The following is a 56,599-nucleotide window of genomic DNA, read 5'->3' as shown; positions in this document are numbered from 1 at the left end:
GACGTCACGGGAACGTCACCTGGTCACACGCAAGTGACCTTTGGTGCTGCGCCGAGAGCGAGAGCAAATGCGATGACTGATCTTCCGAAACAACGCGTAGACACGCCGACGAATTTTCCGCCGTTCGAGCAGCCCTGCCCCATTCGCGACGTACTGGATCGGATTGGCGACCAATGGAGTCTGCTGCTGCTTGAATCGCTCGCGCCGGGTCGCAAGCGGTTCAGCGAGCTCGGACGCGAGATTGGCGATATCTCCAAGCAGATGCTCTCGCGCACGCTCAAACAGCTCGAGCAGGACGGCTTCATCACCCGTACGGTCTATCCAGAAGTGCCACCGCGGGTCGAGTACGAACTTACGGATCTGGGCCAGTCGTTCCGAGGCCCCATGCAAGCGCTGGTGCAATGGGCTGATGCCAACCACCGCGTGATTGTTGAAGCACGCAACCGATACCGCGGGTTGGACTGAGACGTGCTTGCCGGATCCCGCGCGCGGGACCTGTGTTCAGCGCAACGCCCCGGATGCGATGTGCCCGTTGCAGCCAAGGGCGGCCATCGCTCGCGCTAGGCGCCCCAGGCCTTCTGATCGTGTTCGATCAGGTCTGGATCCATGAAATGCCCAATCATCGCTTCGGTGGCATGCGCATAGGCCTCGGCCAGCGGCATCTCGACTTGGCGGTATAGTGTGCGTTTGCCGTCGGCGACGTTCTCGCCGTAGCGGCTGGCCAGCTTGCGCGCGAAGTCTTCCACGAACGCTGGCAGTTCGGCTACCGGCAACGCGCGATTGATAAGCCCGGTCTCGCGCGCCCATTGCGCGTCGTAGGTATCGCCCGACAGCAGCATTTCCATAACGTGCTTGCGCGTGAGGTTGCGTGCGACAGCAACCGCCGGCGTGGTACAGAAACCCTTGTTGTTGATGCCCGGCAGACAGAACGTGGCGCTATCGGCCGCGAACGCCAGATCGCAGGCGGCTACGAGTTGCAGCCCGCCGGCGGTCGCAATGCCTTCTACCATGGCAATGGTCGGTTTGGGCGACAGCGTGAGCGCCTGCATCATTTGCGCGCAGCGATCGAACAGGCGTTGCAGGTAGTCGCGGCCGCAGTCCGCGTCGGCACGATGGCGGGCAATCTCCTTGAGGTCGTGCCCGGCACAGAAGATATTGCCCGGGCCATGAATCACGATGACCTTGGCGGCGTCATTCTGTGCCGCGCGGCTCACTGCAGCGTGCAATACGTCTATCATCGCCAGCGACAGCGGGTGGGCTGGCGGTGCGCCAAGCGTCAGCGTAAGTACGCCGTGCTCGAGGGTTTCGGTGATCAGATCGGTATCGCGTTCTGTGGCCAACATGGCAGGCAGCTCCTCTGATGATCAGCGAACGCTAGCACGAGGGCGCACACGGCAAGGTAACGTGTGCCCTGCGAATATCTGCGCAGAACAGTCTGCGAAACAGAGCGCCCGGTGCGGTAGAGGCTTCGCGCGAGCTATCAGAGCGTTAAACTGCGCCTCGATTGCCGTGCTATTCAAGGATGTCGATGAAAGCCACGAGCCGTGTTTCGCGAGCGAAGCACAAGAAAGCGGCGAGGGTTTGTGCGCGATGAGCTACTCGGTCAAGGAAATGTTTCTGACCCTGCAAGGGGAAGGCGCACAAACCGGGCGCGCGTCGCTGTTCTGCCGTTTTTCCGGCTGCAACCTATGGACCGGCCGTGAGAAGGATCGCGACAAGGCCATCTGTCAGTTCTGCGATACCGACTTCGTCGGCGTGGATGGTCCAGGCGGTGGCCGTTTCAAAACCGCGCAGGCACTAGCCGAACGTGCAGCACAAATCTGGCGCGAAACCGCGAACGCGGGCGGCACGCCGTATATCGTCTGCACGGGCGGCGAACCCTTGCTGCAACTCGATAACGCACTTATCGACGCGCTGCATGCGGTGGGTTTCGAAATAGCGGTCGAAACCAACGGCACCCTGAAAGCACCGCCGAGTATCGACTGGATATGCGTCAGCCCCAAGGCCGGCAGTACGCTTGTGCAGACACACGGCAATGAACTCAAGCTCGTCTGGCCGCAGCCGGCGTTCGCTCTAGAACAGTTCGAAGCACTCGATTTCGAGCGCTTTTATCTGCAACCCATGGATGGCCCGGTACGCGAGGCCAACGTGGCCCGCTGTATCGATACCGCGTTACGCCGTCCGCAGTGGCGCCTGTCGCTACAGACTCACAAGATGATCGGGATTGCCTAGGGCCTCAAGATCGCTGGGGCGCCTGGGTGCGTAGAATAAGCGCGCCAGATGTGCCGGCATGCGTTGCGCGCCAGCACAGCACGCGGTGCGTAATCGTGCCAGCCGCCACTACACGCCGGGAGAGGTCTTGACTGCAGCCTATCGTATTCGCCGCCAGATCGGCATCGACGCCGGCCACCGCATACGCCTGCACGGCAGCAAGTGCAGACACCTGCACGGCCACCGCTACACCATCGAAGCGGTTTGCGAGGCGGACCAGCTGGCCGGTGAGGGCGAACAGGCCGGCATGGTGCTCGACTTTGCTTTTCTCAAGGACGAGATGATCGGCCAGATCGATGCGCCGTGCGATCATGGCTTTATTGCCGAACTGGCAGACATCGAACTTCTCGCCATGTTCACGCCGGCTGAGGCGGGCCGCGTCGAATTCGTCGAAAAACTCGATACGGCAGTGCGCGAACAGGGGTTCGCCGTGCCCGACCATACGGCACTGGGTACAAAACTCTATGTGATTCCGGTACCGCCGACCGCGGAGAACCTGGCACGCCACTGGTTCGAACGGCTTGCGCCCCGCGTGGCCACACGCAGCGAGGGCCGTGCACGGCTGGCGCGGGTCGTGGTCTGGGAAACGCCTAACTGTGCAGCCGAATGGCCGTGACACGCAGGCCGGGCACGCACAGCGGATCGGGCGGGCGAATGTCGGCGGTGATGGGCGCTAGGGTAAAGCCGGCGCTTCGAATATAACGGGGAACGCGGTGTTGGTGCCGTCGCAATCGCTCTTTGCCCGATACTCGAGCAGCCGGAAATCATAGCCGTTCCATTGCCACCGGCGTGCACCGCCGCAGTCGCCTACGCCGCGGGCCTTGTAACGGTCGGTCAACACGCCGGATTGCATGTCGAACGCGGGATCGAACACATCGGCTGTGCCGGTCCAGCTTTCATCGCGCCACTGGGCGAAAAGCAGTCGTCGAGCGTGTCCGTGTTGGGGCGCGACCACCACGTTGTAGGCGGTCTGGTACGCGCCGCGAATACAGGGGACCAACCAGAGCGTGCCGTCGGAGTCCGGTAGCGAGTAGCGCTTGGCATCGCCTGTAGGCGCATCGCTGGCACTGTCCGCGCAAGCCAGCTCGATCACCGGCGGCGGGGGTGTTTCAGCTGTAACGTTTCGGGCATACGCACATGCCGACAGCGGAAACAGCGTACTGGCTGCCAGCATGCCCACACCCAAACGGGCGAATCGAGAAGAAAGCATTAACACAGCCTTGGGGGAAGATTTGGGCGTAATTATAGGCGTGCGCGTACCGCCGCGTGCCTACGTTTCTTAGCAAAATGAACGTTGGTCGGCCGTATGGAATGCGCTTTGCGTCGGGTTCTCCGGTTGGACGAGCAGTCGGTTCGCTATGCTGGTCCGCGCAGACGAGGCGGCCCGCTCAGAGAGCGCGTGGTCGGAACGCGCATTCTCCGTATGATTACGGCTGCGATGCTCGTTGTCGGCACGGCGAGCCATATTGGGACCAGTACAGGCGTGGGCCGGTTTTTCATGACAGATCCCGACAAGAATCTGGTGCATACGCTCACCCGGTACTGGCGCTGGCTGCTTGAAGGCAATGTCGAATCGCCCGAACAGCGAATGAACCGCGGGTTCGTCTTCTTCGCGGCAGTGGGCTGCTTTGGCGGCGCGTTGCTCAATTATCTGGCGAATCTGACCGATACGTTTTTCATCGTCGTAGTGACGATTATCGGCGCGGGACTTTTATCCATCTGGGCTTATTTGCGCCGTGGGCACTACGCCAGGCAATCCGCGAAGGTCTCCTGCTGTCTCATCGCAATCGCACTATTGCCGCTGAACTGGATATACAACCAGGGCATGGATGGCCCGAGCCTTCTGCTGTTCCTGGTGGTCGCCGGCTACGCGTTCTGCGTGCTGCTCGTGGCGCCTTGGCAACGCCTGCTGATCGCTTTGCTTTTTCTGGCCGTTCCTTATCTTTTGCTATGGCTGGATTATCGTTCACCGGGCTGGATCGACCCCTATCCCTCCCGGGCGGCGCATGCCATCGATGCCGCGATGACCTATACGCTCAGCATTGGCTTGTTGCTGGTCATGGTCGGTGGATTCTTTCGCCGCTTCGAAAGCGAACAACGTCTGATCAACGAGTATGCGGAAAAACTGCGAGAGGCAGGCCGGCGCGACAGTCTTACCGGCTTGTTCAACCACGGTTCGTTCTATGCGATCGCCGACGCTTACTGTCGACAGACCGAGGCCGAGCGCGGCGTAGAAGGCGCGTTGATTCTTTACGATCTGGACTACTTCAAGGACATCAACGACACCTACGGGCATGTCTACGGTGACACGACCTTGAAGTTTTTCTCGCGGGTGTTGCGAAACGTGGTTCGCGCGCACGGCGGTACCGCGGGGCGCTGCGGCGGCGAGGAGTTTGCCGTGCTTCTGCCCGGCGCCGACCAGGCGAAGGTCGAAAAGGTCGACGAATTGCTGCGCGAAGCGTGCGAAAAGCAACCGCTTGAGCATGGGCCCGTACGATTCAGCGGCGGCGTCGCGTTCGAACCGGCAGATAGCATCGAAATCTGGATGGAGCGCGCCGATCACGCGCTTTATGCCGCCAAATGCCGCGGGCGCAATACCACGGTATTTCGCTACCGGGCGCCACCGAATCATCGCCAGTCGCAACAGCAATAGAGCCATTGCTCATCGTGCGAATGTCCATTGCCGAGTACGCGGATAAAAGCGTCGCTACGCGGGCTTGGTCAATAAGGTCTTGTGCACGGGGCTCGCCAACGCCTCTGGCGCTGGCCACAATACGTGAATGAATCGTTACGAATGTGACCGGATGCTGGTGGCGGTGCTCGAACTGGGCAGTTTTGCGGCCGCAGCACGGCGCATGGGGGTGAGTGCGGCAACGGCGTCGAAAATGATTGCGCGCCTGGAAACCGAACTCGGCGTGCAGCTGATCAAGCGAACGACGCGGGCATTGTCGGTCACAGAAGCCGGCCAGACCTATTTCGAGGGCGTGCGGCGGCTGTTGGAATCCCTGGATGAACTGGACGCCGCCGTCACGGCCGGTACTGTCGAGCCGACCGGGCGCCTGCGTATTTCGGTGCCGCATACGTTTGGGGTGCGTTGGGTGGTGCCCAGTCTGAATGCGTTCGCGGCCCATTATGAGCGTATCAGTCTCGACGTGACATTCAGTGACGAGGCCGTGAATCTCGTCCAGGAAGGTTACGATGCGGCGGTACGTATCGGCCGCCTGGCGGACAGTACGCTGATTGCGCGTCGTCTGACTTCATCGCGGGACTGGCTGGTCGCGGCACCGGCGTACCTGCAGGCCCGCGGCACGCCGCAGACGCCCGCTGATCTGGCCGCACACGATTGCATCATCGACGCCAACTTTCGTGATCCATGCATCTGGGGGTTCGAAGCGGGTGAGCACACGCCCGCTACACGGGTGGCAGTCGAATCAAGGCTCAGCTTTTCGAACGCCGAGGCGGTGCTCGATGCAGCCTGTGCGGAACTCGGGATCGCACGTATACCCAGCTTCGTGGCCGCTGCCAGCGTGGCATCGGGGGACCTCGTACGACTGCTGCCGGAATGGACGTCGCCGGGAACGGGTGTCTATGTACTGCATCCGGCCGGACAGCGCCCACCGCGCAAGGTTCGGCTTCTGATCGACTGGCTGGTGGACCATTTCGATGATCCGCCCAGCTGGGAGACGGGGCACGCCGGCCCCTGACATTCTTTCCATTATCGAAATTGTTAAATCGCGATTGCCCGGCTAGTGGCCGGTTCGGCTAGCGCGCATCCTGCGTGTCCGAGTTATATGGCATCCATGAGGTTTTTCATGATCGATAATCGTTTTGCGCCCTGGGGGCTCCTTATCCTGCGCGTCGTTCTCGGCGGGCTGTTTCTGTTTCATGCCGGTGTGAAGATATTCGTGTTCACCCCGGCCGGCACGGCCGAGTATTTTTCCAGCCTCGGTTTGCTGGCCGCACTCGCCTATATCGCGATCGCGTGGGAACTTGCTGGCGGCGCTGCGCTGATCGTCGGTCTCTGGCCGCGACTGGTGGCGGTGGCCATGGTGCCGTTGCTGTTGGGCACGATCGTTTCCGCCCACGGCGCCAACGGTTTCATGTTCAGCAATGAAGGCGGCGGTTGGGAATATCCGGCGTTCTGGATCGTTGCCCTTGTGGTGCAGGCGTTATGCGGCAACGGTGCGGCGGCCTGGCAGTCGCGCGCAACGGTAGTGGCGGCTCGCTCGAAGGAAAGCGTCCGATGAGCACATCAGCAACCGATACCGTGACCATCGAGCAGGTCGAACTCGCGGTGCGTGATCTTGCCCTTACGCGAGCATTTTATGAAAACGTGCTTGGACTGCATCCGGTACACGAACAGGCCAATTGGGTCACGCTCGGCGCCGGCGGTCGGGGCTTTCTGCGACTGACCGAACGACGGCATGCCGATGTGCCCGATCCGCATGCTGCGGGACTGTTTCATACGGCCTTTCTCATGCCGTCGCGCACCGAGCTCGCACGCTGGCTTCGGCATGCGATCGAGCGCGGCGTGCGCCTCGATGGCGCCTCCGATCATCGAGTCAGCGAAGCGCTCTATTTGCACGATCCGGAAGGCAACGGCGTGGAGGTCTATGCCGACCGGCCGCGCGAGACGTGGCACTGGCACGACAGCCGCGTACAGATGGCGACCACGCGGCTCGATGTGCCCGCGTTGCTTGCCGACGCGGACGAAAGCGCCTGGGCGGGTGTCGCCCGGGACGCGCGTATCGGCCACGTGCATCTGCAGGTTGGCGATACGCGCCGGGCCGAAGCATTTTTCGGCGAACAGATCGGGCTCGATCTGACTTGTCGGTACCCGGGTGCGAGTTTCTTCTCGCGGGACGGCTATCACCACCATATCGCGGCCAATAGCTGGAACAGTGCCGGCGCCGCTGAGCGCCCCCGTACCATGGCCGGCTTGCAGCAGATTGCGCTCGGACTGGCGCCGGGGCCGACCCGCGCCGTCGAGATCGCCGATTCGTGGGGCGTGCGCTATCAGATCGCGCCACGCCGGGCGTCTCCCGTGGTTACGGGGTGATCCGCTGAGCGCCCGAGTCAGTCGTTATCACTTGTGGCGGGTCAATGCTGCGCGGGCGGACATCGCCCGCTGATTTTCGCTTGGCGATGTCCAGTTCGCTTTTCCGGCATCAGGCCGGATCGGCTCGTGCCGGTTCGCTACGTCCGAGGCCGACCAGCAAGGTCATGGCGACGAGGACCGCAATACAGGCGACCAGATACGCGTCCGAGAACGCCGCCGTCGCCAAGCCGCCTTCATAAAGTGGGTTCAGTGCAGCGCCCGCACTTTGCTGGCGCGCGGAAAGCACCGAACCGAATACCGCGGCGCCGGTGCCCGCGCCCATGAAGAAGAACAGCTGATAGATACCAAAGCCGACGCCTGCAATCTCCGGCGACAAGGCCTTGGAGGCGGCATTTGCCGCCGGCGATGTCACGCCCGCATAGCCGATGCTCGCGATGACCAGGGCGATCGCGACCATCCACGGCGAGGCGCCCACCGCGAACGACGACATGAACAACAGGCCGAACAGAAGCCATGTCAGGCTGATGCCGAGAACCGCACGGGGGCCGAACTTGTCCGACAACCGACCGATCGTGGGCGCCAGCAGTGCGACCGCGATTGCGCCGGGCGCTACCACAAGCCCGGTCTGAAATGCTGTCAGACCAAGCTGGTTGATCAACAAAAGCGGCGTGAGAAACAGCCCGCCGCCGATGAAGGCAGCCTGCGACAACAGTGCAATCGCGGCCGCCGAGAGGAATTGTCGGTTGGCAAACAACCGGGGCGGCGCAAAAGGATGCGTGGCCGTTCGGATACGCCATACGAAGCCGCCGATCATGCTCGCGGACAAAAGCAGTGCACCCCAGGACTGAGGCGCCGCCAAGCCGGAATGGTTCGCCGCCGTCACGCCGAATAGTAGAGTGGCCGCACCGAGCGCGAGCAGCAATCCGCCCGGTAGATCGAGCCGGGCGAAACGGTGTGGCTGGCGCTCGCGCTGGGCGTTCAAATCGGGCAGGAACCGCCACGCCGCAACGAACAGCAGGCCGATTACGGCAAGCGTGCCGTAGAACAACACGCGCCAGCCGAATGCACTCACGCCGAGGCCGCCAATCAACGGCCCGGTTGCGGCGCCGAGCCCGATCGCCGAAGACAAGGTGCCGAAAACCACGCCGCGCTTGCCCGGCGGGAAAAGGCGGGCCACCGAGCCGAACGCCAGCGACGGTATGGCTGCCGCGCCCGCTGCCTGAATCGCACGACCGGCGACAAGCCAGCCGAAGCTGGGGGCAAGCGCGCAGGTCAATGACCCCACGCCGAAGATCACGAGCGCGGCGAGAAACGTCACGCGAAAGCTGTAGCTGTCGGATACGCGCCCATACAGCGCCACACCCGTGGCGAACACGATCGAAAACGCGGTGATCACCCAGCCCGACAGACTGGGCGATACGTCGAGGTGGGTACTGATAGTCGGAATCGCCACGTTGACCATGCTGTTGTTGAGCACGCTCGTGAACGCGGCCAGGACCATGACCAGCAGTAGGGGGTTCGTTAGCGGCGAGGCCGATGCGGTATCGGAGAGGCGATTCATTCAACGCGTCGAGTCGGAAAACGGCGCTTACTTTGCCACGAAGACTGCCTGCAACGGGATGTGATTCGTGTATTCGACGGCGGACGGTCGCTTCGGCCGCGTGCTCGAGTCGGATGCACACCATGGGTCAGACAGCCGAACTGAAAATGAACTGTTGAAAAAGGCGGTACGGCCAGCATCGAGAATAGGTAACGCAGCATACGAATTGAACAACAGTTGGAGATCGATCGATCATCATGACCGATTCTAAAGAGAACGATATGCCCGAAACCGATGCGCCGATGCTGCAGTCGCGCGACATCAATTCGCTTACGCTGGCGGACGAATCGCCCTGCGTGACGATCTATGTACCGACCACGCCGGTATCGAACTATCGCGAAGAAAACCGCATCCTTTATAAGGATCAGGTCAAGAAGGTCGGCGAAGCGCTCGATCGGCGTGATATGGACAAGTACGAGCGCGACGCGCTGCTTGAAAAGCTCGAATCGGTCGGCGCCAATGACGAGTTCTGGACACATCAGCAGTACGGGCTGGCCGTGTTCGCATCGCCCAAGCGCTTCACCGTGCGTCGCATGATGACCAGCCCGGTCGAAGCACAGGGGATCGTCGCCGAGTCGTTCCACCTGCGCCCGGCGCTGCGTGCGGCTTCGAACTGGATGTCTTATCAGATTCTGTGCGTGAGCGTTCAAGAGGTCGCACTCTACGACGCCAACCAGGACGCCATCGTTGAAATCGACCTGCACAGTGACGTGCCGCGCGGCATGGGCGAAGCGCTCGGCAAACCGGACACCTCGCCGAATCGAAAGGATTCCGAGAGCGCCGGCAGCAACAGCACCGATCTGAAGAACTATTTCAAGGAAGTCGACAAGGCGATCCGCGAGTACCACGGCAACACCAACCGGCCGTTGGTGCTGGCAGCCGTCGCCGAGCATCAAGGCCTGTATCGCGAGGTCAGCGAGCATCCGAATCTGCTCGAGAACGGCTTGGACCATGATCCGTTCGAAGCGATTCGCCAGAGCAATCTCGGCGAGCAGGCCTGGAAAGTGGCCGAACGCGCCACGCGCGACAATATCGAGCAGATCATTGAGCGCTATCACGAGCGTGCCGCGCATAAGGAAGGCGCAAACGCGCTGGAAGACGTCGCTTACTCGGCCACCATCGGGCAAATCGATACCCTGTTGATCGACGAGACCGCGCGTATCGAAGGCACGGTCGATAGCAATGGCGCAGTCGAATACGGCGCCGCGGGCGACGGTCAAACCGACGACGTGCTCGACAAAATCGCCGAGTTCGTGATCGCCAGTGATGGTGACGTCAAATTCGTGCCCGGCAACCTCATGCCCACGGATACGGGCGTGGCTGCCGTTCTGCGTTACGCCATGCAGCCCGAGGCATAAGCGCGTCGAAGGCCGTGTGGGCAGCCGCTAACGGCTGGTAACGAAAGGCAAGGGCGGTCATGCTTGAATGGCCGCCTTTTTTTGGCTCGAACTCAAGACCGGACGGTCTCAACCATGGAGTGCCCCATGATTTTTCGTACGACATTACTCGTTGCGACCGTATTGTTCGGCGCAAGCGCGGCCCAGGCCGCAGATCCAGCCGCACGTCGGTCCGGCAACGCACCGGCCGCCATGGCCGATGGCGCGACCGAGCCGGGACGGTCTATGGGCAATGCGGCGGACGATAGGCGTGCCACCCGCGATCAGGGTCGTCCGGATGACCGTTACTATGCCACCCAGCGCAGCGACGACGATCGCGACCGGAACCGTACCGGGGCGCCGGACGACGATCTTGCCACCGACCGCGACAACGACGACGAAAGCGATCGCGACTTACGCCGTACCGGTGCAGCCGAAAACGATCACAGCACCGAACGCAGCCACGGCAGCGGCGATACGGCGCGTGATCGTAATGACGGGCGCGGCGGCGATCCGGCGACCGAGCGTTGATGGGGACGGGCGTATCGTGGGGCCCGCCCGAACACTAGAGTGCGCATGCGTTCTTGTGCGAACGTGGTATGAGCCGCGAAGGCTTATGAAACGACGCCGGTATACGACACATCTTGAGGCAGAACCGACCGCAGGCGCAGGTTGGACGCTCACGCGGTGGCCAATGCCGGTGACGATCGCTTTGGTGCGTTCTACAAAAGAATGTTGGCGTCAAACAGTCGACATGCGCATTGACGTGGTTTAAGACGAGCGTTTCGTATCATCCGACGCACGCGGCCAGCTGTCGACGCCGATGAGATCGGTCAGCGATAAACGTTCGGCCCAGCCCTGTTCAGCGAGCATGGGGCGATCGTAGAACGCGTCCACGTGGCCGAGACAGAGAATGGCGATCGGTGCGGCACCCGCGGGCATATCAAGCCGACGTGCCAGTACCTCGGGTTCGAAAAGCGAAACCCAGCCCATGCCCAGGCCTTCGGCCCGCGCGGCCAGCCAGAGATTCTGAATCGCACAGGCGGCCGAGGCCAGATCCATTTCCGGCATCGTGCGGCGCCCGAATACATGGCGCGCGCGACCGTCGGTCAAGGCGACTACCAGCAGTTCGGCACACTGGTCCATGCCTTCGACCTTGAGCTGCATGAATTCATCGTGTCGTTCGCCCATGGCCTCGGCGGTGCGTAGCCGCTCGGCTTCCACATCGTCGCGAATGGCCGCGCGCAAGGCGCGGTCGAGCACACGAATGAATCGCCAGGGCTGCATGTAGCCGACACTCGGCGCGCAATGCGCCGCGGCCAGTACGCGCTGGAGCATCTCCGGCGCGACCGGATCGGGTCGGAAATGGCGCATGTCGCGTCGTTGGGCGATCACGCGATAGACCGCGTCGATGTCGCTGGCACTGTAGCGGTGGGTGTCCATTCTGAAAGCGTCGTGCTCAATTTCGTAACAGACGTTAGCGGCTCGCGACGATACGCGCGAGCCGGGCACGTGGCCGGGCGTATCCGCAGGGAGCGCTCTGCGTCGATTCGGTCTTCTGCCGGCTCGCTCTAGCGGGCTGTACGCGCCCGTCAATCACCCGAGCGTGCGGCCGGTAAGCCCGGATGGTATTCAAGAGAATCCCGTGGGGAAGGTCGAAGAACGATTCGATTACGTTCGCATCAGGCGTGCGTGGACAAGGCAACCGCAATAACTGCTTGCCGACAGCTGACATGCCGGTTTCTTTGTTAACACCTGCCGCAGGGCGGCGACTATGCGCCGGTACCGGCAAAACACCGGCAGTTACTGGTTCCCGGCGCGGCGAGCCGCTAGCCGCACTTGGAGTCGCCGCAGTTCAGGCAGGTGAGGCAGCCGTCCATCATCACCATGGCCTTGGTATGGCACTTGGTACACAGCTGCGCGCCGTCAGGGAATTCGGCCGCGCTGTCGTCGCAATCGGCGTCGGTCTGTTTTTGCGGTTGCCGGGCGTCGATTTCCGCGCGCTTGGCGGCAATGAACGCTTTCTGGTGTTCATCCAGCGGGTCGACATCGAGCATCCCGATATGCTGAAGATGCTGCTCAAGGATGTCCCCGATCTCGGCGACCAGCGACGGCATGAACTTGCCGCCTTTCTTGAAGTAACCGCCGCGCGGGTCGAATACGCTCTTGAGCTCTTCCACCAGAAACGTGCAGTCGCCGCCCTTGCGGAATACGGCAGACACGATACGCGTGAGCGCCACAATCCATTGAAAATGGTCCATGTTCTTCGAGTTGATGAACATCTCGAACGGACGGCGTGACTCGTGCTCGGTACCGGCGTTGAGTACGACGTGGTTGATGGTGACGTACAACGCATGGTCGGACAGTGGTGTTTTCACCTTGTAGCTCTTGCCTTCGAGCCGGTCCGGGCGCTGCAGCTGCTCGTGCATGTGCTCGATTTCCGGTGCGGCGGGCGCTTGCGGCGCTTCGTCGTCCGGTCGGGCGACGTTGTAGTCGACGATCTTGCGGTCGATTCTTATGGCCATGATCTTGTTCTCTGGTGGTAAGCCGTAGGCTCAGAAGCGGCCGTAGTAGCCTTCTTTCAAGGCATCGAACAGGTTGGCGGCGGTATGGGTTTCACCGTCGTATTCGATCTCGTCGCCGCCTTTGGCTTCGACCACGGCGCCGTCGTCCAGTACGAAGCGGTACGTGGTGTTGCTCAGGTCACTTTCCTTGACCAGCACGCCCTGGAACGCCTCCGGGTTGAAGCGAAACGTGGTGCAGCCCTTGAGGCCCTGTTGATGGGCGTAGCGATAGATGTCCTTGAAATCCTCGTACGGATAATCGGTCGGCACATTGGCCGTCTTCGAGATGCTGGAGTCGATCCATTTCTGGGCCGCGGCCTGCACATCAACATGCTGTTTGGGCGTGATCTCATCGGCCGTGATGAAGTACGCCGGCAGATTGCGTGTCTGTGGATCGGTGCCTGGGCGTGCCTCGGCATCGATGAGGTGCCGATAGGCGAGCAGCTCCATCGAAAAGACATCCACCTTTTCTTTCGACTTGCGGCCTTCGCGAATGACGTTGCGAAAGTAGTGGTGTGCAAAGCTCGGCTCGATGCCGTTACTGGCGTTGTTCGCCAGCGACAAGGAGATCGTGCCGGTGGGCGCGATCGAGCTGTGGTGGGTGAAGCGGGCGCCGTGTTCGGCAAGCCGTTCGACCAGTGACGGATCTTCGGCGGCGATCTTTTGCATGTAGCGGCTGTACTTGGCGTGCAGCACGCGCGCCTTGATCGTATCGCCGACGCTATAGCCGTCGGCGATCATCTCCGGGCGGCGCGTGACCATTGCCTCGCTGACCGTGAATTCTTCGTCCATGATCGGCGCGGCGCCTTTTTCCTCGGCGAGCTGTAGCCCGGCACGCCAGCCTTGCAGGGCCATCTCTTTTGCGACGCGCTCGGTGAATTCCAGCGAGTCGGGATCGCCGTATTTCATACGCAGCATGGTCAGCGCGGAACCGAGCCCGAGAAAGCCCATGCCGTGGCGCCGCTTGCGCATGATCTCTTCGCGCTGGCGTGCCAGTGGCAAACCGTTGATCTCCACGACGTTGTCCAGCATTCGAGTGAACACGTCGACCACCTGGGCGTATTCGTCCCAGTCGAAATGGGCGTTGTCGGTAAACGGGTCACGCACGAAACAGGTCAGGTCGATCGAGCCCAGCAGACAGGCGCCATAAGGCGGCAGCGGCTGCTCGCCGCAGGGATTGGTCGCCCGGATTTCTTCGCAGAACCAGTTGTTGTTCAGTTCGTTGACGCGGTCGATGAGAATGAAGCCCGGTTCGGCGTAGTCATAGGTCGACGTCATGATCATGTCCCATACACGCCGGGCCTTGACCGTTCGATAGATGCGGCACGCCACCGCGCCGTCCTCGCGCGAGACGTAACCCTCGCTGCATGGCCACTCCCGCCAGATCACCTGGGCCGGATCATCGACATTCACTTCGCCGCTCGATGCTTCTTCTTCGAGCAGCGGGAACGCGAGCGGCCAATCGGCATCGCTTTGTACGGCCTGCATGAACTCGTCGGTGATCAGCAGCGACAGATTGAATTGCCGCAGCCGACCGGATTCGCGCTTGGCACGGATGAAGTCGAGCACGTCCGGATGGCCGACATCGAAGGTGGCCATCTGCGCGCCCCGGCGACCGCCCGCGGAGGACACCGTGAAGCACATGCGATCGTAGATATCCATGAACGACAGCGGCCCGGATGTATAGGCGCCAGCCCCCGAAACATAGGCGCCCTTCGGCCGCAGCGTGGAGAACTCGTAGCCGATGCCGCAGCCGGCTTTAAGCGTGAGCCCGGCTTCGTGCACCTTGCCCAGAATCGCATCCATGGAGTCTTCGACGATGCCCGAGACCGTGCAGTTGATGGTGGACGTGGCCGGTTTGTGTGCCTGTGCGCCGGCATTGGAGATGATACGGCCGGCCGGGATGGCGCCGTGGCGCAGCGCCCAGAGAAATTTCTTATACCATTCCTCGCGCTTGTCGTCGTTCGTCTCGACGTCGGCGAGCGCCCGGGCGACACGTTGACGGGTGGCGTCCACATCCGCGTCCAGCGGCTGCCCGTCCTTGGACTTCAATCGATATTTTTTATCCCAGATATCCAGTGACGCCGCCTGTAGCGGGATGTCGAAATCGGCGCTGGAAGGGCGACGGGCGAGGGCGATGGATGTCATACCGTTCTCCTGGAGCGGCAGTAAGCCGAATATGCGCGGCACTATCCCGGAACGCGCCATGTTGTGGTTTGATCTGCGTCAATCGCTACATGTTGTGTTTAATGCAGGGCGTGCATTGAGGCGCTAGCGTCGATAGCGCGGCCTGTAGCGCTCGGGCGCGTCGTCGCGTCGCAGTTTTCAAGGGCTCCGCCGGCAAACGCTTGACGGCTTGGGCTGGCGGATAGCAGCGCCGGGGTGGCTAGAGCCCGTGATTGGCTGCAACGGCTGCGGCGATGATGACAGCGCCGCCGGCCAATAGAGCAGCATGTAGAGCATGAAAGTATCGCCACGCACGATTTGGGTCGCGCGCGCCGAAAAATAGCCGTTGCATTAGACCGAGCGGCTCGGCGACGAACAGTGCCAGCGCGAACAACAGCCAGTAGCCGATCATCGCCTGCAACCACCAGAAACGCGGTAATGCCAGCCATGCCCAGGCATCGAAGGCGTATAGCAGGTAAAAGCCGGACAGCCCGGTCAGAATGAGTGCGATGCGTGCTTGCAGCGAGAAGCGGTGCTCGATCGCTTCAAAGAGCCGGGGTGGATCGTCATCGAGTTCACGCCGCAGTGCCGGCAGAAACACGAGCGTGACGAACGCCAGTCCGCCGATCCACCAGACGACCGAGAGCACGTGCACCGCCAGCGCGAATCCGGGCAGTGTCATCTGCACGTGTGCCCGCTGTTCTGTATCCGTTGCCAGCAAGAACGGGCTATCGCGGGGTCGTGGTGCACGTGCGCATGCGGCCGGTGCGATGGCCTCGGTACAATAGACGGCATAGTGATGCAGGCCTCGTCGAAGATCATGGTGGCTTGGGGGCGTGCTCGGCTATGAGGCGATTGTGAAGACAGGCGCTTGAGCGGGTAGGCTCCGTGCCCGGAATATAGCGATGCTGGGCTGGCAGGCCATTGACCGGCATCAAGGAAACAGTGGCCAGTCTTGCTTGTACTGGCTGATCGAGGATTGTCGATGAGTAGCCCGGATGAACGCCTGGTGGCGGAACTGCGCAAGCACTATCTGTTCGCCGATCTGAGCGACGCGCAGATGGCGGAGCTTCGACCGCATTTGCATGTGCGGGCATTCGAACAGGGCGAAACGCTGTTCGACCAGGGCGATCATGCATCGTCGTTCTTCATGCTGGACCGTGGCACTATCAAGCTGTTTCGCGTGTCAGCCGGCGGTCATGAAAAGATCATGCGCCTGATCCAGGCAGGGCAGAGCTTCGCCGAAAGCGTGATGTTCATGGGAGAGCCGCGTTACCCGGTCAATGCGCAGGGGCTCACGCCGGGACGGCTGGTGTCGATCTCGACCCCGGCCTATATGCGTGTGATGGAAACTTCGTTCGCGATTTGCCGGACCGTGATGGCCCGTATGACGGAGCGCATCCAGTCGCACTGGGACGAAATCGAAGCGCTGACGCTGCAGAACACGCAATACCGCATCGTTCATTATCTGCTCGGTCTGGTGCCGACTGCCGAAGCCCCGAGCGCGGATCTGAGCCTGCCCACGCGCAAGGGTGTGATCGCCAACCATCTGGGCGTAACCCCGGAAACGCTTTCGCGCGTGCTGCGCGTACTCCAGGAAGAAGACATCATTCGTATGCAAGGCGCGCACGTGCATATCCCGAGCGTGAGCGCGCTGCGCCGTTATTCTGCGTAGCGCGTTCATCCCGGACTCGTCATAACCAGAGCACGTCTCCGGCGCGGCTTAGTCGCGATCGTCGTACACTTCAATCACATCGCCGACGACTCGCAGCGGAAAGCTGTGAATATCCTCGTAGGCCGGCGGCGCGGTTACCCGCCCAGTGCGAATGTCGAAGCGCGCACCGTGACGCGGACAGACCGCGCACCCGTTTTCGACCCAGCCGTCGGCGAGTTCGCCGTCGTCGTGGCTGCAGCGATCCTCGATCGCGAAATACTCACCGCGGAGGTTGTAGACCGCGATCGGCTCATCGTCGATATCGCAGCGTAAACACTGCTGATCGGGGATTTCGCCGACGCGGGCAACCGCGGTCCAGTCCGACGATGTCATGCGGCCTCCAATGAGTCGGCCGGACCGAAGAACTCGTAGTGCATGTCGCCCGCGCCAACGCCGCGTGTATCCAGAACCTGGCATACGTGCGAGAGCATGGCGGGCGGGCCGCAGAAGTAATACTCTCCGGCCTGATCACCCAGTAGCTCGTCGAGTAGCGTGTTGTCGATGACGCCTTGACTAACTTGCGCGCCGTCGGGCGTGGTTCGCGGTGCCGCGTCGCTATAGCGCACGTGCAGCGTGAAACTCGGATGCGTGGTCGCAAGCGCGCCTAACTCCTCGACAAAAGGCCGTAGCCGTTCTTCGCGCACTGCTTGAATCAGGATCACCGGGCGGGCCGGCTGTTCCTCGAGCGCCGCGTGAAGCATGGACAGCAACGGCGTGATGCCGACACCGCCGGCCAGCAACACCAGAGGGTGGCTGGGTTGTGTGGCCGGGGACAGCGTGAATTCGCCGCACGGCGGGCTCAGACGTACGCGATCGCCGACGGCCAGTTCGTCGTGTGCATAGTGCGAGAACACGCCGGCGGGTGCCCCGGCGCTCGCCGCCTCTTCGCGCTTCACGCTAATCCGGTAATAGGGCGTGCCGGGCGCGTTCGACAGGCTGTAATTGCGCAAGGCCGTGCCGCCGTTGGGTAGCGACGTGTGAATGGCCACGTACTGACCCGGCTTGTGGGCGGCCAGCGGCTGGCCGTCTTCGGGCTCGAGATACAGCGACACGATGTTGTCGGATACCGGTTCGCGTCGGGTGACAACGAACGGCTTGAAGCCAGTCCAGCCGTAGCGCTGCTGCTTGGCGTCGTACAATGAATGTTCGCGCTTGATGAAGATATCGGCCAGCTGTGCGTAGGCGGCGGCCCAGGCATCGAGCACTTGCGGAGTGGCGGCGGCGCCCATTACGTGTTCGATGCTCGCGAGCAGGTTCTTGCCGACGATCGGGTAGTGTTCCGGAAGAATCCCGAGCGAAACATGCTTGTTCGCGATCAGCTCCACCACGTCGCTCAGGGCGGCCGGGTTGTCTACATACTGTGCGTAGGCGCACACCGCCGACGCCAAGGCACGCTGCTGACGGCCGGATTGCTGATGGGCGGGGTTGAAGTAGGGCTTTACCTCGGGGTTGTTGCGGAACATGCGGGCATACATGTCGCGCGCCAGCTCTTCGCCACAGGCCTGAAGGGCGGGCGCCGTGGCCTTGATTGTTTCTGTCTGTTGGTCGGTGAGCATGCGTGCCTCCTAAAGTGGCATCTGATTTACCTGTTTAAAATGAGTATATAGTTTACCTATTTGGGGTCAAGCACATGCAGCTCACCACCCATACCGATTACGCGTTGCGCCTGCTAATTTTTATGGCCGTGCGCAAGGACAGTACGCCGGCACGCGTACAGGATGCAGCTGCCCGCTACGGTATTTCCGCCAACCACGTCGCCAAGGTGGCGCAGACACTCGTGCAGCTCGGTTATCTGCACAGTTTTCGCGGCCGCGGCGGCGGACTCGCATTGGCCATGCCGGCCGAGTCCATCAACATCGGCGCGCTTGTCCGCCGTACGGAGAATTTGCGTCTGCTTGAATGTTTCGGCCCGGATTCGACATGCCCGATCGACCCGGCTTGTGTGCTCAAACGGGCGCTGGCCGAGGCACAGCAAGCGTTTCTGCAGGTGCTCGATGGCTACGATTTGAGTGATCTGGTGGTCAACGGCGACGTATTGCATGAATTGCTGGGCCGGCCGTGACCGCAAGCTACAGCGCTGATGAGTCGCCTGCAGGATGTTTTTGAGTCAGCTCATCGTGGTAGGACAGCTTTGGAAAGCACGGCGCGGGCTAGCCGGACGAACAACGGGCTGGCAAGGTGTCGCTTTATTCGAAAGGAGTCTCTTATGGCCCGTCCCGATCATGCGAGCGCGGCAGAAATCCAGACATACCTGAGCGGTATGGAATACCCCGCCTCGAAGCAACAGCTCGCCGCGCATGCAGAGCAGCAGGGTGCCACGCTGGGCGTACGGACCGTGATCGATGCGCTGCCCGACGACGAATACAGCGATGCCGCGGCCGTTAGCCGGGCGGTGGGCGCGGTCGAATAACCCGTTTCCACCCATGGGCGAGAGCGCGAACTGGCCCTATCGTTGCATGCTTAGGCTGGAATCTCTGCGGTCAGACAGACCGGCTTAGGCATCAACACGCGGAAAAATCAGCCTATGAAAATCGCGGTCATCGGCGCCGGCAACGTCGGCGTGAGCATCTGTGACTATATTCTATTGATGGGCTCCTGCTCGGAGCTTGTGCTGGTCGATATCGACCGCGAACGTGCCCAGGGCGAGATCATGGATTTCTCGCACACCACGGCACTCACGTTCGCGCGCAATACCCGGTTGGTCAGCGGCGATTACAGCGATTGTCGCGATGCCGATATCGTCATCATCACCGCCGGCGCCCAGATCAAGCGCGACCAGACGCGCGACGAGCTCGCCAGCATCAACGCCGAGATCACCATCGACATCGCCCGCGAGGTGGAGCGTTACGCGCCTGATGCGCTGTTGATACTGGTGACGAACCCGGTCGACATAACCGCGTATTTCGTGATCGCGAACACCGGCTATCCGCGGCACCGTGTGATCAGTTCCGGCTGCATCATCGATACCGCCCGTTTCATGAAGATCGTCGGCGATCATCTGGGCATCGATCCCAAGAACGTTTTTGGCTACGTGCTCGGCGAACATGGCAAGACAGCCTTCATCGCCTGGTCGTTGAGCAATATCGCCGGCGTGCCGCTCGACGCTTACTGCGCTCGCCACGATCTGCCGATACTCGACCGCGACCGCGTGCTGGAGGACGTCAAGCAGGTCGGCCTGGAAATCTTTCGACGCAAGGGCAACACCGACCACGGAATCGCTGCCAGCGTGTTTCGCATCGTGCAAGCAGTGAGCGTCAACGAACATTCGATCCTGCCGGTCGGTGTGATGCTGCAGGGCGAGTACGGTCTCGACGATGTGGTTCTCAGCGTACCGGCGGTTATCGATCGCACCGGCGTGGCGCGTGTGATCGACTGCCCGCTGGAGGACGAAGAGCGCAAGCGTCTGCACGACTCTGCCGCATTTCTGCGCGGCGTCATTGATACCGTTCGCCACGAATCGAAAAACTGATTCATGACCGCCCGCGAGAGGCCGTGGTTTTCGGCGCCAGGCCCAGGCCGGCGAATAGGCCGGCCCGCATACGGTCTCAGGCACTCGCCGTAGGCCGGACGACTATTTCTGTCGTATCGACATCCTCGGGCTGCTCAATCGCGTGAGCGATGGCGTTGGCGATCGCCTCAGGCTTGAGCGCTATGGACCGATACGTTGCCATGGCCTCGGCAGCGCTTTCGTCGGTAATACTGTCGGCGAGTTCGGACGTGACGACGCCGGGATAGACGCAAGTCACACGGAGCTTGTCATTTTCCTGGCGCAGACCGTCCGAGATAGCGCGTACCGCGTATTTGGTCGCACAGTTCGACCCCCTGCTGGAGGCGCGTATGCAAACGGTATTACCGATTTGCCAGCAGCGCGGTATTACCATCATCTCCAACATGGGGGCGGCGAATCTGCTCAGGCTGCAGAAAAGACGCGGGAGATTGCACAAGCGCTAGGGCCCACCGGTCTGAAGATCGCTTATGTAACCGGGGACGATGTCCTGGACCAGGTCAAGCAGCGCGATCTTCCGGTGCTCGAAACGGGCGCTCGCTCCTCGACCTTGAACGCGCACCTGGTTTCGGCCAATGCTTATCTGGGCGCTGCGCCGATCGTCGAGGCCCTGGCCGGCGGTGCCGACGTGGTCCTCACCGAACGTGTCGCTGACCCGGCGCTGTTCGCCGCACCGCTCATTCACGAGCTGGGCTGGTCGATGACTGACTGGCACAAAATGGGCCAGGCGACACTTGTCGGTCATTTGCTGGAGTGTGCTGGTCAGATCACGGGCGGCTACTTCGCCGACCCCGGTTTCAAGGATGTGCCCGACCTGGGCCGACTCGGCTTCCCACTCGCCGAAGTGGACGAGCAAGGCACGGTGGTGATTACCAAAGTGCCCGGCTCCGGTGGCCACGTCACGTTGGCCACCTGTAAGGAGCAGCTGCTCTATGAAATTCATGATCCCGCCTGCTATCTCACGCCGGACGTTAAAGCGGACTTTTCGCAGGTGGAAATGACCGCATTGGGTAGCGATCGGGTGCAGGTTCGTGGCGGATCAGGCCGCAGCAGGCCGGAAACCCTGAAGGTTTCTATGGGGTACCTCGAAGGGTATATCGGCGAGGGGCAGATTTCCTACGGAGGGCCCGGCGCCGTCGCTCGTGGGCGCCTGGCGCTGGACATCATCCGGCAACGTCTGGCCCTGCTGGGCGTGATTGCCGATGACGTCAGTTACGACCTGATCGGCCATGACGCATTGCTCAACACGGCGTGTAAAGCGCAGCCGAACGAGGTGCGTATGCGTGTGGCCCTGCGTACAGAGGACCCCGACGTGGCTGAACTGGTCGGGCGCGAAGTTGAAGCGCTGTATACCAATGGGCCGGCCGGCGGCGGTGGCGCCAGCCGTAGCGTGCGCCAAGTGCTCGCGGTCGCTTCGGTGTTGCTACCGCGGGGCCAGGTGAACCCCGCGGTTCACTATCTTTCGGTATGAGCGATCATCCGCGTGGCACGAATTGAGCCCGCATCGTGGACGGGCGAGGCATGCGCCGGCGAACAGGCGCGTCAGCAGCGCCGGTCCAGGGCGAGAAGACAGCAGTGGAGGCAATTTATGAAGCTATGCGATATCGCGCACGCGCGTACTGGCGATAAAGGCAATATTTCCAATATATCGGTGATTGCCTACGATCCGGCCGATTTCGACTATCTTGCCCGTGAGCTGGACGAACAGCGTGTCGCCACGGTTTTTTCCAGCATTGTGCAGGGGACCGTGAAACGTTACGACCTGCCGCAGTTGGGCGCCTTCAATTTCGTGTTGTCCCAGGCTCTGGGCGGCGGTGTGACTCGATCGGTCGCACTGGATGCCCATGGCAAGAGCCGCAGTGCCTACCTGCTCGACCTCGATCTGGCAGAGCGCTAGAAGACAATGGCGCCACGTATCGTCCTGGTTCGGGTGCGCCCAGGTACGCGTTCACCGGCGTTCGCTGAACAATAACCAACGGCGTCTTTTCGGCCGGGTTGCCTGATATCGCCGAATCGAGAGCAGCCGGCCAAACCCCGACATAACTGGCCGCGGTCACGGTATAACACCGCTAGAGCAGAGCGGCACCTCGGCGCCCGCCAGACCCGCGGTGTGCGTCACGCGCCTCATCGACGACGGCATTCGTCGGCCGGGCTGTTCTTCTTTTGAAGTAAAGCGGATTGTCGCCTGCCTTCTCGATGGCGCGGCGCGGATCAGGCGTCGCCACGAGCTGCCTGTCGTGCGGCCAGGCTTTTATCCCTCGTGTTGATCATCACGGTCGGTTTGCAGGCTGCGACCAGCTTAAAAACTGCCACGCACGGCCGATAAACGCATATCGAGGAAAAGGTATGCCATCCGTATAGACAGGGGAACAAATGAGCCGCGCCTCGCCAGACGACGGTATGCCGCTGTCCCATCGCCATCGCCGCAAGCTGCTGACCCTGCTGTTGATGTTCACCGCGCTGTTCGGTGCGATCTTCGTGGTCGTGAACTTCTTCGGCGCACGCTACGCGCTGATGGCCGTCGAGATGGCGCTTACCCTGCTTACCTTGTCCTTGTTGCCGGTCGTGCGAACCACCTACCACTTGAGGCGCTGGTGCCTGTGCTATCTCGGCCTGCTCTATGCCGCGACGATCTATGCCCTGGCGTCGCCGACCACCTCGGTCACGGTATTCAGCTGGGTTATGATAATGCCGCTTACCGCGCACCTGTTATTGGGGCGCCGCTTGGTTGGTCTGTTTTCGGTGTTCTATCTCGCGGTGGCGGCCGGCCTGTTTTTCTGGCGGTTCGGCACGGACGTGGCCGTGAGTGCGCCGGGCGCCACTGCCAATATCGTCGCCGTCACGATCTGGACCTACCTGTTTTCCTATTTCTACGAGGCCAGCCGCGAATCCGCCGAGCAGCAACTTTCGCAACAGGCTCTCACCGACTCGCTCACCGGTCTTGCCAACCGCGTTCATCTCGAACAGGCATTTCATCGTGCAGCAAACGAGGGCGCGCTGCCGCTGTCGGTGCTAATACTCGACCTCGACCATTTCAAACGCATCAACGACGAGCACGGCCATGCTTGCGGCGATGCCGTGCTGAAAAAAATCGCGGACACCCTGCGTGAGCAGACGCGTGTCGACGATGTGGTCTGTCGTCTTGGTGGCGAGGAATTCTGCATATTGCTGCCGCGTACCGATAGCGACGCTGCCTACCGCATGGCCGAACGCCTGCGCGAAGCGATCGAGGCGCTTTGCTGTCGTCATAACGACGCCTTGCTCGCGCTTACCGCCAGTATTGGTGTGGCAAGCACTGTCAAACGCGGTGGTCACCTGGACCCGATGCTGCACGCGGCCGATGAAAAGCTATATCAAGCCAAGTTCGGTGGCCGCAATCGGGTGGTGTGCTGAGCATAGGTAAAAGGCATTGCCGACGATAAAAGCGGGGCATTGCCCATAGCGAATAGCGTCGTGTGTAGCAAATTGCTATGCTTTGCGTATGCGCTATTTCACCAGTGTCAGACGATGAGTGCCACGTCCATTCGTGTTTCAGAAGAACTGTCGAACGCGTCCAAAGCCGAATCCCGGCTCATGCACCGCTCCCAGGCGGGACAGATCGAGTATTGGGCGCGGATCGGCCGCGCGATCGAACAGTCTGGCCAGTTCGACTATCAGCATATCGCGCGAGCGCTCAAGGCCGAGATTCCGGTGGATGATCTCTCGGCCTACGAGAAACCGGTCTTCGATGCCATGCATGACGAAGCCATGCGTGACGCCAACACCGACGAAGTACGGACCCATGAGCGGCGAATGAATGTGTTTCGCGATAACGGCGTGGATGTCGATACGCTCGGTGACTGATGGCCGAGGTTGCCCAGCCGTCGCTGTTCATCCTCGCGGGCCCCAACGGCGCTGGTAAATCCACGCTTTATACCGATCGTGTCAGGCCTGCTACGCGTGCGCCGTTCATCAACGCCGACGAGATCGCCCGCCAATGGGCGGCCGAAGGCATCGAACGCGACGCTTATGCCGCCAGCCGGGAAGCAGCCGTACAACGGCAACGATTGATCGACGAACGCCGATCGTTTGTCACCGAAACGGTTTTTTCCCACCCCAGCAAGCTCGCGCTCGTCGAAACAGCGTTGGCCGCCGGTTATCGTGTCGTGCTCTATCACGTACATGTGCGCCTACCGGGCATGTCGGTCGCCCGTGTCGCCGCGCGCACGGTCGTCGGCGGCCACGCTGTGCCGGAGAACAAGATTCGCGAACGCTACGAGCGCAACCTGCCGCTGATTCGCCAGGCCGCGTCGAGGGCGAGCGCCACCTTGGTGTTCGATAATTCGAAACGCGGCCACCCACCACAATGGTTGTTGTCGTTGGACCACGGCGTAGTCATCGCACAAACGCACAGGCCGATACCGGACTGGGCCGTCCGCTTATATCTTTGAGCCGGATCGATACTGGCCAGCCGCTTCCGAATGCGTCCTGCATCGGATTCGCTGCGATCGAATGCACGGCGCAGCCGCGGTGAACGTTTCCCTCGGCCGGGGTTCTCTCGGCGGGGTAGCAGGGCGCGTATACGCGTTCGGTACGCTGCTCCGGCAAGCACATGAAAACATCGGCCGGAATCTGAATTCGAACAGTCCCGTCCCGGTTATCCAAAACCCGAGTCCCAAAACAAGGCAACGTGGTAGTAACGGGAAGTTGAACCGAAAGCGCGCCCAGTGCTAAGCCGAGCGGGGTCGTCCGAACGCGCACAAACACATTCGAAGGGGGCAACCTTCGCCGATTCGGACTTGCAGATTGGCCGGGGACGGGTCAGATTTGGAGATCTGATCGATCGGGGGATCAACATCGAAAGTTTCGACCGGCGGGCGACGCAACTCATGGGGGAGGCGCTGGCGGCTCTACCGGACCCGGTCTTCGTGCTCACCGAGAGTGGCCGTTATGCGGCGATCTTCGGCGGCCAGGATCGTGGCTATTACCACGATGGCTCCTGTCTGGTGGACTTCAGCCTCTACGATGTCTTGTCGCGGGAACAGGCCGACTGGTTTCTCGCCGAGATCCGCGCCACCCTGGCCGCCGATTGTCTGCGCATCGTCGAGTACGACCTGGCCGCTGCCGATGTGGCGGGTGTTGATACCAACCACGGGCCGGCCGCGCCGATTCGCTTCGAGGGGCGCGTGCAGCCGCTGCGCTCGTCCGTCAACGGCGAGCGCGCGGTGCTATGGCTGGCGAGCAACATCACCACCCGCCACGAAATAGAGCAACGTTTGCGTCGCCTGAGCGAAACCGACGAGCTGACCGGCGTTCCCAATCGCCGACGTCTGATGGACGCGCTCAACGAATCGCTCGCTAAACTCGATAGCGAGAACGGCCGCATCGCCTTGCTGATCATGGATATCGACCGCTTCAAGACCATCAACGACCGATATGGCCACCCCGCAGGGGATGCGGTGATCTGTGCCGTATGCAGCGCCTGCGGTGCACGAATCAAACGCCGCGATCTGTTCGCGCGGCTGGGCGGCGAAGAATTTGCCACCGTGCTTTACGACATTACTGCGGCCCAGGCGTTCACGGTGGCCGAACGGCTGCGCGAGACCGTCGCCGGTGTCTGCTTCGAGCCCAGGCCCGGCGAGGCGTCGCAAGTTACGGTAAGCATCGGCGTCAGCGTGGCCGGGCCCGACCGGCGTCGCAGCCACGATTTGCTGAGCCAGGCCGATGCCGCCCTTTACGCCGCGAAAAGCGGCGGGCGCAACCGCGTGGTTCTAGCGCATGAGTGTGATTAGCCTGAATTCGTGTAAGAACCACGACGACCTTGAATGCAGGTAAACGCTCACGCGTTGACTCCGCATGCCAACGCGAACACGACCTCGAGCGTCCACGTTTCGCCATTGAACGTAGCGGCCGTGGCCCGCACCGTCTTATAAGTAGACTTCAAACCGCCGCTTGAGACAACGCTGGCGACAACGTTCGCCGCGGAGGCATTCCCAATGACCGAAACCGCAACCGCCGAGCCGTTCACGCTCGACAATACCTACGCGCGCCTGCCGGGCGAATTCTATGCACACGCGGCGCCGACCGCTGTCGCCGCACCGCGCTTGCTCCGGCTCAACCGGCCCCTGGCCGATCAGCTCGGCCTCGATGCGCAGGCGCTCGAAGGCTCGGCAGGTGTCGAGATTCTGTCGGGCAATCGCGTTCCGAAAGGCGCCGAACCGCTGGCGATGGCCTATGCCGGGCATCAGTTCGGCAACTTCTCGCCCACGCTGGGCGATGGTCGCGCCGTTCTTTTAGGTGAAATCACCGATCGCAACGGCGCCCGTCGCGATATTCAGCTCAAGGGCGCTGGTCCGACCCCCTTTTCGAGCCGGGGTGACGGCCGCGCCGCGCTCGGCCCGGTGATACGCGAGTACGTCGTCAGCGAAGGCATGGCGGGCCTCGGTATCCCAACCACACGCGCGCTGGCGATGGTGGCCACCGGCGAATCGGTATTTCGCATGGGCGCCGAGCCAGGCGGCGTGCTCACCCGCGTCGCCGCCAGCCATGTCCGCGTCGGTACCTTCGAATACTTTTCGCGACGCGGTAACAAGGACGCAGTACGCGCGCTCGCCGACTATGTCATCGAGCGCCACTACCCGAACGTCGCCGATGCGGAGAATCCTTACCAGGCCTTGCTAGAAGAGGTCGCGGAACGCACCGCCGACCTGATCGCGCAGTGGTTGCTGGTCGGCTTTATTCACGGCGTGATGAACACCGATAACGTTTCCATCGCCGGCGAAACGATCGACTACGGCCCCTGTGCGTTCATGGACGCTTACAACCCGGCAACCGTGTACAGCTCTATCGATCGGGGCGGGCGTTATGCCTACAACCAGCAGCCGGGGATCGGGCAGTGGAACCTGGCACGATTCGCCGAGGGCCTGTTGCCGATATTGGATGAAGACGAGACGCAAGCCGTAGCCCAGGCCCAGGCCGTGCTGGAACGTTACATCAAGCGCTTCGAAACCACGTATTACGACGGGCTGGCAGCCAAGATCGGCCTGCAAGAACGCCGCGAAGGCGATGCCGACCTTGCCTACGAACTGCTCGAGTGCATGACCGAGCAGGGCGCCGACTTCACGCTCACGTTCCGGCACCTGGCCGATCTTGGTCAAGATTCGGACGAGCGCGACGACGCCGTACGCACGTTATTCGACGACTCGGCCGGCTTCGATCGCTGGGCGGAGCGCTGGCGGCAGCGTCTCGCGGCGGACACCCGCGACGATGCGGCACGCCGTGCGGCCATGCGCGCGGTCAACCCGGCTTATATCCCGCGAAACCATCGTATCCAGCAGGCGATCGACGCCGCCGAGGCAGGCGACTATCAACCGCTGGATGAACTGCTCACGGTGGTCGCAAAGCCGTTCGACGACCATCCCGAGCTCACCGGCTATGCGCGACCCCCCAAGCCGGAGGAAGTCGTAGAACGGACGTTCTGCGGCACCTGAACTCTCTAGCCGCGGATGTCGCCGCCGTGCGTAAAAGCGGCGTCATCGTCATCGCAGCGGCCGTCGTTAACGCCGGTATAACGTGGACTTGGGCTGGCCTTGTGCATCCGCTCAGGCCATTCGCCCGTTATGCTGGTATCAGGCCGCTGCCACAGACCGGCAAGCCGATTGCGGTGATCGCGCTCAGCGCCCGGATTTCGGCTCATCTGCCTTAACCCAAAGCGTGTCGAAATCGAACGCCGTATCGGCCGGTCCGCGGATAGGTTTGACTCACTTCAAATGAACTCGAAGGATTGCACGATTATGTCTAGCCCCGAACACAAGCAGAAGATCTGGAATCTCATCAAAGACATCCAGGTAGGGATGCTCGTCACGCTGGACGAAGACGTGCCGCGTGCCCGTCCCATGCATCTGGTACAGGATGAATACGACGGCACGATCTGGTTCTACACCCGCCGCAGCTCGGAAAAGGTTCTGGAAGCCAAGGGCGATAGCGAAATCTGCCTGACGTTCTCCGACCAGGAAGAGGGCGTTTATGTATCGATGTCGGGTACCGCACGTATTACCGACGATCAGGCCATCATCGATAAGTACTGGAATCCCGGCGTCGCCGCCTGGCTGCCGGAGAAGGAAGACCCGGACGTCGTCATGCTCGAAATCGACATCAAGATGGGCGAGCACTGGGCGGCCAAGGAAAGCAAGGTCTTTCAGCTGTATGAAATGGCCAAGGCCAATATCAAAAGCGACAAGACGCCCGACATCGGCGAGAACGAGAAATTCGGCGGCTGATTAGCCAAGCCGATTGAGAAAAGAAACGCCCGTTCGTCGGGCGTTTTTTTATGCATGGTGTTGAGCGGAATTGGCCAGTGCGGTGCTCAAGCACGTAAGCGGGCTATAGGAATTGGCGTCGACGAAAACTAGGGGTTGGACTCAGTTCGGGACGCCGCGTCTTTGTCGTAGTAATAATCGCCCATGATCCGCTCAGCACCGCTGCGTTGATCCAAGCCGTCCGTCAACACATTGTGCTTAATCAGCGTGAAACCCAAGCTCAAGAAACCGATGCCGAGCACGATGAATATCACAAGCCGATACGGGCGCCAACGCTCGCCCATCATTTGATATAGGGCGCCGTTGATTCTCAGAATGGCGTGGTTGAAAAAGCTAATCGGAACGCCTCGCTGAAAAGGCCAGCTAGCAATTGCCTAGGCAACTTAGCTTAAATACCCGGTAACGCCCGCTCAAGCGGCGCACGGCGGTTCAGTTTAGCCGTGCTGATACACGGTCGATGGATGCCAGTATGAATAATCACTTGGACCGTCGAATGAATTGAGAGCGGGCGAGCTCATCGGCTTTTCCGCCTACCGCGTCAATGGTTACTTCATTCCGCATGAACTGCTCAACGACCGCTTTCATGTCGTCAGGGATAACGTAGCCTTCGAGCTCGATCGACGCCTGAGCATTGGCAAGGCGCCGGCCACGCTTCAAGTTCTCCCATGCACTCCGGTTACCAATCGGGCCGTGCTTGCGCTCGACCTCGCCGATATACCCATGCATGAGATCCCGCAAGACTTGCGATGCGGGTCGCTGCTCTAATCTTGCAGCCGCGTTGAACCGATCGCGTAATTCGCGTTCGACGCCGAGGTTAACCGACCGTTTTCTTACCATGGACGCGCCGTCGGATATGTCGAAACCACGAGCGATTATACGCCGCCAAATAACGGGCCTCACTCGTCGTGAGCTCTAGATCGTCCAAGGCTGCTTGGTGATGCGATTTGGCTTAAACTTCAACCATGAGTGGCATAGTGGATGAACATACAGAGGAACTGGCAGCGCTGGCGCGCCGCTACGGCGTAGCGCGCCTCGAGTTGTTCGGATCCGCCGCCAGCGGCGAGTTCGACCCGGAAACCAGTGATCTGGATTTTCTGGTGGAGTTCCAGAATCCGGGGCCTGAAGGCAAGTTCAACGACTATTTCGGATTACTGCACGAGTTGACGGTATTGTTCGGGCGGGATGTCGACCTTGTGAGTACGCGTGCGATCAAAAACCCATATTTCCTGAAAAGCGTGAACGAGACACGGCGCACTGTTTATGTCGCGTAGCACCGCCATGTACCTATACGACATGCTGCAGTCCGCACGGGGGATTCGTCGGTTCAGTGAGGAAAGAACCTACGACGACTATGTATCCGACCTGATGTTTCGCTCTGCGGTGGAGCGGCAGTTCGAGATCATCGGCGAGGCGCTGAACCAACTGGGCAAGCTCGATCCCGCTACACAAGCGCGCGTGCGCAACTTCCGTAATATCATCGGTTTCCGCAATATTCTGATACACGGCTATGCGGAACTGGACGATAGCCTGGTATGGAATGCCGTGACCGATAAGCTCCCGGAACTCGAAGAAGACGTTTCGAAGCTGCTTGACGAGTTGGGTTGAGCCGGGCCGGGAACCCATAGGCCCTTTTCATACTGCTCTGATGCTGATTAAGGCCCAGGCAGCAGCGGTCGTAATGTGGCAATGCAAGACCTGACCGTCGCTCTTCGCGCAAGTACTAGTGTGGCCATCGCCCGCACGCCTAACGGCCGGAACCGGCCGGTGATGTGTGTGGCCGACGAAAAACGCGACAAGGCGAGAGCAGTGGCCGTCGGCGCTCAGTGCGGGTGATGGGGCGGCTGGAATTAGCGGAAGTGGGGTTGGAGCAGTTTGGCTTTTGCTGCGGGATTTGAACTCGCCAGGCAGAATCCAGGATAGAAGCCCTAAGCTTGGGCTCGCGCGTGAGATCGGGTGCATAGCGAAGCAGGGCGGTAGAGTTAAGTACACTGTCGCCGGATCAGATTATGAATGCGCTCGATATGGCGATACAGCGCAGACAACCAAGGCCTGGACTCATCCACCACTCGGATCAGGGCGCGTTGTATAGCGGCCACGCGTATCGTGATTATTTGGCCCGACGACGGATCACACCGAGCATGAGCCGCAAGGGCAACTGCTGGGATAATGCGGTGGCCGAAAGCTTCTTCAGTACGCTGAAGAATGAACTGATCTGGGGCGGCGGTTCGAATCGCCATCACAGGCCAAATCTGCGATCTTCGACTACATCGAGGTCTTTTATAACCGACAGCGACTACACCAATCGCTGAACTATCAGACACCGGAAAACTACGAACGTAAGCTAACGACCAACCCCTGATCTGGCTGTCCGAAAAAGTCGGGGCATCTCATACTGTCCCCGGATCGCCGCCCCCGGATCGCCCACCTAGAGACGCTGAAGGAGCTTACTTAGCGCCATTCGGGTTTGTCCCGAATGGCTAATTACATGGCCCCGAATTGTAGCTCTTGACGACTTCAACTCGGATAGAGTATGTTTTTCCGCAGCGCTTACAGGAGCGTGCCGCCCGCTATGGCAAAGCCTAGAGCACTGTAAGCATTCATCTTAGACATTGGTTTTTTTCAGAAGAGTCTGTTAGCGGGCGACGGAACTTTTAACCTTCTGAGAGAAAATATGTCTAAAGAAATTACGCCTTCCATCGTTCGTGATATCAAGGTTGCTGCTAAGCGCCTTGGTGCTGCGCTTCCGAACGAAAAGCATACTCGTTTGCTCGATATCGCCGCTCATGCGATTTCCGGCGCAGCTGACTACCAGCAAGTGGTGCGCGAGGCCAAAGCGGGTCTTGCAAAAGACAAGCGATTTTCGAAAGAACGAATGTCGTACGCAGACTGGGCGGAGGCACGTGCTACGTTCAGGCGCGGTTACTGGTACTTCGTGCCAGATAAGCGAGCTGTCGTTTTCGAAGGTGAGTTTGCACCTTATATCTTTTTTCTGCGCCAGCTCGGCAGCACTGGTGCCCTGTTGGACGCAGCGCTCCAAATCCAGAAGAAGAAGTGGCCTGACGAGTTTCGGAAAGATCCTAGATTACTATGTCCAGATTACCAAGTAGATCATTTCCTTGGGCTTATTGACGATCTCTGCCGTTTCTACTTCGATGACTCTATACAAGGCGTTTTTTCTCCAGGGGGAAGGGTCATAACGGCGGTAGACTGGGAGCGAGCAATAAGCGAGAAAGCTGCGATGCATCCCCTAAACTGATCACTCGCTTGCCTTTGGCTCACCCCGCTGAGACGAGATCGATAGCCGAGAGGACAATGTTAGGGCTCGATCTTCCCGCGAAGTGATCCGCAGCGGGCATTTTAAAAAACTCGAGGGCGGAAACATAGCTGCCCTCGAGTTTTTAAAATTTGCGGTGTAATACTAAGTCTTTAATTGCGACAACACCTGATCTTATTGATCAATCGGCTCACGTACTTCCCGCGCCGTGATCACCGTCATTATTAGGCTCGCCGAGACAGCACACCGAGTATGAGTCGGAAGCGAGACTGCTGGGATAATGCGGTGGCCGAACGCTTCTGCAGTACGCTGAAAAACGAACTAATCTGGGACCGGCGGTTTGAGTCGCAATCACAGGTCGAATCTGCGATCTTCGACTACATCGAAGTCTTTTATAACCGACAGCGACTACACCAATCGCTGAACTATCACACACCGGAAAACTACGAACGTAAGCTAACCACTAACCCCTGATCTGGCTGTCCGAAGAAGTCGGGGCATCTCATACTGTCCCCGGATTCCCAGGGTCATTTTATACACAAACCTACACGTGCAGCATTCGCAGAATAATGCGCGTGCAAGTGAGCAATATCGTCTAAGCTTTTGAAAAGGTGTATTGATAACTGTCTAGCAAAGACATCTTTACGCGGTGATGAGAGCTGTAATTGCTGGAATAGCCAAGAAGAAGTTAAGTAGAAAAAGTGCAACACTACTTTGCCGTAAAGAGTGCTAAATCCATCGATTAGCTGGAACTTGCTGACAGGAACGCTGCCATTGGCTGCTGACCTGGCAGTGCGATAATTATTGCACATCCCACGAAAATTCAATTCTGGCTGGTCGCCCTTCTTTCGAGCTACAACTACGGACCCAGGCTTCTCTCTCTCGATCAGGGGGTGGGCATGATAAGTTAACATCGCGTTATCTATCGTTCCGATTCGAGAAAATATCGGTTTATACTTGCTAATAAGCTCGTGAAATTCATTGCCAATATGGCGTGGAAGCTCATTACCGAACAAGTCAGCGACGAGATCAAAAATATGCTCGGTACAGCAAACGTCGTTCTCCCAGCTGTATCCGTAAGTAGTTATTACGCAGTGCGGATAAACTCGGTCACTGTTAGACCAATCGTAGTCGAGGTCGATCGCAATAACGACATTGCGAATTGCCTCGCTTTCTATTTTTTCTGCAATATCGAGCAAATGCAGTTTGCGTCCGCGCGGCGCGATGTGAACAGAGAGGTTAGGGAAAAAGCGTTTTGCGAAAGCCCTCCAGAAAACCGCATCGTCACTCTGATTTGGTTGTTCATAAAATGACTGCGCGTCACTTCCGTTGCTTTTCCCGCCTTCCACGAAAAAAATTAGATCAGCTTTAAAGAATCTTGGTAAGTTAGACAATCCGGCCGGAGTCCGACTAAACGCTTTCGTCGTCGCCAAAGTATTGCCCCATATCGATGAGTTTGTCTGAATGCCGGCCGACGATATCGGGAGAATGCGTAGCTATAAATAACTGAACATTGGGGTTCATCGAAGTTATCGAATCCACCAGCTTTTCTTGCCAAGCGACGTGCAAAGATAGCTCCGGTTCGTCGGCGACATAGATAGAAGGCCGGTTCTCTTGAAGTAATGCCTCTCCAAGAATGATAAATATCTGTTTTTCACCCGATGAAAGATAACTTAGCGGTATGTTCTTTTGCTTTGCAGTTTCTATTACCGGTTCATTTTGATCGCTAATAGTAAGCTTTTTCCTCTTATAAAAGCTATTAATTAGATTAAGAAAAAGGGTGCGAGGCTCGTGTATTTTGTTTTCCCGCGCCTTCATTTTTGTCCATTCTTGTACTAACGAATGAATTCTTGAGGTTAGGATAACCGCAGCTATGTCGAGCGTTTTGAGAGGTTCATCGTTCTGAAGTTTTTCGGCCGCTTTTCCGTAATTAGAGAAGTGTTTTTCCAGCTTAGCGCTGTATTGATCGTGATGTAAGTTGAACTGCTCGAATATATCGCTTAAGGACGACTTTTCTTGTTTTATTGTATCGTCAGAATTATCAGCAGTTGTTAGCGGAATATTTCGATCGGCTAACAAATTGAAAAATATCTCTTTTTGGAAGCTGTTTACTAGATCGGAAGCTGATTTCTCGAGCTGAGAAAAATATCGTATCATCCGGTCGGAAAGTTCATCTACTTTCGTGTCCACAGCGGATTTTTGCGAGTCGCCTCCGGGGTCCGTCCCTACTGGAGAACGATGAACGGAAAGCCAACTGACGGATGTTAGCTCACGGAGGTGCTGATAAATCGATTTTTCGTTACTCTTCCGTTCTATAGCCTGCCGGTGAATAAGGGTGCCGTCGGGCTGCCTATATACGCGCCTACGTCGTCGATACCCCGGTTTGTGTATATCGAATTGGTCGTAAAACTCATCTAGTGAATAATCGGTCGCAGGGCCACTGGTGGTGTCGCGGATTCGATAACTTACTTCCGCGAATGGCATTTGCTTGCGGTGCTTTTTAGCTATCTCTATAACGGGTTTCGTTCGATCCGCCGCTGAGGAGAGTTTGATGGAAATTTTTGTAAACGGTATTCGATCGAGCGTTGGTAGATCGGCAGTTAACGCTGCAACGAGAAGATTTATAGTTGTTGTTTTTCGAGTGCCGTTTTCCCCGATCAGAAATGTAACATCCGAATTCAAATGTAACTCTACGTCGCGTTCATTCCAAAGATCTTGAATCGCTACACTTTCTACCGTGTTTGATTTTGGTTTAAGTTCCATCTATTCGAATTGGTTAAACGTGTGGGTATAGTTGTCTAGGCGCAAAGTTAGTATGCGGTATGAGGTCTTGGCGCAGGTTGTGCTCAAGGCTCGATCTCGTTCTGATTTGCGCCCATAATCCGATCGGCAAGCCCCGAAACTCGAGAAGCCCGTCGACTAATAGCACGGCACAAGCCCTTCCGGTTAGCAAACACAACCACCCGCTTCCGACCTCGAGTCAATCCCGTATAAAACAACTCCCGCGTCAAAACCGGCACGTCGTAGTCTGGCAGCACGAGCGTGACCGCATCGAACTCCGAGCCCTGACTTTTGTGAATTGTCATTGCATACACGGCGTCGTGCGCGGGTAGTGCGCTTGATAGGAAAGCCCGCAGCCCGTTATCCCCTTCGAACCAGACCCTAAGTTGCCCGTCATCGTTTTCTAGCGCAATACCTACATCGCCGTTGTGGAGTCCGGTTTTATAGTCATTTCGTCTTACGGCGACGCGCGGCCGCGATATGAGTATGGGCGACAGGCTGGGGCGGTGTCTGCTCGTGCAATCCTGAGTCGCTCCATAGCCGCACAATCGGTAGCGACCAATTGGAGTCAAAACCCGGCTTCTTTTTGATGCCTGAAGGCGAGGATGTAAACCGCATCGTCGCCGGGTGCATGCCGGTACAGCGCGACGTAACCGGCATCGCCGAATGGGATGACCAGCTCCCGCAGCTCGGGGGCGTGAGATAATGGACTAGTTGGGGTCAGGTCTTGCATCGTGCGCCGCCGCAATGACATTGGACTCCGTAAGCGCGCCAAGTACAGCATCGGGCCGCCGGTCAAGCACATTTAGCAAAACCCGAGCGGGGCCGTGCGGCTGCCTATCCCCACGCTCCCAATGCCGCAATGTCCCGAGACTGATACCGAACGAAGCAGCGAACTCGCGCTGGGTCATGCCAACCTTATCGCGTACGGCCTTAACGTCTGTAGCCGACATTTCATGAACGACGACCTCGTTCGGCTTATTCGCTTGATGCGCGATCGCCTGTTCGAGACCGGCCTTGATACTTTCAAACGCGTCGCTCATGTCTAGACTCCTGCTGTCTTGGTGAGCAGTGCGACAAGCTGAGCAAGTGCGTTGCGTTCAGCTTGAGAGATATTGGTCTTTTCGTTCTTGCCGAAAATCGTAAGCAGATAAAGGGGTATGCGTTCGTCGTGAAAGTAGTAGACGACACGAACGCCACCGCTTTTGCCGGATCCGTCGCGAGCCCATCGAAGCTTTCGTATGCCGCCGGTGCCTCGCATGAGGTCGCCGGCTTTTGGATGTTCTGCCAGATACGCGATCAGCGCTTGGTAGTCAGAATCGCCGATCAGCTTGCGAATCTTGCGCGAGAACTCCGGCGTCTCGGCTACGGTCTGCATACGAGGAGGGTACGCCAATGGATTACTTTTCGCCAGGTTGGGCGATGCGCTCTGCTAACCCAGATACTCTCAAGACGCGACGAGTAACGGTTTGCTCAAGCGCGTTCCGCTGCGAGTAAATCGACAACTGCTCCCGTCCCCTCGTCAACCCCGTATAAAACAACTCCCGCGTCAGAACCGGCACGTCGTAATCCGGCAGCACGAGTGTGACGGAATCGAACTCCGAGCCTTGGCTCTTGTGGATCGTCATTGCATAGACGGTGTCGTGCGCGGGTAGTGCGCTCGGCAGAAAGGCCCGCAGGCCGTTGTCCCCCTCGAACCAGACCCTAAGTTGCCCGTCTGCGTTTTTGAGCGCAATACCGACATCGCCGTTGTAGAGCCCGGTTTTGTAGTCATTTCGTCTAACCATGACGGGTCGGCCGTGGTACCACGGTTGGCCTGGGGTGAAGTCGAAGCGACGAGCGAGGCGTTCGGTGATGCCGGCGTTGAGGGTTTCGCTGCCGGCGGGGCCCTGGCGCACGGCGGTGAGTACGGTTTGTTTGCCGAGTTCGGCGAGGGCGAGCGTAGGGTCTGTGGCTTCGACCAGTTTGGCGCAGTTCTCCGTCAGGCGATCGATTAGTTGGCTGATCGCCGCGGCGTCGGCGCGTGGGTGATAGACGAGATCGTCGTGGCCAGCGGTAAGCAGAGCTTCAGCGGCTGTTACGTCGCCTGCGTTTACGGCGGCGGCAAGTTGGCCGATGGTGCTGTCGGCGTTGAAGCGGCGGCTGGTTTGTAGCGTGACGACGTGATCGGCCAGGGCATGGTTGGCGGGTTGCATCGGTTGGGCGAGCAGTTCGCCGGCGGCGGTTTGCTGCTTTTCGGTGAAGCGGTTCACCCCGGCGTTGGCACAGATTTCCGCGAGTACGGAGCCGGACTCGACCGAGGCGAGCTGGTAGCGGTCGCCGAGTAGAATCAGCCGGGCGTCGTCGCGTATCGCGTCCGCGAGCTTGGCCATCATGGGCAGATCCACCATCGAGGCTTCGTCGACGATGACCACGTCATACGGCAGTGGGTTGTCGGTGTTGAAACGGGCGCGGGTGGTGGCGCCGGTCAGGCCGAGCAGGCGGTGCAGCGTACGCGCGGTTTGCGGAACGTGTTCCTCTACGCGCTGTTTTTCGAAGGTGGCGTCGGCGCCCATGTCCTCCAGGCCGTTGCGTACGGATTCGAGCATGCGTGCGGCGGCCTTGCCGGTGGGCGCGGCGAGGGCTATGAGCGGCGGTGTGTCCTCGTTGCTGAGTGCGGCTTCGATGAGCACGCGTAGCAGGCGAACGATGGTGTAGGTCTTGCCTGTGCCGGGGCCGCCGGAAATCACCGTGAAGTGATGGCGCAGGGCAGCGAACGCGGCGACGGCCTGCCAGTTGGTGGCGTTCGGGTTGTTGGCGTCGGCAGCGAACAGCCCATTGCCGGGTTTGAGTGTATCCACGTCCACCGGGTTGGGTTCGGCGGCCATGAGCGTGCTCAGACGTTCGGCGAGTTTCGTTTCGTAGGCGTGGTAGCGCTGGAGATAGAGCCGACCGGCTTCGAGAATGAGCGGACGGGTGGGTGTGTCATCGTTCGATTTGCCGTCGAGTATGGTCACAAGATCGCTGGCGGCGAGTGCTTCGCGCAACGCGGACTGATTCGCTGCGCTCATCAACGCCGCGGGTATTTGATCCAGCGCGAGGCAGGTATGGCCTTGGGCGACCGCCCAACTCGCCAGCGCGAAAGCACGAGCCACAAGGCGGTCGGCGCCGTGGCGGCGGGCCCAGTCGGCCAGGGCGAGGTCGAGATCCGAAAGGTTTGCTTCTTCGGCGGCTTCGGGCGTTGCGGACTCTGGCGCGTCGGCTGGCTTTGCCGGCTTGGCCGGTTCAGCTGGGGTCGGGTCGTCAGCGAACAGATCGCCTGTGCGGGAGTCGTTCATGGGCGGCCTCGATCGCGCTGGCGTCGACACATCTTGGGGACGGTGGACGTCGCGAATGGGGAGAGTTGTGCGACCGCCTGGCGCTGCAAGGCGATCGTGATTCGGACGTGCGGCGTTGCTGGATCAACTGTGCGGGTAGATTTGTACTCGGGGTTTCGCACTGCTGTGCGAGGTACTTCTCTTTGCTTGTCCAAAGAGAAGTACCCAAGAGAAAAGACACCCTGTCTTGCGTCGATGCTTCGCATCGATTCCCGCCCAGCGAAGGCCGCAAGCGGGGCAGCCGGAAACTCGCTGCGCTCAAACATCCGGCCGCCTTGTTCCGCTTGCCGCCTCCGCTGCGCGGCGCTACGCCAAAGGGGCCCGAATACAGGCAAGCGTCGCTGTCGCTCGCTCAAGGTCACGGTTTTTAGAGGTCGGCTTAGCGAAGCGTATGCCGAGCGGCCGCGGCCACTAGCCCTGACTCCGGTGCATCGCCGTAGCGACTCAACGCTATGAGCTAGCCGCCTGTATTGGGCCCCGTGTGCAGCGAACGAGAAGCACAGGGGTAAAGGGTTTTCGGCGCAATGCGCCGATGCGGCCAGCATGTCTGAGGATCGCGAAAGCGATCCGAGTTCTGGCCGCACCCTTCGGCCCGCGCATCGCAGTGGTTCGGCGCGCAGCGGCGACGCGTAACCCGGGTGTCTTTTCCTTTGCCCACTTTCGTTTGGACAAGCAAACGAAAGGGGGTCGCGCTGCAGCGCGAAACAGAAGGTCCGATGGACTCGTGAGTGCCGAAAGCCCCGTCGCTTGAGCTGGCCGACTTGTGACGCGATGCGCCCCGCACGTGGCGACGAACGACTTTCTGATGGTTGAGCGCCGCCTGGCGGGCCGGGTTGTCGGCTTACGGCCTGCGGCCTAAGTCGACCTACTTGGGCTACGAGTGGTTGCGACCTCATGCCGTCAAACTCTGATCCGCCTGTTCGGCATCAAACAACCCATCCAACGCCTCGATCACGCCGACATCCGGCTTGTCCGAAAAAACGCCGGCGCTCGTTTGGCCGTCCATGGCGCGTACGAACAGATACTGCACGCCGCCGAGATGGCGCGCCGGATCGTATTTGTCGCCGAGCGCCTGGCGTAAATGCCGGTGCAGGGCGACGGTGTAGATAAGGTATTGCAGGTCGTAGTGGGCCCGACCGATGGCGTGTTTGAGGCCGGCGGCGTTATAGGCGGCGGGCGTATCGCCAAGACGATTGGTCTTGTAGTCGAGGATGTAATAGGCGTCGTCGTGTTCCACCACGAGATCGATAAACCCTTGCATCAGCCCGCAGAGCGTCTGTTGCGGTGCGCCGCCGAGCGCGGCGGGCAGGTAACCGGCGTCGCGTAGCAGTTCAACGAGCGCGCCAAGGCGGTTGCCGCGCAGGCGCAGCATGAACTCCATTTCGGCGAGCGTTTGGTGGTGTTGCAACCCGGCCAGCGGGCCGAGCTCGGGGAGCGGCGTATGGACGGTACGGCCGACGAGGGCGGCGGTGTCGTCGATACGCGGGTCGCTTTCGTCGTCGCCGATCAGGCCGTATTGGCGCAGGGTCTTGACCAGAAAGGCGTGCTGCTCGGCGGTCAGGGCGTCGCCGGGTGCCGGCCAGGTTTTGCGCTTTGCGTTGCCGACCCATTCTTCGAGCACATCGTGCACCGCCGAGCCGAACCGTACGCCGGCCAGTCGGGCGTCCAGTCGGGGCAGCGTGCCTTCGGCGTCGGCCGTCCGGGTTTCCGCGGGGGCCGCGGTCAGTTCGTCTTCGGCGCCGGCCTCGGGTAGTTCGGCTGGCCGGTTGTCGGCGGGCGCATGGGCGAGCCGCGAGAAGCTGTAGGTCGACCAGCGCAGGCGCGCTGCGGGCAGATCGCTGCGCGCTTCGGTCAATGTATCGACGGTCGACGGCGCGCGGCGTTCGATAGCGGGTGGGGTACGTTCGGCATCGATGGGTTCGATGGTAATCGGCTGCTCACGGGCGAGTTGTTCGAGCGCGGCATCTGCGTTCTGATCGCCGCGGGCGATCAGGTTCGCCAGGGCGCTGCTACGCGTCGTGGAGGCATCGCGCCAGCCAACGATTAACGCCTGTTCGGCCCGGGTGAGCGCGACATAGAGCAGGCGCAGTGCTTCCGAGCGGGCTTCGAGTACGGCCTGTTCGCGGTGGGCGTCGTCGTCACCCACCAGGTCGATCATGGCGTGACCGTTGGCGTCGTGAAAGATCAGCGGCGGTTTGTCCGGTGCGCCCGCGGTGCCCAGCCAGAGCGCGAACGGCATGAACACGATCGGGTACTGCAGGCCCTTGGCCGCGTGCACGGTGGTGATGCGTACCAGATCGGCGTCGGATTCCAGGCGCAGCTGGCTGTCGTCGTCCACCGCACTGGCGGTGCCTTCGAGGGCTGCGGCCATACGTTCGTCGAGCCAGCGCACGAGGCTGGCCATGCCAAAGCATTCGGCTTCGGCGTTGGCAAGCAGTTCGCCCAGCTGCAGATAGTTGCTCATGCGCCGCTCGCCGTCGATGAGCGCCAGCAGCTCGGGCGCACAGGCAGCGAACAGTCGTTCCAGCGCCGTGAGCACGCCGCGCGTGGCCCAGGCTTCGTGCAGTACGTGAAAACGTTCGATCGCCTGCTGCATGGCGTGGTCGTCGTCGGCGAGTGCGATGAGATCGGCCAGACGCTTGCCGATCAGTGCCGTGGGCTGGGCTGCACGCACGGCCATGGCATCGTCCGGCGTGGCCATGGCGCGCAGCACGAGCCGCAGATCGTCGGCTTCTTCGGTGGCGAATACCGAATCGCGATGCTGGCAGACGGCCATGACGCCGGTGGCGGCAAGCGCGGCCTGAATAGACGTGGCCTCGTGGTGGCTGTTCACCAGCACGGCGATATCGCGGGGGGCGACGGGTTGGCTTGTACCGTCGCTGTATTGCCAGTGCGTGGCGCCGTCGAGCAGCTGTGCGATCGCCGCCACGGTGTGGTCGACGAGCAGCGGGCGGTCTTCGCCTTTGGTGCCCTTGCCGCCGGTCAGCTGCCAGACGGTGAGCGCGGACAGTGCCTGGCCGTCGGCGCCGACGATGCGTTTGTCGTCGCGCGACCGCCCGGCCTCGACATGCGGGAAATCGATCGCGTCGACGAGGAACGGGGCGTCATCCGGCACGCCGTAGAGTGCTTCGATTGCATCGAGTACGGGCTGGGTGGAGCGAAAGTTGGTGGTGAGCGTATAGCGCGCATCGCCTGCGGCCTGGGCGGCGGCGAGATAGGCATAGATATCGCCGCCGCGAAACCCGTAGATCGCCTGTTTGGGGTCGCCGATGAGCAGCAGCGCGCCGCGTTCGCGCGGCGTGTGCAGATAGATGCGCGACAGGCTGGCGTACTGCAGCGGGTCGGTATCCTGGAATTCGTCCACCAGTGCATAGGGCCAGCGGTCGTGCAGGGCATCGGCGAGCGTATCGCCGGTGCCCGGGGTATTCAGCGCGGCATGCAGGGCGGCGATGAGGTCGTCGAAGCTGTATTGGCGACGCTCGATCTTGCGTTGGGCAGCCCGGGCGCGCACCGCCTGCGCGGCCGCGTCGATCGCGATCAGCCGGGCCAGCGGTTGTAGTTCCGCCAGAATCGCCAGTGCCGGGAGCTCGGCGAGCGGTTCGGCATACGCCTGGTGTTTGGCGGCTTTCTTGAAGTGCGGCGCGGGCACGGCGAGGGCGCGCACCCAGTCCGGCAGGGTCGGGGCCGAGCCGGCGGCGATGGCGTTGCCAATACGCTGATCGATCGCCTGAATCTCGGCTTCGATATCGTCGATCGCGGCGAGTGCTTTGTAGAGATCCGCGCTCTTGAGCAGGGCATCGGCCTCGACCGCTTCGGCCAGCGTCTTCGACAACGTCTCTGCCGTCCCGGGCCAGTGGTGTGCCAGTTCTTCGCCGAGCGTGGCCATGCGCTGGTGGTCAATTCCGGCGAGGCGTACATGCGGACGGGCCAAAATCGGTGCGAGCGTGGCATACAGCGCGTCGGGCGAGGGCCAGAGCGCGAGCGTGTCGCCGGCATCGGCGGCCGTGCCGAACACGTGTTCCCGCCAATAGTCGGCGGCGGCTTCGCGATAGATCGACGGGTCGTCGATGGGGTCGCCGCGATCGAAGGCGAGCGCGGATTCGAATGCGTTTTCGGTGGCCGCACGCTGGGCAAAGCCGTGGATGGTGACGATGGTGGCTTCGTCCACGCGGGCGGCGGCGTCTGCCAGTCGGCGTGCCAGCGCTGCCGCGTCTTCGTCGCTGTTGTCGAGAATGCGTCGAGTGAAATCGTGCTCGGCGTTACCGGCGATGGCATGTTCCGGTGCATGGGCAATACGCGCCGCATCGGCCAGCCGCGCGCGAATGCGTTCGCGCAATTCCTGGGTGGCCGCGCGCGTGAAGGTCATCACCAGAATTTCGCGCACGCTGGCGCGTTCTTCGACGATAAGTCGCAGATAAAGCCCGGCCAGGCTGAAGGTCTTGCCCGTGCCGGCGCTGGCCTCGATCAGGCGCAGGCCGTGCAGAGGCAGCGTTGCGGCATCGAAAGGCTGAGTAGTGCGCATTCAGTTGGGTTCGCGGTCGAGAAAACGGCTGCACCGACGCAGGCTAGGCGGGCCGGCGTCGATTACAAAGCAGGGCATGATGATTAAGCGGCCTGATGAATCTGCCCGTAGGCTAGCGTCCCCGTGGCGTGGTTGGCGAGCCGGGCTCGCAGCGGTGGCATGATCGAGCATCAACCGGCGGATGCGGACCCGGCCTGGGCACGGGCGCGTTCGATGGTGGCGCGTGCGGCGCGCATAGTGTCGTCGTCTGGTTTGTCGCGGTTTTCGCTATCGCGTTGGTCGACTCGGCACAGGCGGGCGACGTAGGGGAAGTGATCGGAGCCGAAGTCGTCACCGCGGATCAGTTCGATGGCATCGAAGCCGGCCTCGTAGAACACATGGTCGAGCGGCCAGCGCATCCACCAGGATTGGGCGTCGTAGGTCGGCAGAAAGCCGTAGCCCTGGCGTGGATCGACCAGACGGCCGATCTCGCGCATCTGGTTCACGGCGCGTTCCCACGGGGTGGCATTCAGGTCGCCGGCGATTACGCCGGGGCGATCGCTGTCGTTGAGAAGCAGCCCGGCCTTGAGCAAGACCGCATCGCGCCCAAGCGCGGATTGCGACGGATGCGGCGGCCGTGGATGAATGCCGAGAAAATCGATACGTTCGCCGGTAGGCAGTTCGACCTCGGTCACGATCTGCGGCGTATCCTGCCCGGCGAGATAGCGCACCTCGCTCGAATGCAGCGGCAGGCGCGAATACAGGGCGATACCAAAATACGAACCCGTGGTGTGGGTGATCGTATACGGCATGGACCGTTCGAGTGGCGAAAGCGCGTTCACCCACGCGTCGTTGACTTCGAGCACGACGAACACATCGGGTTTATAGCGCCGCACCTGTTCGATCAGCCGCCCGTTCGGGTCGTTGTGAAAACGCACATTGGCGACCATGACCGTGAAGCGTTTTTCGGGTGTGCATGCGGCATGTGTCAGCGTGCCGTGCAGCGGCATGTACGGCAGCAGTACCACGGCGTGATAAATCAAGGTGGCGAGCATGAGGGCGATCAGTGCCATGCTCGCGCGTCGATATCGGCCAAGGAAGCAGGCTGTGCATGCCACAAGGATGGCCAGAGCCGACGCGCTCTGCAGACGCGGGAAATCGGTGATGCGAATCCACCAGATATCGCTGGAAATCAGCGAAAGCAGGTTCGCAAACGCCAGGCCGAGCCCCGCGGCCGCGATAAGCCCAAACGCCAGAATCCGATAATATTTCACGCCCGCCGTTGTCCTCGTTGTTTCAGTCGCGCTGCACGTTAAGTGGCTTTCGTGTACTTCCGACCGCCGCCCGTTCAGGGCCCGGGTTCGACCGATTGCAGGGCGGCGTTCATCGGGCCGCTGATTGCTTCGATGGCCTGAATGAACACGCTGTTGTCGGCGCTTTCGCCCAGCGGTGCGTCATCGTCGCCGAGCAGCCGCAGGAAATACGGGTCGCGAATGAGATGGTGCGGGAAGTAGGCATCCGGCTTGAAGCGAAAGCTGACGTTGTCGAATGCCTTGTTCTGAGCCGGGTCGTATTCGTCGTCGAGGTCGGGGTGATACGCCAGCGGTTGGCATTGGCCGGCATTGTAGATCGCGATCAGATCGGCCAGCGTGGTTTCGGCGGTTTGTTGATCGATTTGTCCTGCGTAGTGGGCGACTTCGAGCGTCTTTTTCTTCGGCGCAAAGCCGGCCATTTCCAGAGAAACATCGTGGCCGGCGGCGACGACGGCAAGATAGTCGATCCAGTAGCGCAGCCGGAAACGGGTCTTGAGCTTGCCGGTACGCAGGCGTCGCAAGGCATCCGGCCAGAGCTGCGGTACGCGCCCGGTGACACGCATACCGGCGATTGCCAGATCGATGTCTACGGTGGTCGGCGTGCCCTGTGCCTTCCATGTTTGCCAGATCGGTAACAGCGTATTCACTGCCTCGGCCTGATCGGCGTAGTTGACGTCGGCCAGCGGTGGCGGGGGCAAGGTGCCGCGGGCCCGTTCAAGCGCTGTGGGTTCGAGATCGATGGCGTTTAGTTCGCCGACATCGGCACTGTCGAACAGGCGCTGCCTAAGGTGGGCGGCCGCGAGCGGATCGAGGGCGATCGGTTCGGCGTCGTCGAGGCGGTGGTCGTCGATTTCGAGATTGAGTTTCACGCGTTCGCGAAAGAAGGCGCGTGGCGGGTGGTCGAAAAAGCGCTTGAGGCTTTCGAGGTCAATCGCTTCCAGCGGCTCGCGTACCGGTGCCGTGCTGTTATCGAGCAGGGGCGTGCGAGCGGCACGCGGGCTGATGGCGGCGCGGGTAGCGTCGCGCCAGTCGCCGGCAAAGGTGAATACGCGTGGATCCGTCTCATTCGGCGTGAAATAACGGGGCGAGAACGGTTGCATGGGCTGTTCGTGAACGAGCTGGTGCCGAAACGCCTTCGCGCTATGGTCGCGAAAATAAGTGCGATGCACGAACTCCAGTGTTTCGCCGACGATCGGCGAGGGCGGCAGGTTTTCACCGCTGTGCATGTCCTGGCCGATATAGCTGATATAGAAGGTGTTGCGCGCGGCGGTGAGCGCCTGTAGAAACAGCAGCCGATCGTCGTCGCGAATATTTCGATCGCCCAGGCGCGGTGCATCGAACATGACGTTAAAGGCGCGCGCGGTGTCCTGGCGCGGGAATGCGTCATCGTTCATGCCCAGCACGCAGACCATGCGAAATGGCACCGCGCGTAGCGGCACCATGCCGCAGAAGGTGATGCCGCCGGCCAGAAAGGGCTGGCGTTCGGCGGCGGATTCGAGCGTCGCACGCAACATATCGCGCACGGCCGGCCAGGAGATACGGCGATCGGCAGCGAGCGGGCGTGTCTGGGTACAGCGTTCCGCAGTTTCGAAACGCGCAAAGACGTTACGCAGGCTGTCGACCGCGCGTTGTTCATCGGGCGCGTCGGCTGCGGGTTCGATGAGTGCGTCGAGCAGCGTGTTGAGCCGGGTCTGCCATTCGCCGGGCGTGGCGGATTGCGCCAGTGCGTCGGCGGTATCGGCCAGCGTGTGTTCGAAGCGCCACAGTTTGCCGAGTGCGGCGGTAATGCCGCCTTCCAGATCCGCCCAGGGGGCGACTCCGGCGGTGAGCGTTTCGTCGTCGGACTGGGCCACGCCCAGCAACAGGCGGTCGAGCCCGAAACGCCAGCTGTTCTGTTCGAATGCGCCCGCGCCGAGTTCGTCGCGGTGGCGGGCATCGCGGCCCCAGCGGATGCCCGCTTCGCCTACCCAGTCAGTGATCGCATCCAGTTCACCGGCCGACAGGCCGAAGCGGCGCATGACGGCGGGGACGGCGAGCAGATCGAGCAGGGTGCTGGCCTGCCAGCGCGACAGCGGTAAATCGAGCAGGGCGGATACACAGGTAACAATCGGGTGCGCGGCCGAGCGGGCACGGTCGGCCAGACCGAAAGGCAGGTAGCGGTCGGGCGGCGCGCCGCCGAAGACGGCCTCGATCGCGGGGGCGTAGGCCGACACGTCCGGCAGCATGACGATGATGTCGCGCGGGGCCAGTCGGTGCTGGGGTTCGATATCGCCAGCGGCCACGCGCTTGTCGTCTGCCGCGAGCCGGTCGAGGAGCTGATCCTGGAGTACCTGAATCTCGCGTAGCGGGCTGTGACAGGCATGCACTTCGAACGAGGTGTCGCCGTCGGCGATGCCTTGGGCGGCGTGGCTGCAGTCCAGGTGCACGATATCGGTCTGAATACGGTGCAGCAGGCTGTCGTCGCCGGGCGCGTCGTAGGCCATCAGATCGCCCAGCTCGGGCTCGATCATGCCGGCGAATTCATCGGAATACAGGACGCGTACAGTGTCGCGCGCCATGCGGCCCAGTGCGGAGAGCAATGGATGCCCGGCTTCGACCAACGCTTCGCCCGGCAGCAGGGCGGCGCTATCGCCGGCATCCGCATCCGGCAGTTCGAGCGGTAGACGTCCGGCGGTGATATCGCCCCAATACGCTTCGCTCGGGTTGGGCAGGAGAAAATGAACATCGATATGTTCGGCCAATGCATAGAGCAGGCGCAGGTGGTCCGGCGCCAGCGCGACCAGACCAAAGCAGTACAACGGATCGGGACATTGCTCGACAACGCGGCGTTGCAAAGCGCGGTCGGTTGCAAGGCGCTGGATGAACTCGGTCAGTACGCGCGCCCGGTGACGCGTGCCGAGGCGCTCGTCGCGGGTGAGCCAGCGCCAGACTTCGGCCTGCCAACGGCCGGGGTTGTGGCCGGGCGTCTCGCCGCTTTCCCAGCGCGCGAGCATGTCGGCGCGGTAGACAAGGTATTGATCGAACACGTCGGCGAGTTGGCGGGCCAGCTGATAGCGGCGTACCTCGTCGACCGGATCGCCCAGGTAATCGGCGATGGCCGATATCTCCTGCGCCATCGCCGGTAGCGCAACATAGAGATGCCAGGGTAGGCAGTCGGCTTCGAAATGATCGCCGGCATCGGCATCGTCGATGACGGCATGCAGCAGTTCCCAGATGAACTCGCCGGGCAGACGACCGTCGATATTCGCGGCGATGCCCTCGCTTTCGGCCAGCTGGATACGCAACCAGCGGCCGATGCCGGCATTGGGCGCGAGCACGGTATCGCGCGCCAGCGGCGGTGCCGGGCGATTGCGTCGCAACGCGCCGAACAGTTCCGCCAGGCGCGACAGATCGTTGTGATGGTAGAGATAGAACATTCGCCGGGGCATCGATAACGCGCAGAAGCGGCTCAGTCTAGGCTGTGTCGCCGTTGCGCCCAAGACGAGGAGTTATGTGAGACGTATTCATGGCCCTGTGGACCACTGAAACAGGGCAGTATCAGACGTGTGGAGCTCTGGCCCGGGCCGTCGCATTGGATGTGGTGCCGTTGATGATTCAACGGATCGCGCGAACGGGCTTGTGCATGGCCTCGATCGTCAAAGAACTGTCCGCTTCCCTCGGCTCGCAAGCGGACTTGGCGTTTATTTCGAGTAGCGGTTAGTGGACCGGCCTTATGCGCATGCTGCAATGCACATCGGCGCCTGTATCGTGCATTCGATTAAAGTCGAGTGGCGTGCTGCAATGCGCCATAAAATTCGAATAATCAGCGTAAAAACAATCCATTAACATCAGCAAAAGCAAGTGTGAAAAGACACGTTTTATGTTTCGATCATAAAAATGAAACGGTCGTTCATGAACGGCTTGCACGGTAAAAAAAAATACTATAAACAGATACTCGTGACTTCTGACTCATGAGTCACCCAGGGGGAGTATTCAGTAACGAGCAAGTCGGCCAGGAGCCTGCCGTTCGCCGCGGCGGACAGGTTTGTTGGGCGACTCGGGTGCGAGCGATAAAGACAAGGCGAGCCTTCGGCACGAACCAGTCGTCGATACCCAAGCAGTGTGCGGAGTACTCGAGAACACCAGCCAAGCGTTCCCGTAGTAATAAAGAGGGGAGAAATAACAAATGATCCGCGATCTCAATAAAGCAATCGAGGCGAAACAGCCTGGCCGTCGGGGACATCTGACCCGCGTCATCGGTTTGTCCGCCCTGGCAGCGCTGGGCTGTGTGGGTACAGCCAATGCCACCATCAAGACCGATATCGGCGTCGACTATCGCGCCACCGGTTTCTATGTCGAATCCGAGTCGTTTGCCACGCCCGCGACCGACCCGGAAATCACCCCGCAAGACAACGATAACGGCTTTGCGCATTACCTGCGCGTGAAGGCTGATCTCAAGCACGAAGAAACCGGTGTGGAAGTCCATACCCGTGTCGAACTGGCCGGTGATCGCTGGAGTGGCGACCAGCGCGATTACCAGACCAGTTCCGATAACTCGTTCAACGCGGACAACCGCGGCGACAACGTCCGGCTCGATCTCGGTTTTGTCCAGATTCCGTTCAAGTTCGGTCTGCTGCGCGTCGGCCGGCAGGAAGCGAACTGGAACAACTGTCTCCTGGTCTGCGACGACCGTCGCGATCGTGCGCTGTTTCTGACCAAGCTCGGCAAGGTCAGTGCGTTCATCGGTTATGACCGTCGTCAGGACAACACCGGCTACCTTAACGAAGACAACGGCGACCAAATCTTCCCGGGCTTCGTAGCGCCGCTGGGCGAATCCGGCTGGTCGCTGGGCTTCCTCTACGTGCACTGGCTCGACAACTACAACGGCGACCTGGTGGGGCCGGCCGGGCCGCGTAACACCTATGTGCTGTCGAACACGAATATCTACTCGCCGTACATGCAGGGTAGCGTGGGCCCGGTGGATATTTCCTTCGGTGGTAACTGGCTGGAAGGCGGCAACGTCAATGCGAACCAGACCGCAGAAGGCGGCGATTACTTCAACGACGACGCCTATTCGGGTTACTTCCGCATCGGCGCCGACGTCGGCATGTTCGAACTCAAGGCACAGTACGTGGCGACCCGCGACGGTGGTCTGATGTCGACCGGCTTCGATACCTACTCGAGCCTGATCAACTCCAGCCCGGAATCCACCGCCAATCCGACCAGTCTGTATCAGATGGGTCGCTATCTCGGGCGTGAAGGCTTCGACGAGTCGTTGTATATCGCGAGTATCGGCATGAATGTGACCGAGAAGTTCGCGTTGCGCGGCGCGCTGGGCTTCCTGGATATCGAAGTGCCGGATTCCGCCGCGGTCAACGGCGAAACCAGCGACACCAGCACGGTCTACGACCTGCAGGCCAGCTATCAGCTCAACGAAGCGGTCCGTACCTGGGCCACGCTGGGTATGCTCAAGGAGAACGACGTCGGTATGCTGCGTGGCAATAGCCTGATTGGCGGTACCACGCCGAACGGCGGCACCTTTGCCGACGATCGGGTAATCGCCGGCAGCGTGAATCTTGGCGTACAGTTCTAAGCGTCAGTAAGGTTGAAGGGGTCTTCGCCGTTGGCGAAGGCCCCTCTTTTTTTGTATCGGGAGTCGCTGTGTTGTCGAATCGTTTCAAACGCGTTCAATCGCTTGTCTGGGCCGCCGCGGCGGCAGGTGTTCTGGCTGGCTGTGCCTCGGGGCCCGGTAACCCGGCCGGTGACAACGGCGAAGCGCCTCTGGCCGATTCGGACGCGGCGTTTGGTTACGAGCAGACGGACTGGGGCAAACCGTTCTGGGAAAAATGGATGGACAAGGCGCGTGAAGAAGGACGCGCCGACGCCATACGATCCGGTCAGGCGCCGGCGGCCGCAGTGGCTGCGGCGCCGGTGGAGACGATCGATTCATCCGGGATGAAACCCAAGATCGGGGTCTATATCGCGAAGGATCAGCGCGATTCGATGACCGCTTATCGTCTGCTCGCGGCGCTGGAACGCCAGTCGGCGCGGCATGGGCTGACGTTGATCTCGCCTAACGAACTGGATGAAGCCGTTGGCGGCTCGGATGCCTGTGGCTCGGAAAGCCCGCTCGACTGTCCGCGCCTGCTGGCGATCTTCCCCGGTATTCGTGGTCTGCTGGTCGTGGACCCCAAAGGCAGTGGCAACTCGGTAACGCTCGAGTCGCGCATGATGGATCCGGATTTCGATATCCGCTACGAGCCGTTGTCCACGCGCGTGCAGGTTGCGGACGGATCGAACTCGGACCTGGAAATCTGGAGCGATCGTATTCTCGATACCGCGGCCGATCGGATTGGCATCGCGCCCTGGTTCGGTCACAGTTTCGCCCTCAAGGGTGAGGACATGTATATCAATGCCGGCCGGGCTGCGGGCCTTGAAGTGGGTGACGAGCTGGCGGTACACAGCGAAGGCTCGCTGGTGCGTTCGCCCAGCGGCCAGGTGATCGCCTGGGAGCCGGGCCCGGAAGTTGGCCGTGTTCGAATCAAGGAATTTGTCGGCGAGAACATTTCGCTGGCCGAGCAGGTGTCTGGTCAAATGCCCAAACCCAAGGATCGACTGACCTACGCTGACTGAGGCCTTTTGGCTTGTGAAAACGCCGGCTTTATGCCGGCGTTTTTTTTTGCCGTCAAGCGCTCCAGGGGTGGGCTTCGAGCGCCCTGATCGGGCCGAGGATCGATGCCGTTGGCTGTGGAGAGAACGTAAAAAAACGCCGACAAGCTGTAAAACCTGTCGGCGTCCTAGATTAACACGCTATCTACCCGTAGAGACAGAGCGCTAATCAGTCATCATCGAGGTCGCTGTCGGCCGCGCTGTCGCTGTTGAGTGAACCACCACTCTTGTTGAAGTCTTGAACCTCATGCGAGAGTTCATCCGCACGTTCGCGATCGACCGGCTTCGACGTGGACAGATCGTCGTTGACCTGGCTGTCGGCCGCGCTGTCGCGGTTGAGCGAGCCGCCGCTACGGTTGTAATCGCGTACCTCGTTGGCCAGTTCATCAGCGCGTTCATGATCCGCCGGTGTTTTTGGCAGCGATTCGCCATCGGCGTCGATATGCCCGGTGGGTGCGCCCGAGCGGGCCGCACTTTCTTCTTTCAAGGAGCCGTGGTTCTGATTGAACTGCTCGACTTCCTGCGACAATTCCTCGGCGCGGGTCGGCTCATTGGCCTGATCCTGCTCGGCCAGTGCAACGCCAACGCTGCCCATCGTGCCCGCCAAGGCAAAGCCGCAGATCAGTGCGTAACGTGTTTTTGCCGGTCCTTGCATCGTACTTTCTCCTGATTGGTCGGCTTAGCCTTCAGGCCGCCTTTATTCTGGTTTATGCGCTCGATCGCGGCGTTATATTTATTTTGGCGCCGCAGTACGAAAGTAACGCGTCTTCGATTATACCTATATCCAGGCCTATATCGCGCATAAAAAAGCCGGGAGCAATGGGTTTGCTCCCGGCTTGATCCGACGATGTCAGGTGACGTTTAGAAGCGCAGTGCGTTCAGGTTGCCACCGGTCTCGTTATAACGGGTCAGCTCAGCGGCGATCGCCTGACTGTGCGGATACGTGTTCGGCGTCGTGCCGGCGGGCATATGCGTTTCCGGCACGAGGCCCTTGCTGGCATCGGCGTTATAATTTTCGATCTCGTCGCTCAGCTGCATGGCCGTTTGCGACACCTGGGCGGGCTGGCTATCGCCCGTCAGACGATGCCCTACGATCCGGCCCTCGGTGTCCTGACGGTTGAAGGCGTCCAGCTCGTCGGCCAGCTGATCCGCCTGCGGGTGCGCTGCGACCTGCGTGGTTGTTGCCGGCTCGGCTTCTTGTGCGTTGAGCGCTTCCACGGCTTCGGATTGAGCGAAGCCGAGCGAGGAAAAACCGACCAGGCCGGCGATCAGGGCTGCGGATAGGGCCTTGGTAGTGATCTGAGTGTTCATGACGGACTCCTTGAAGACGGTAACGCGCTATTCAGCGCGCTATTAAACGAAAGTCGTATTGCGTTTCAGCGATGGATAAATGGTATTGCCAGATATGTGTATATTCAAGGAATGCGGTGCAACATTTTTGAGTTTGCGCTGTAACGCGTTAATTAACCGTAGAAAATAAATTCAAATAAAATGCGTGCTACATGCAGATAAATAGATGCGCCGACATCGCTGCGCGAAATCCTTGGTTAGATTGCCCGGATAAGCGGGTCGCTATGGACGAGAATCTGGCGGGATTTGCGTGTTGTCTTCAGTAGAGGGCGAGGAGATAGAAAAGCTTCGGGCAGCGAGGCCTTGCCATCAATGTCAGTCATTAAAGCGACTGGGGTTACGTCTTCGTCGCGCTGCTCGATCTAGGGCGCATCTTTCCCCTCGGCGCCGTCGTCCCGCCGATGCCCGGCATTGCTGAGATTCTGGATCTGACCTTTGCCTGTTGCGTGATGGGGCTCGCTCAGAAGTAGTAGGGGTATCTGAACGCGGCTCGATATGGCGAGGCTTTCCACGACAAGACGTTGCCCGAGGCAGTCGCCGCCCGCATACCTGTCGTATAGACGATGAATGGTGCGAGGGCCGCACGCATGGTGCGAGACGTATATCGGTGCGGCCTGCCGGGGCAGGTCAGGGCGTATCGCTCGACCGGATAGCGATACCGTTACGAATGAAGTCCATTACGGCATCCAGTTCGGCATCGTTCAGACCTTCGTTCTGCCAGAGCCCGTAGCGCAGGCCGAGGAAGTGCGCGGTGCCCATGAGCACCCATACCCACACATCCAGATCACCATCTCGAATTTCGTACTTTTCCACGGACTTCTCAAGCGCGCTGATATAACCCCGCGCGAAATCCATGTAGTAGTCCTTATAGATCTGTTCGTCGACGAACAGCGATTCCTGCACGACCCGGTAGAGGTTGCGGCGCTCGGCTACAAAGCGGATGAACGCGGCCATGCCTTCGCGTTCGGCATCCAGCCGCGATAAGCCTGGCGGTATCGAATGGGCAAGCATGCGACGCAGCTCGCGCCCCATATGCCGTACCAGCTCGGCGAGCACGTCTTCCTTGTTCTTGAAATAAAGATAGAACGTGCCTTGAGCTACGCCCGCACCGCGGGTAATGTCGCTTATCGAGGCGCGGAAAAAACCGGTATTGCCGAATGCTTCTTCGGCCGCCGACAGCAATTTCTGTCGAGTCGCCTCGCCACGCGCAGTGGTCGGCTTCAGCGACGACTTTTCGTTACCGGTCACGGAGGTATGAGTCATAGGATATGTCTCATTCATGCTAGCTGCGCTATACAACCGCCGTCAATCGCGAGCCATCGATGCGCGGTGACAGCGGTGACCGCACGCTGACTGTCTTGCGACGGCGAATCCACCAGGTATGGAAAGCGAATAGTATGGCGTCCGCGCGGCTGTTCAACGGTAGGGTGAAAACACGGTCGAGAAATGGGACGTCATGCGGTAGTCTAGCCGCGGCGCGATACGTGCCCATGCCCCGGTAGCTCAGCAGGATAGAGCAGCCGCCTCCTAAGCGGCAGGTCGCAGGTTCGACTCCTGCTCGGGGCACCATTGCTAAACCCGGCGCGCCGCCGGGTTTAGCAATGGTCTTTCGAATAAGCGTCGAACCTGCGACAGATCAACAATACTGGTTCGACGGCTTCGCGCAGCGAAGCCGAATCGTCGCGCAGCGACGAGCCCGAAGGGTGAGCGGCGCCAGCCGCGAATACTCCTGCTCGGGGCACCATTGCTAAACCCGGCGCGCCGCCGGGTTTAGCAATGGTCTCTCGAATAAGCGTCGAACCTGCGACAGACAAACAAGCATGGTTCGACGGCTTCGCGCAGCGAAGCCGAATCGTCGCGTCAGCGACAAGCCCTCGCAGGGTAAGCGACGTTAGCCGCGAATATGGCTGCTCGGGCGTCGGCTCGTCCGTACCATGCTTTTCAGAATGACGATCCGGGTTCGCTCAGAAAAGCCTTTTCGGCCGGCGTGCTTTCACGCCCGAGTAGTGCATTGCGATGGGGATAGCGTCCGAAACGTTCGATGATGGCGTAATGCTGGCGCTCGGCTTTCAGATGACCGGCCAGGCCAAGCGTCTGATAGAGCGAGTCGGCAATGGCATGGTCGGCGAGCGACTCGCTATGCATGAACGGCATGTAGAGAAACGCCCGTTGCTGTGCGGTGAGCCGCTTGTCGTCGCCGGCTGCGATCGCTTCACGAGCGAGCGCCAATGCGGCGGCGTCGTTCTCGAACGCGCGGGCACTGTCTCGATGGATATTACGGGAGAATTGGTCGAGGACGAGAATCTCGGCGAGACGGCCTGGCGGGCGGGTGCGCCAGTGGGCCAGGCCACCGTTGGCCGCTACCGTGAGTGTAGTGCCGAATTGCTGCCGGATGGATTGATCCAGCGCAGCGGATTTGCGAAACCAGTCACGCGGTGCCAGTTCGTCGAACCAGAACTGTACAACCTGCTCGGGTGACGCGGTTTCGTTGCGCTGTTCGCGAGGTGTGTTGTAGCCCCGCTCAGCCACGGCCACGCACGCTCGTCTGATTTTCGACAATGGACGCATGGTAGGCAGCCCGGGCGTCGCTGATCACATGCAACGACGGCCGAAGGAACAGTGCGGTGATCGCTGCACCGATGAGCAAATCGGGCCAGTTACTGTGGGTCCGGGCGACAAGCGCGGCGGCGGCGACGCCGCTGTCGGCAAACAGGTCGTTGCGCGAGTAAATCCATACCGAGCTCATGTTCTCATCGTCTTCACGGTGGCGGGTCAGTATCAGACAGATGATATTACCGGCCAGCGCGTCTGTGTCGACCACTGCCACGAGCGGCGCCTGCGGCGGCAAGCCGTAACGGCGCTTGGCGATTACCTGCGCGCCGAGGAGCAGACTGAGCGCGTAAACGAGGGTGTCGTCGAGCATATCCAGGGAATCGGCAAGCAAGGGGTGGCGTTGGCGAGCCAGCCGGCGGTGACTCACCCACGAACATGGCCGCGTTCAGCGCGAGCATGATTCAGAGCACGGGTTGCTGACCATCGCGCATGGCCTATAAATGGGCACCGTCTTCGCTGCAACAGCCGGCCATGTCCGTTGGTCTCTGCTGGTTGTCCTAGCTATCGGCCTGAGTAGGGCTCGTATAATTGCGTGTGGGAATTTCCACCCGCACGCTGCTGGCATCGTCGAGCGAGCGCTTCACCTTGAAACCGAGGCTGCGTGCAAGCTGTAACATCGGGCGGTTTTGTGCCAGTACGTCGCCATAGACGATTTCCGTACCGCGGGCGCTGGCCTGGCGTAGCAGACAATCGAGCAAGTGGCGGCCGAGGCCCACACCGGTGTGATCGCGGTGGACGAGAATCGCGAATTCGGCTTCCATGTTGTCCGGGTCGGCAATCAGTGTGCCCATGCCGGCCAATGCCTCCGGCCGATCGTATGGGCTGACCACGAGCGAGACTTCCCGATCGTAATCCACCTGGGTGATACGCGCGGCCATATCGTGCGAAAAATGACGGATGAAATTGAAAAACCGCAGCCGAATCTCTTCTGGACTTAAACTCTCGAGCAGATCGAGTACGAGCGGCTCGTCCGATGGCCGAATAGCGCGCACAATATAACGGCTGTCGCCGCGCAGCGAAACCACGTGGCGCATGCGTGCCGGGTAGGGCGACATCGCCAGCCGGTCTCGTGCCGGCGCGGGTTTTCCGGTGATTTCGATCAGGCTATCGGCCGGCGCCTGCAGCCGACCGCGTGGTCCGGCCGCAACCCGGATATCCAGGCCCGAAAGTTGCGGCAAGTCCACTACCATCTTGCCCAGACGCACCAGCGCCTGGGCCAGGGCTTCGAAGGCCGCGCGCGTGCCGCGCAGTCGTCCAGCGCTTGCGCCTTCGAGCATACGCCGGGCCAGCAGCGCGTCGAGGGGCGCGAATCCATAGGCCGGCTCGATACCGAGCGCTTCATCGCGCACGCTCATCACCATGCCCAGTTCGGCATGGCGATAGACGCGTACACGTACCCGTACGGCCGTCTCCGCCGGCGTTTCGCCGGCGATGCCGTAAGCGCTGAGCAAATGGCTCGCCTCGTCGCTGGACAGCCATTCCACGCCGCTGTTGGCGAGCATGCCCAGCCGTTCGCGCAGGCTGTCGACATCGGCGGTGACGGTCGGGTCGGGCGGTGGCGTTGCGGTCAACAGCTCGCGGGTGAACTGATAGCGTGCGCGATAACGCACCGCACGCATCGCATCGTCGGCGGAAACAAACGTTGCCAGGCGAGCCTGCGCGCTGGCCGCGCGGGCGGGCAGCGCCGTATGCAAGCCAAGCCACACGGTCATGACCCGATGCGAGAACTCGGCATCGGCGATTGCCTTGACCATCGGCTCGTGCGGCTGACCGGCGATCGGGCTGTGTATGAATAGAACGGCATCGACGTTTTCGTCGCGGCAGATGTGATCCAGTGCGTTGAGTGTGTCTCCCAGATCCGAGCGGCCGATATCGATAGCCACGCCCAGGTCGACGGCTTGTGGCGCCTTTGCGGTGAGTGCTTCGCGGCTTTCGCTCGATAGACGCGCCGGTTCGATGGCATGGCGGAACATGGCGTCGGTGCCGAGTGCGCATGCGCCGGCGCCGTTGCCGACCACGACTACCCGATGGCTGCCGATGGTCGGCAGAAGCTCCATCGCTGCAAGCCCGTCGAACAGACCGCCGAGGTTTTCGCATTCGACCAGTCCGGCACGGGCGAAGGCCGCAGAGCGCACCGGGTCCGGGCCCAGCGGACCGTCGTCGACCGCGCGGCGCGTCTGCAGCACGAGCACCGGCTTGACCCGAGCGGCC

The 56,599-nt window shown here is 60.7% G+C and carries 52 protein-coding genes, 1 tRNA gene and 4 pseudogenes; 29 read left to right on the top strand and 28 right to left on the bottom strand.

The window, feature by feature from the left end:
- Positions 1–72 precede the first annotated feature (72 nt).
- Positions 73–465 carry a winged helix-turn-helix transcriptional regulator gene (locus SSPSH_RS07180; protein ID WP_006915555.1) on the top strand — a complete coding sequence of 131 codons (393 nt, stop codon included), beginning with the start codon at positions 73–75 and terminating at the stop codon, positions 463–465.
- Positions 466–560: 95 nt separating this feature from the next.
- On the opposite strand, the gene SSPSH_RS07175 is transcribed toward SSPSH_RS07180, so the two are convergent.
- A complete protein-coding gene (locus tag SSPSH_RS07175) occupies positions 561–1,343 on the bottom strand; it encodes an enoyl-CoA hydratase-related protein (RefSeq protein WP_006915556.1) in 783 nt (260 codons plus the stop codon).
- Between the two features lie 247 nt (positions 1,344–1,590).
- On the opposite strand from SSPSH_RS07175, the gene queE reads away from it, so the two are divergent.
- Together queE and SSPSH_RS07165 are read left to right on the top strand one after the other, a co-directional pair.
- The gene (queE, locus tag SSPSH_RS07170; protein ID WP_006915557.1) at positions 1,591–2,232 is read left to right on the top strand and encodes a 7-carboxy-7-deazaguanine synthase; all 642 of its coding nucleotides are present in this window, start codon (positions 1,591–1,593) and stop codon (positions 2,230–2,232) included.
- 127 nt (positions 2,233–2,359) lie between these two features.
- Positions 2,360–2,887 (top strand): 6-pyruvoyl trahydropterin synthase family protein, encoded by a 528-nt coding sequence (locus SSPSH_RS07165; RefSeq protein ID WP_006915558.1) that lies wholly within the window; start codon positions 2,360–2,362, stop codon positions 2,885–2,887.
- 57 nt (positions 2,888–2,944) lie between these two features.
- Here the strand turns inward: SSPSH_RS07165 and SSPSH_RS07160 are convergent, their stop codons facing one another.
- Complete coding sequence (locus SSPSH_RS07160) at positions 2,945–3,481, bottom strand: DUF1176 domain-containing protein (RefSeq protein ID WP_021031545.1); 537 nt, start codon at positions 3,479–3,481, stop codon at positions 2,945–2,947.
- A gap of 288 nt (positions 3,482–3,769) precedes the next feature.
- Between SSPSH_RS07160 and SSPSH_RS17855 the strand changes: the two genes are divergently transcribed.
- The 4 genes from SSPSH_RS17855 to SSPSH_RS07140 all read left to right on the top strand — a co-directional run bounded on the left by SSPSH_RS17855 (position 3,770) and on the right by SSPSH_RS07140 (position 7,330).
- Positions 3,770–4,924 (top strand): diguanylate cyclase, encoded by a 1,155-nt coding sequence (locus tag SSPSH_RS17855; RefSeq protein WP_161627817.1) that lies wholly within the window; start codon positions 3,770–3,772, stop codon positions 4,922–4,924.
- A 127-nt stretch (positions 4,925–5,051) separates the two neighbouring features.
- Positions 5,052–5,975, top strand: a complete 924-nt coding sequence (locus tag SSPSH_RS07150) for a LysR family transcriptional regulator (protein WP_040607694.1) — start codon at positions 5,052–5,054, stop codon at positions 5,973–5,975.
- A gap of 108 nt (positions 5,976–6,083) precedes the next feature.
- On the top strand, positions 6,084–6,518 hold the full coding sequence (locus SSPSH_RS07145) for a DoxX family protein (protein ID WP_006915562.1): 435 nt from the start codon (positions 6,084–6,086) through the stop codon (positions 6,516–6,518).
- Positions 6,515–7,330 (top strand): VOC family protein, encoded by an 816-nt coding sequence (locus SSPSH_RS07140; protein WP_006915563.1) that lies wholly within the window; start codon positions 6,515–6,517, stop codon positions 7,328–7,330. Before SSPSH_RS07145 ends, SSPSH_RS07140 begins: the two co-directional genes overlap by 4 nt.
- A gap of 109 nt (positions 7,331–7,439) precedes the next feature.
- Here SSPSH_RS07140 and SSPSH_RS07135 read toward each other — a convergent pair whose 3' ends face one another.
- Positions 7,440–8,891, bottom strand: a complete 1,452-nt coding sequence (locus SSPSH_RS07135; protein ID WP_021031543.1) for an MFS transporter — start codon at positions 8,889–8,891, stop codon at positions 7,440–7,442.
- A 236-nt stretch (positions 8,892–9,127) separates the two neighbouring features.
- Between SSPSH_RS07135 and SSPSH_RS07130 the strand changes: the two genes are divergently transcribed.
- Both SSPSH_RS07130 and SSPSH_RS07125 read left to right on the top strand, forming a co-directional pair.
- Positions 9,128–10,288, top strand: coding sequence for a baeRF3 domain-containing protein (locus tag SSPSH_RS07130; RefSeq protein ID WP_006915566.1), 1,161 nt, complete (start codon positions 9,128–9,130; stop codon positions 10,286–10,288).
- A gap of 126 nt (positions 10,289–10,414) precedes the next feature.
- Positions 10,415–10,837 (top strand): hypothetical protein, encoded by a 423-nt coding sequence (locus SSPSH_RS07125; RefSeq protein WP_006915567.1) that lies wholly within the window; start codon positions 10,415–10,417, stop codon positions 10,835–10,837.
- A 240-nt stretch (positions 10,838–11,077) separates the two neighbouring features.
- On the opposite strand, the gene bluB is transcribed toward SSPSH_RS07125, so the two are convergent.
- The 4 genes from bluB to SSPSH_RS07105 form a co-directional block, all read right to left on the bottom strand.
- A complete protein-coding gene (bluB, locus tag SSPSH_RS07120; RefSeq protein ID WP_006915568.1) occupies positions 11,078–11,749 on the bottom strand; it encodes a 5,6-dimethylbenzimidazole synthase in 672 nt (223 codons plus the stop codon).
- A 386-nt stretch (positions 11,750–12,135) separates the two neighbouring features.
- A complete protein-coding gene (locus SSPSH_RS07115; RefSeq protein WP_006915569.1) occupies positions 12,136–12,831 on the bottom strand; it encodes a TSCPD domain-containing protein in 696 nt (231 codons plus the stop codon).
- A 30-nt stretch (positions 12,832–12,861) separates the two neighbouring features.
- Entirely contained in the window at positions 12,862–15,018 is a 2,157-nt protein-coding gene (locus SSPSH_RS07110) for an adenosylcobalamin-dependent ribonucleoside-diphosphate reductase (RefSeq protein ID WP_021031542.1), read from the bottom strand.
- Positions 15,019–15,256: 238 nt separating this feature from the next.
- Positions 15,257–15,718, bottom strand: coding sequence for a DUF4149 domain-containing protein (locus SSPSH_RS07105; RefSeq protein WP_021031541.1), 462 nt, complete (start codon positions 15,716–15,718; stop codon positions 15,257–15,259).
- 303 nt (positions 15,719–16,021) lie between these two features.
- Here SSPSH_RS07105 and SSPSH_RS07100 point away from each other — a divergent pair, with 303 nt between their 5' ends.
- Entirely contained in the window at positions 16,022–16,711 is a 690-nt protein-coding gene (locus SSPSH_RS07100) for a Crp/Fnr family transcriptional regulator (protein WP_006915572.1), read from the top strand.
- 48 nt (positions 16,712–16,759) lie between these two features.
- Here the strand turns inward: SSPSH_RS07100 and SSPSH_RS07095 are convergent, their stop codons facing one another.
- Together SSPSH_RS07095 and hmpA are read right to left on the bottom strand one after the other, a co-directional pair.
- A complete protein-coding gene (locus SSPSH_RS07095; protein ID WP_006915573.1) occupies positions 16,760–17,083 on the bottom strand; it encodes a non-heme iron oxygenase ferredoxin subunit in 324 nt (107 codons plus the stop codon).
- Positions 17,080–18,306, bottom strand: coding sequence for an NO-inducible flavohemoprotein (hmpA, locus tag SSPSH_RS07090; RefSeq protein ID WP_006915574.1), 1,227 nt, complete (start codon positions 18,304–18,306; stop codon positions 17,080–17,082). The genes SSPSH_RS07095 and hmpA overlap by 4 nt, the downstream gene beginning before the upstream one ends.
- A 74-nt stretch (positions 18,307–18,380) precedes the next feature.
- Here hmpA and SSPSH_RS07085 point away from each other — a divergent pair, with 74 nt between their 5' ends.
- The 3 genes from SSPSH_RS07085 to SSPSH_RS07075 all read left to right on the top strand — a co-directional run bounded on the left by SSPSH_RS07085 (position 18,381) and on the right by SSPSH_RS07075 (position 20,219).
- Complete coding sequence (locus SSPSH_RS07085; RefSeq protein ID WP_006915575.1) at positions 18,381–18,812, top strand: RrF2 family transcriptional regulator; 432 nt, start codon at positions 18,381–18,383, stop codon at positions 18,810–18,812.
- A gap of 144 nt (positions 18,813–18,956) precedes the next feature.
- Positions 18,957–19,160, top strand: coding sequence for a DUF2795 domain-containing protein (locus tag SSPSH_RS07080; RefSeq protein WP_006915576.1), 204 nt, complete (start codon positions 18,957–18,959; stop codon positions 19,158–19,160).
- A 114-nt stretch (positions 19,161–19,274) separates the two neighbouring features.
- A complete protein-coding gene (locus tag SSPSH_RS07075) occupies positions 19,275–20,219 on the top strand; it encodes an L-lactate dehydrogenase (protein ID WP_006915577.1) in 945 nt (314 codons plus the stop codon).
- Positions 20,220–20,295: 76 nt separating this feature from the next.
- Here SSPSH_RS07075 and SSPSH_RS19865 read toward each other — a convergent pair.
- Positions 20,296–20,562: pseudogene (locus SSPSH_RS19865) on the bottom strand (SDR family oxidoreductase); the annotation flags it as partial.
- Between the two features lies 1 nt (position 20,563).
- Between SSPSH_RS19865 and SSPSH_RS07065 the strand changes: the two are divergent.
- The 8 genes and pseudogenes from SSPSH_RS07065 to SSPSH_RS07025 all read left to right on the top strand — a co-directional run.
- Positions 20,564–21,726: pseudogene (locus tag SSPSH_RS07065) on the top strand (acyclic terpene utilization AtuA family protein); the annotation flags it as partial.
- A gap of 117 nt (positions 21,727–21,843) precedes the next feature.
- Positions 21,844–22,152, top strand: a complete 309-nt coding sequence (locus SSPSH_RS07060) for an AtuA-related protein (RefSeq protein WP_006915580.1) — start codon at positions 21,844–21,846, stop codon at positions 22,150–22,152.
- Between the two features lie 476 nt (positions 22,153–22,628).
- Positions 22,629–23,648 carry a GGDEF domain-containing protein gene (locus tag SSPSH_RS07055; protein ID WP_006915581.1) on the top strand — a complete coding sequence of 340 codons (1,020 nt, stop codon included), beginning with the start codon at positions 22,629–22,631 and terminating at the stop codon, positions 23,646–23,648.
- A 114-nt stretch (positions 23,649–23,762) separates the two neighbouring features.
- On the top strand, positions 23,763–24,098 hold the full coding sequence (locus tag SSPSH_RS07050) for a TA system antitoxin ParD family protein (protein ID WP_006915582.1): 336 nt from the start codon (positions 23,763–23,765) through the stop codon (positions 24,096–24,098).
- The gene (locus tag SSPSH_RS07045; RefSeq protein ID WP_006915583.1) at positions 24,098–24,685 is read left to right on the top strand and encodes an ATPase; all 588 of its coding nucleotides are present in this window, start codon (positions 24,098–24,100) and stop codon (positions 24,683–24,685) included. The genes SSPSH_RS07050 and SSPSH_RS07045 overlap by 1 nt, the downstream gene beginning before the upstream one ends.
- Positions 24,686–25,123: 438 nt before the next feature.
- Positions 25,124–26,026 carry a GGDEF domain-containing protein gene (locus tag SSPSH_RS07040; RefSeq protein ID WP_006915584.1) on the top strand — a complete coding sequence of 301 codons (903 nt, stop codon included), beginning with the start codon at positions 25,124–25,126 and terminating at the stop codon, positions 26,024–26,026.
- Between the two features lie 204 nt (positions 26,027–26,230).
- Positions 26,231–27,724 carry a protein adenylyltransferase SelO gene (locus SSPSH_RS07035; protein WP_006915585.1) on the top strand — a complete coding sequence of 498 codons (1,494 nt, stop codon included), beginning with the start codon at positions 26,231–26,233 and terminating at the stop codon, positions 27,722–27,724.
- A 303-nt stretch (positions 27,725–28,027) separates the two neighbouring features.
- Positions 28,028–28,513, top strand: coding sequence for a pyridoxamine 5'-phosphate oxidase family protein (locus tag SSPSH_RS07025; RefSeq protein ID WP_006915587.1), 486 nt, complete (start codon positions 28,028–28,030; stop codon positions 28,511–28,513).
- 128 nt (positions 28,514–28,641) lie between these two features.
- Here the strand turns inward: SSPSH_RS07025 and SSPSH_RS07020 are convergent, their stop codons facing one another.
- Positions 28,642–28,839 (bottom strand): hypothetical protein, encoded by a 198-nt coding sequence (locus SSPSH_RS07020; protein WP_006915588.1) that lies wholly within the window; start codon positions 28,837–28,839, stop codon positions 28,642–28,644.
- A gap of 190 nt (positions 28,840–29,029) precedes the next feature.
- A complete protein-coding gene (locus SSPSH_RS07015) occupies positions 29,030–29,389 on the bottom strand; it encodes an antitoxin VbhA family protein (RefSeq protein ID WP_021031538.1) in 360 nt (119 codons plus the stop codon).
- A gap of 137 nt (positions 29,390–29,526) precedes the next feature.
- Between SSPSH_RS07015 and SSPSH_RS07010 the strand changes: the two genes are divergently transcribed.
- The 5 genes and pseudogenes from SSPSH_RS07010 (at position 29,527) to SSPSH_RS19860 (ending at position 32,300) form a co-directional block, all read left to right on the top strand.
- Positions 29,527–29,823: a nucleotidyltransferase family protein gene (locus SSPSH_RS07010; protein ID WP_006915590.1), complete on the top strand. Its 297-nt coding sequence runs from the start codon at positions 29,527–29,529 to the stop codon at positions 29,821–29,823.
- Entirely contained in the window at positions 29,813–30,157 is a 345-nt protein-coding gene (locus tag SSPSH_RS07005) for a HepT-like ribonuclease domain-containing protein (protein WP_006915591.1), read from the top strand. Before SSPSH_RS07010 ends, SSPSH_RS07005 begins: the two co-directional genes overlap by 11 nt.
- 398 nt (positions 30,158–30,555) lie before the next feature.
- A pseudogene (locus tag SSPSH_RS18390) lies at positions 30,556–30,911 on the top strand (transposase); the annotation flags it as partial.
- 312 nt (positions 30,912–31,223) lie between these two features.
- Positions 31,224–31,808 carry a hypothetical protein gene (locus SSPSH_RS06995; RefSeq protein WP_021031535.1) on the top strand — a complete coding sequence of 195 codons (585 nt, stop codon included), beginning with the start codon at positions 31,224–31,226 and terminating at the stop codon, positions 31,806–31,808.
- Between the two features lie 270 nt (positions 31,809–32,078).
- Entirely contained in the window at positions 32,079–32,300 is a 222-nt protein-coding gene (locus tag SSPSH_RS19860) for an IS3 family transposase (protein ID WP_021031534.1), read from the top strand.
- 53 nt (positions 32,301–32,353) lie between these two features.
- On the opposite strand, the gene SSPSH_RS18385 is transcribed toward SSPSH_RS19860, so the two are convergent.
- The 10 genes and pseudogenes from SSPSH_RS18385 to recC form a co-directional block, all read right to left on the bottom strand.
- On the bottom strand, positions 32,354–33,259 hold the full coding sequence (locus SSPSH_RS18385; protein ID WP_161627815.1) for a DUF4435 domain-containing protein: 906 nt from the start codon (positions 33,257–33,259) through the stop codon (positions 32,354–32,356).
- Positions 33,237–34,589, bottom strand: coding sequence for an ATP-binding protein (locus tag SSPSH_RS18380; protein ID WP_021031533.1), 1,353 nt, complete (start codon positions 34,587–34,589; stop codon positions 33,237–33,239). The genes SSPSH_RS18385 and SSPSH_RS18380 overlap by 23 nt, the downstream gene beginning before the upstream one ends.
- A gap of 83 nt (positions 34,590–34,672) precedes the next feature.
- Positions 34,673–35,155 carry an ATP-binding domain-containing protein gene (locus tag SSPSH_RS19670; protein WP_275450705.1) on the bottom strand — a complete coding sequence of 161 codons (483 nt, stop codon included), beginning with the start codon at positions 35,153–35,155 and terminating at the stop codon, positions 34,673–34,675.
- Between the two features lie 20 nt (positions 35,156–35,175).
- Positions 35,176–35,316, bottom strand: a pseudogene (locus tag SSPSH_RS19855) (type II toxin-antitoxin system RelE/ParE family toxin); the annotation flags it as partial.
- A 1-nt stretch (position 35,317) separates the two neighbouring features.
- Complete coding sequence (locus SSPSH_RS06970) at positions 35,318–35,650, bottom strand: helix-turn-helix domain-containing protein (RefSeq protein WP_006915196.1); 333 nt, start codon at positions 35,648–35,650, stop codon at positions 35,318–35,320.
- Between the two features lie 2 nt (positions 35,651–35,652).
- Positions 35,653–35,985 carry a type II toxin-antitoxin system RelE/ParE family toxin gene (locus tag SSPSH_RS06965; RefSeq protein ID WP_006915197.1) on the bottom strand — a complete coding sequence of 111 codons (333 nt, stop codon included), beginning with the start codon at positions 35,983–35,985 and terminating at the stop codon, positions 35,653–35,655.
- A 22-nt stretch (positions 35,986–36,007) separates the two neighbouring features.
- On the bottom strand, positions 36,008–37,924 hold the full coding sequence (gene recD, locus SSPSH_RS17845) for an exodeoxyribonuclease V subunit alpha (protein ID WP_006915198.1): 1,917 nt from the start codon (positions 37,922–37,924) through the stop codon (positions 36,008–36,010).
- A gap of 931 nt (positions 37,925–38,855) precedes the next feature.
- Positions 38,856–42,485 carry an exodeoxyribonuclease V subunit beta gene (gene recB / locus SSPSH_RS06955; RefSeq protein WP_006915199.1) on the bottom strand — a complete coding sequence of 1,210 codons (3,630 nt, stop codon included), beginning with the start codon at positions 42,483–42,485 and terminating at the stop codon, positions 38,856–38,858.
- A 170-nt stretch (positions 42,486–42,655) separates the two neighbouring features.
- Positions 42,656–43,738 (bottom strand): endonuclease/exonuclease/phosphatase family protein, encoded by a 1,083-nt coding sequence (locus SSPSH_RS06950; protein WP_006915200.1) that lies wholly within the window; start codon positions 43,736–43,738, stop codon positions 42,656–42,658.
- A 74-nt stretch (positions 43,739–43,812) separates the two neighbouring features.
- Entirely contained in the window at positions 43,813–47,193 is a 3,381-nt protein-coding gene (gene recC, locus SSPSH_RS06945) for an exodeoxyribonuclease V subunit gamma (protein WP_006915201.1), read from the bottom strand.
- A gap of 749 nt (positions 47,194–47,942) precedes the next feature.
- Here recC and SSPSH_RS06935 point away from each other — a divergent pair.
- Together SSPSH_RS06935 and SSPSH_RS06930 are read left to right on the top strand one after the other, a co-directional pair.
- The gene (locus tag SSPSH_RS06935) at positions 47,943–49,349 is read left to right on the top strand and encodes a hypothetical protein (protein WP_006915203.1); all 1,407 of its coding nucleotides are present in this window, start codon (positions 47,943–47,945) and stop codon (positions 49,347–49,349) included.
- Between the two features lie 68 nt (positions 49,350–49,417).
- The gene (locus SSPSH_RS06930) at positions 49,418–50,389 is read left to right on the top strand and encodes a hypothetical protein (protein WP_006915204.1); all 972 of its coding nucleotides are present in this window, start codon (positions 49,418–49,420) and stop codon (positions 50,387–50,389) included.
- Between the two features lie 205 nt (positions 50,390–50,594).
- Here the strand turns inward: SSPSH_RS06930 and SSPSH_RS06925 are convergent, their stop codons facing one another.
- The 3 genes from SSPSH_RS06925 to SSPSH_RS06915 all read right to left on the bottom strand — a co-directional run bounded on the left by SSPSH_RS06925 (position 50,595) and on the right by SSPSH_RS06915 (position 53,038).
- Positions 50,595–51,080 (bottom strand): hypothetical protein, encoded by a 486-nt coding sequence (locus SSPSH_RS06925; RefSeq protein WP_006915205.1) that lies wholly within the window; start codon positions 51,078–51,080, stop codon positions 50,595–50,597.
- Positions 51,081–51,286: 206 nt separating this feature from the next.
- Positions 51,287–51,736 (bottom strand): hypothetical protein, encoded by a 450-nt coding sequence (locus SSPSH_RS06920; protein WP_006915206.1) that lies wholly within the window; start codon positions 51,734–51,736, stop codon positions 51,287–51,289.
- Positions 51,737–52,402: 666 nt separating this feature from the next.
- Entirely contained in the window at positions 52,403–53,038 is a 636-nt protein-coding gene (locus SSPSH_RS06915) for a TetR/AcrR family transcriptional regulator (protein WP_006915207.1), read from the bottom strand.
- A 229-nt stretch (positions 53,039–53,267) separates the two neighbouring features.
- Between SSPSH_RS06915 and SSPSH_RS06910 the strand changes: the two genes are divergently transcribed.
- Positions 53,268–53,344, top strand: a tRNA-Arg gene (locus SSPSH_RS06910).
- 372 nt (positions 53,345–53,716) lie between these two features.
- Here the strand turns inward: SSPSH_RS06910 and SSPSH_RS06905 are convergent.
- The 3 genes from SSPSH_RS06905 to SSPSH_RS06895 all read right to left on the bottom strand — a co-directional run.
- Positions 53,717–54,310, bottom strand: coding sequence for a DUF924 family protein (locus tag SSPSH_RS06905; protein WP_006912060.1), 594 nt, complete (start codon positions 54,308–54,310; stop codon positions 53,717–53,719).
- Positions 54,297–54,719, bottom strand: coding sequence for a hypothetical protein (locus tag SSPSH_RS06900; protein WP_006912061.1), 423 nt, complete (start codon positions 54,717–54,719; stop codon positions 54,297–54,299). The genes SSPSH_RS06905 and SSPSH_RS06900 overlap by 14 nt, the downstream gene beginning before the upstream one ends.
- Positions 54,720–54,885: 166 nt before the next feature.
- On the bottom strand, positions 54,886–56,599 hold a 1,714-nt coding region (locus SSPSH_RS06895), incomplete at its 5' end, for a bifunctional acetate--CoA ligase family protein/GNAT family N-acetyltransferase (protein WP_021031529.1).

Origin of the sequence: Salinisphaera shabanensis E1L3A (assembly GCF_000215955.2) — a bacterium.
Taxonomy (GTDB): Bacteria; Pseudomonadota; Gammaproteobacteria; order Nevskiales; family Salinisphaeraceae; genus Salinisphaera; species Salinisphaera shabanensis.
This window is presented reverse-complemented; position numbering and strand designations above follow the sequence as displayed.

Bases quoted from the DNA above. Each gene is read 5' to 3' on its own strand.
- SSPSH_RS07175 (WP_006915556.1), bottom strand. From the start codon at position 1,343: ATGTTGGCCACAGAACGCGATACCGATCTGATCACCGAAACCCTCGAG.
- SSPSH_RS07080 (WP_006915576.1), top strand. From the start codon at position 18,957: ATGGCCCGTCCCGATCATGCGAGCGCGGCAGAAATCCAGACATACCTG.
- SSPSH_RS07005 (WP_006915591.1), top strand. From the start codon at position 29,813: ATGTCGCGTAGCACCGCCATGTACCTATACGACATGCTGCAGTCCGCA.
- recB (WP_006915199.1), bottom strand. From the start codon at position 42,485: ATGCGCACTACTCAGCCTTTCGATGCCGCAACGCTGCCTCTGCACGGC.
- SSPSH_RS07095 (WP_006915573.1), bottom strand. From the start codon at position 17,083: ATGACATCGTCGGACTGGACCGCGGTTGCCCGCGTCGGCGAAATCCCC.
- SSPSH_RS07035 (WP_006915585.1), top strand. From the start codon at position 26,231: ATGACCGAAACCGCAACCGCCGAGCCGTTCACGCTCGACAATACCTAC.
- SSPSH_RS06935 (WP_006915203.1), top strand. From the start codon at position 47,943: ATGATCCGCGATCTCAATAAAGCAATCGAGGCGAAACAGCCTGGCCGT.
- SSPSH_RS07115 (WP_006915569.1), bottom strand. From the start codon at position 12,831: ATGGCCATAAGAATCGACCGCAAGATCGTCGACTACAACGTCGCCCGA.
- SSPSH_RS07075 (WP_006915577.1), top strand. From the start codon at position 19,275: ATGAAAATCGCGGTCATCGGCGCCGGCAACGTCGGCGTGAGCATCTGT.
- SSPSH_RS17855 (WP_161627817.1), top strand. From the start codon at position 3,770: ATGACAGATCCCGACAAGAATCTGGTGCATACGCTCACCCGGTACTGG.
- SSPSH_RS06995 (WP_021031535.1), top strand. From the start codon at position 31,224: ATGTCTAAAGAAATTACGCCTTCCATCGTTCGTGATATCAAGGTTGCT.
- SSPSH_RS07125 (WP_006915567.1), top strand. From the start codon at position 10,415: ATGATTTTTCGTACGACATTACTCGTTGCGACCGTATTGTTCGGCGCA.
- SSPSH_RS07055 (WP_006915581.1), top strand. From the start codon at position 22,629: ATGAGCCGCGCCTCGCCAGACGACGGTATGCCGCTGTCCCATCGCCAT.
- SSPSH_RS07110 (WP_021031542.1), bottom strand. From the start codon at position 15,018: ATGACATCCATCGCCCTCGCCCGTCGCCCTTCCAGCGCCGATTTCGAC.
- SSPSH_RS06970 (WP_006915196.1), bottom strand. From the start codon at position 35,650: ATGAGCGACGCGTTTGAAAGTATCAAGGCCGGTCTCGAACAGGCGATC.
- SSPSH_RS07015 (WP_021031538.1), bottom strand. From the start codon at position 29,389: ATGGTAAGAAAACGGTCGGTTAACCTCGGCGTCGAACGCGAATTACGC.
- SSPSH_RS07145 (WP_006915562.1), top strand. From the start codon at position 6,084: ATGATCGATAATCGTTTTGCGCCCTGGGGGCTCCTTATCCTGCGCGTC.
- SSPSH_RS07105 (WP_021031541.1), bottom strand. From the start codon at position 15,718: ATGACACTGCCCGGATTCGCGCTGGCGGTGCACGTGCTCTCGGTCGTC.
- SSPSH_RS06920 (WP_006915206.1), bottom strand. From the start codon at position 51,736: ATGAACACTCAGATCACTACCAAGGCCCTATCCGCAGCCCTGATCGCC.
- recC (WP_006915201.1), bottom strand. From the start codon at position 47,193: ATGTTCTATCTCTACCATCACAACGATCTGTCGCGCCTGGCGGAACTG.
- SSPSH_RS18380 (WP_021031533.1), bottom strand. From the start codon at position 34,589: ATGGAACTTAAACCAAAATCAAACACGGTAGAAAGTGTAGCGATTCAA.
- SSPSH_RS06925 (WP_006915205.1), bottom strand. From the start codon at position 51,080: ATGCAAGGACCGGCAAAAACACGTTACGCACTGATCTGCGGCTTTGCC.
- SSPSH_RS06965 (WP_006915197.1), bottom strand. From the start codon at position 35,985: ATGCAGACCGTAGCCGAGACGCCGGAGTTCTCGCGCAAGATTCGCAAG.
- queE (WP_006915557.1), top strand. From the start codon at position 1,591: ATGAGCTACTCGGTCAAGGAAATGTTTCTGACCCTGCAAGGGGAAGGC.
- SSPSH_RS07100 (WP_006915572.1), top strand. From the start codon at position 16,022: ATGAGTAGCCCGGATGAACGCCTGGTGGCGGAACTGCGCAAGCACTAT.
- SSPSH_RS06915 (WP_006915207.1), bottom strand. From the start codon at position 53,038: ATGACTCATACCTCCGTGACCGGTAACGAAAAGTCGTCGCTGAAGCCG.
- SSPSH_RS07045 (WP_006915583.1), top strand. From the start codon at position 24,098: ATGGCCGAGGTTGCCCAGCCGTCGCTGTTCATCCTCGCGGGCCCCAAC.
- SSPSH_RS07140 (WP_006915563.1), top strand. From the start codon at position 6,515: ATGAGCACATCAGCAACCGATACCGTGACCATCGAGCAGGTCGAACTC.
- SSPSH_RS07130 (WP_006915566.1), top strand. From the start codon at position 9,128: ATGACCGATTCTAAAGAGAACGATATGCCCGAAACCGATGCGCCGATG.
- recD (WP_006915198.1), bottom strand. From the start codon at position 37,924: ATGAACGACTCCCGCACAGGCGATCTGTTCGCTGACGACCCGACCCCA.
- SSPSH_RS07085 (WP_006915575.1), top strand. From the start codon at position 18,381: ATGCAGCTCACCACCCATACCGATTACGCGTTGCGCCTGCTAATTTTT.
- SSPSH_RS19860 (WP_021031534.1), top strand. From the start codon at position 32,079: ATGAGTCGGAAGCGAGACTGCTGGGATAATGCGGTGGCCGAACGCTTC.
- SSPSH_RS07160 (WP_021031545.1), bottom strand. From the start codon at position 3,481: ATGCTTTCTTCTCGATTCGCCCGTTTGGGTGTGGGCATGCTGGCAGCC.
- SSPSH_RS07020 (WP_006915588.1), bottom strand. From the start codon at position 28,839: ATGATGGGCGAGCGTTGGCGCCCGTATCGGCTTGTGATATTCATCGTG.
- hmpA (WP_006915574.1), bottom strand. From the start codon at position 18,306: ATGCTCACCGACCAACAGACAGAAACAATCAAGGCCACGGCGCCCGCC.
- SSPSH_RS07025 (WP_006915587.1), top strand. From the start codon at position 28,028: ATGTCTAGCCCCGAACACAAGCAGAAGATCTGGAATCTCATCAAAGAC.
- SSPSH_RS07060 (WP_006915580.1), top strand. From the start codon at position 21,844: ATGAAGCTATGCGATATCGCGCACGCGCGTACTGGCGATAAAGGCAAT.
- SSPSH_RS07135 (WP_021031543.1), bottom strand. From the start codon at position 8,891: ATGAATCGCCTCTCCGATACCGCATCGGCCTCGCCGCTAACGAACCCC.
- SSPSH_RS07180 (WP_006915555.1), top strand. From the start codon at position 73: ATGACTGATCTTCCGAAACAACGCGTAGACACGCCGACGAATTTTCCG.
- SSPSH_RS07050 (WP_006915582.1), top strand. From the start codon at position 23,763: ATGAGTGCCACGTCCATTCGTGTTTCAGAAGAACTGTCGAACGCGTCC.
- bluB (WP_006915568.1), bottom strand. From the start codon at position 11,749: ATGGACACCCACCGCTACAGTGCCAGCGACATCGACGCGGTCTATCGC.
- SSPSH_RS07040 (WP_006915584.1), top strand. From the start codon at position 25,124: ATGGGGGAGGCGCTGGCGGCTCTACCGGACCCGGTCTTCGTGCTCACC.
- SSPSH_RS07150 (WP_040607694.1), top strand. From the start codon at position 5,052: ATGAATCGTTACGAATGTGACCGGATGCTGGTGGCGGTGCTCGAACTG.